The organism is Staphylococcus sp. SUC_1.2 (genome assembly GCF_026222585.1).
In genome coordinates this window covers 1-54,826 of record NZ_JANJPM010000017.1, presented here as the reverse complement: position 1 = coordinate 54,826, position 54,826 = coordinate 1, and the positions used below count along the sequence as shown (strand labels likewise).

The 54,826-nt window shown below is 31.2% G+C and carries 43 protein-coding genes and 1 pseudogene; 11 read left to right on the top strand and 33 right to left on the bottom strand.

Annotated elements, in window-relative coordinates:
• Positions 1–10 precede the first annotated feature (10 nt).
• Positions 11–700, bottom strand: coding sequence for a metal-dependent hydrolase (locus NR218_RS07360; RefSeq protein WP_172473606.1), 690 nt, complete (start codon positions 698–700; stop codon positions 11–13).
• Positions 701–829: 129 nt separating this feature from the next.
• Here NR218_RS07360 and NR218_RS07355 point away from each other — a divergent pair, with 129 nt between their 5' ends.
• On the top strand, positions 830–1,885 hold the full coding sequence (locus tag NR218_RS07355) for a M24 family metallopeptidase (RefSeq protein WP_172473605.1): 1,056 nt from the start codon (positions 830–832) through the stop codon (positions 1,883–1,885).
• Between the two features lie 88 nt (positions 1,886–1,973).
• Here the strand turns inward: NR218_RS07355 and ald are convergent, their stop codons facing one another.
• Positions 1,974–3,092: an alanine dehydrogenase gene (gene ald / locus NR218_RS07350; protein WP_172473604.1), complete on the bottom strand. Its 1,119-nt coding sequence runs from the start codon at positions 3,090–3,092 to the stop codon at positions 1,974–1,976.
• A 152-nt stretch (positions 3,093–3,244) separates the two neighbouring features.
• On the opposite strand from ald, the gene NR218_RS07345 reads away from it, so the two are divergent.
• Positions 3,245–3,742 (top strand): universal stress protein, encoded by a 498-nt coding sequence (locus tag NR218_RS07345; protein ID WP_048761525.1) that lies wholly within the window; start codon positions 3,245–3,247, stop codon positions 3,740–3,742.
• 179 nt (positions 3,743–3,921) lie between these two features.
• On the opposite strand, the gene NR218_RS07340 is transcribed toward NR218_RS07345, so the two are convergent.
• From NR218_RS07340 to ezrA, 7 genes are all read right to left on the bottom strand, one after another.
• Positions 3,922–5,118, bottom strand: a complete 1,197-nt coding sequence (locus NR218_RS07340; RefSeq protein ID WP_172473603.1) for an acetate kinase — start codon at positions 5,116–5,118, stop codon at positions 3,922–3,924.
• 82 nt (positions 5,119–5,200) lie between these two features.
• Entirely contained in the window at positions 5,201–6,148 is a 948-nt protein-coding gene (locus NR218_RS07335; RefSeq protein WP_172473602.1) for a class I SAM-dependent methyltransferase, read from the bottom strand.
• A 123-nt stretch (positions 6,149–6,271) separates the two neighbouring features.
• Complete coding sequence (gene tpx, locus NR218_RS07330; RefSeq protein ID WP_071560870.1) at positions 6,272–6,766, bottom strand: thiol peroxidase; 495 nt, start codon at positions 6,764–6,766, stop codon at positions 6,272–6,274.
• Between the two features lie 93 nt (positions 6,767–6,859).
• Positions 6,860–7,645 carry a sulfite exporter TauE/SafE family protein gene (locus NR218_RS07325; RefSeq protein ID WP_080979090.1) on the bottom strand — a complete coding sequence of 262 codons (786 nt, stop codon included), beginning with the start codon at positions 7,643–7,645 and terminating at the stop codon, positions 6,860–6,862.
• A 30-nt stretch (positions 7,646–7,675) separates the two neighbouring features.
• Positions 7,676–8,899: a tRNA uracil 4-sulfurtransferase ThiI gene (thiI, locus tag NR218_RS07320; protein ID WP_048761519.1), complete on the bottom strand. Its 1,224-nt coding sequence runs from the start codon at positions 8,897–8,899 to the stop codon at positions 7,676–7,678.
• Entirely contained in the window at positions 8,900–10,036 is a 1,137-nt protein-coding gene (locus tag NR218_RS07315) for a cysteine desulfurase family protein (RefSeq protein ID WP_019835457.1), read from the bottom strand.
• Positions 10,037–10,198: 162 nt separating this feature from the next.
• Positions 10,199–11,893 carry a septation ring formation regulator EzrA gene (ezrA, locus tag NR218_RS07310; RefSeq protein ID WP_071560871.1) on the bottom strand — a complete coding sequence of 565 codons (1,695 nt, stop codon included), beginning with the start codon at positions 11,891–11,893 and terminating at the stop codon, positions 10,199–10,201.
• A gap of 131 nt (positions 11,894–12,024) precedes the next feature.
• Here ezrA and NR218_RS07305 point away from each other — a divergent pair, with 131 nt between their 5' ends.
• Together NR218_RS07305 and rpsD are read left to right on the top strand one after the other, a co-directional pair.
• Entirely contained in the window at positions 12,025–12,492 is a 468-nt protein-coding gene (locus tag NR218_RS07305) for a GAF domain-containing protein (RefSeq protein ID WP_017176110.1), read from the top strand.
• A gap of 231 nt (positions 12,493–12,723) precedes the next feature.
• Positions 12,724–13,326, top strand: coding sequence for a 30S ribosomal protein S4 (gene rpsD, locus NR218_RS07300; protein ID WP_070508291.1), 603 nt, complete (start codon positions 12,724–12,726; stop codon positions 13,324–13,326).
• Positions 13,327–13,377: 51 nt separating this feature from the next.
• Here the strand turns inward: rpsD and NR218_RS07295 are convergent, their stop codons facing one another.
• Positions 13,378–14,124 (bottom strand): glycerophosphodiester phosphodiesterase, encoded by a 747-nt coding sequence (locus NR218_RS07295; protein ID WP_048680930.1) that lies wholly within the window; start codon positions 14,122–14,124, stop codon positions 13,378–13,380.
• A gap of 78 nt (positions 14,125–14,202) precedes the next feature.
• Between NR218_RS07295 and NR218_RS07290 the strand changes: the two genes are divergently transcribed.
• The 3 genes from NR218_RS07290 (at position 14,203) to serA (ending at position 17,498) form a co-directional block, all read left to right on the top strand.
• Entirely contained in the window at positions 14,203–14,646 is a 444-nt protein-coding gene (locus tag NR218_RS07290) for an OsmC family protein (RefSeq protein ID WP_017176107.1), read from the top strand.
• A 103-nt stretch (positions 14,647–14,749) separates the two neighbouring features.
• A complete protein-coding gene (locus NR218_RS07285; RefSeq protein ID WP_017176106.1) occupies positions 14,750–15,913 on the top strand; it encodes a pyridoxal-phosphate-dependent aminotransferase family protein in 1,164 nt (387 codons plus the stop codon).
• A complete protein-coding gene (serA, locus tag NR218_RS07280) occupies positions 15,903–17,498 on the top strand; it encodes a phosphoglycerate dehydrogenase (RefSeq protein ID WP_017176105.1) in 1,596 nt (531 codons plus the stop codon). Before NR218_RS07285 ends, serA begins: the two co-directional genes overlap by 11 nt.
• Before the next feature lie 47 nt (positions 17,499–17,545).
• Here the strand turns inward: serA and NR218_RS07275 are convergent, their stop codons facing one another.
• From NR218_RS07275 to NR218_RS07265, 3 genes and pseudogenes are all read right to left on the bottom strand, one after another.
• A complete protein-coding gene (locus tag NR218_RS07275; protein ID WP_017176104.1) occupies positions 17,546–18,673 on the bottom strand; it encodes an HAD family hydrolase in 1,128 nt (375 codons plus the stop codon).
• 195 nt (positions 18,674–18,868) lie between these two features.
• Positions 18,869–20,330: pseudogene (nagE, locus tag NR218_RS07270) on the bottom strand (N-acetylglucosamine-specific PTS transporter subunit IIBC).
• Between the two features lie 468 nt (positions 20,331–20,798).
• Positions 20,799–21,416 (bottom strand): lysophospholipid acyltransferase family protein, encoded by a 618-nt coding sequence (locus NR218_RS07265; protein WP_017176102.1) that lies wholly within the window; start codon positions 21,414–21,416, stop codon positions 20,799–20,801.
• A gap of 167 nt (positions 21,417–21,583) precedes the next feature.
• Here NR218_RS07265 and NR218_RS07260 point away from each other — a divergent pair, with 167 nt between their 5' ends.
• A complete protein-coding gene (locus NR218_RS07260; protein WP_019835460.1) occupies positions 21,584–22,840 on the top strand; it encodes a S1C family serine protease in 1,257 nt (418 codons plus the stop codon).
• A gap of 66 nt (positions 22,841–22,906) precedes the next feature.
• Here the strand turns inward: NR218_RS07260 and tyrS are convergent, their stop codons facing one another.
• A complete protein-coding gene (tyrS, locus tag NR218_RS07255) occupies positions 22,907–24,169 on the bottom strand; it encodes a tyrosine--tRNA ligase (RefSeq protein ID WP_002487995.1) in 1,263 nt (420 codons plus the stop codon).
• Between the two features lie 345 nt (positions 24,170–24,514).
• Between tyrS and NR218_RS07250 the strand changes: the two genes are divergently transcribed.
• Positions 24,515–25,402 carry a transglycosylase domain-containing protein gene (locus tag NR218_RS07250; RefSeq protein WP_265883297.1) on the top strand — a complete coding sequence of 296 codons (888 nt, stop codon included), beginning with the start codon at positions 24,515–24,517 and terminating at the stop codon, positions 25,400–25,402.
• A 270-nt stretch (positions 25,403–25,672) separates the two neighbouring features.
• On the opposite strand, the gene NR218_RS07245 is transcribed toward NR218_RS07250, so the two are convergent.
• The 11 genes from NR218_RS07245 to NR218_RS07195 all read right to left on the bottom strand — a co-directional run bounded on the left by NR218_RS07245 (position 25,673) and on the right by NR218_RS07195 (position 41,539).
• Positions 25,673–27,340, bottom strand: a complete 1,668-nt coding sequence (locus NR218_RS07245) for a formate--tetrahydrofolate ligase (RefSeq protein ID WP_019835462.1) — start codon at positions 27,338–27,340, stop codon at positions 25,673–25,675.
• A 250-nt stretch (positions 27,341–27,590) separates the two neighbouring features.
• On the bottom strand, positions 27,591–28,580 hold the full coding sequence (gene ccpA / locus NR218_RS07240) for a catabolite control protein A (protein ID WP_017176097.1): 990 nt from the start codon (positions 28,578–28,580) through the stop codon (positions 27,591–27,593).
• Between the two features lie 262 nt (positions 28,581–28,842).
• Positions 28,843–29,934, bottom strand: a complete 1,092-nt coding sequence (locus tag NR218_RS07235; RefSeq protein ID WP_019835463.1) for a bifunctional 3-deoxy-7-phosphoheptulonate synthase/chorismate mutase — start codon at positions 29,932–29,934, stop codon at positions 28,843–28,845.
• Positions 29,935–30,155: 221 nt separating this feature from the next.
• Positions 30,156–32,981: a hypothetical protein gene (locus NR218_RS07230; RefSeq protein WP_265883296.1), complete on the bottom strand. Its 2,826-nt coding sequence runs from the start codon at positions 32,979–32,981 to the stop codon at positions 30,156–30,158.
• A gap of 71 nt (positions 32,982–33,052) precedes the next feature.
• The gene (locus NR218_RS07225; protein WP_002449680.1) at positions 33,053–33,550 is read right to left on the bottom strand and encodes a DUF948 domain-containing protein; all 498 of its coding nucleotides are present in this window, start codon (positions 33,548–33,550) and stop codon (positions 33,053–33,055) included.
• A gap of 77 nt (positions 33,551–33,627) precedes the next feature.
• On the bottom strand, positions 33,628–34,941 hold the full coding sequence (gene murC / locus NR218_RS07220; RefSeq protein WP_048761610.1) for a UDP-N-acetylmuramate--L-alanine ligase: 1,314 nt from the start codon (positions 34,939–34,941) through the stop codon (positions 33,628–33,630).
• Positions 34,942–34,962: 21 nt separating this feature from the next.
• A complete protein-coding gene (locus NR218_RS07215; protein ID WP_037541143.1) occupies positions 34,963–38,523 on the bottom strand; it encodes a DNA translocase FtsK in 3,561 nt (1,186 codons plus the stop codon).
• Between the two features lie 24 nt (positions 38,524–38,547).
• Entirely contained in the window at positions 38,548–39,144 is a 597-nt protein-coding gene (gene ytpR, locus NR218_RS07210; protein ID WP_017176343.1) for a YtpR family tRNA-binding protein, read from the bottom strand.
• Positions 39,145–39,172: 28 nt separating this feature from the next.
• Positions 39,173–40,027, bottom strand: coding sequence for a DUF1444 domain-containing protein (locus tag NR218_RS07205; protein ID WP_017176344.1), 855 nt, complete (start codon positions 40,025–40,027; stop codon positions 39,173–39,175).
• 116 nt (positions 40,028–40,143) lie between these two features.
• A complete protein-coding gene (locus NR218_RS07200) occupies positions 40,144–40,455 on the bottom strand; it encodes a thioredoxin family protein (RefSeq protein ID WP_002449688.1) in 312 nt (103 codons plus the stop codon).
• A gap of 1 nt (position 40,456) precedes the next feature.
• Positions 40,457–41,539, bottom strand: coding sequence for a M42 family metallopeptidase (locus tag NR218_RS07195; RefSeq protein ID WP_017176345.1), 1,083 nt, complete (start codon positions 41,537–41,539; stop codon positions 40,457–40,459).
• A 92-nt stretch (positions 41,540–41,631) separates the two neighbouring features.
• Between NR218_RS07195 and NR218_RS07190 the strand changes: the two genes are divergently transcribed.
• Entirely contained in the window at positions 41,632–41,949 is a 318-nt protein-coding gene (locus NR218_RS07190) for a PepSY domain-containing protein (RefSeq protein ID WP_037541145.1), read from the top strand.
• Between the two features lie 326 nt (positions 41,950–42,275).
• On the opposite strand, the gene trmB is transcribed toward NR218_RS07190, so the two are convergent.
• The 7 genes from trmB to NR218_RS07155 form a co-directional block, all read right to left on the bottom strand.
• Positions 42,276–42,917 (bottom strand): tRNA (guanosine(46)-N7)-methyltransferase TrmB, encoded by a 642-nt coding sequence (trmB, locus tag NR218_RS07185; protein ID WP_002449690.1) that lies wholly within the window; start codon positions 42,915–42,917, stop codon positions 42,276–42,278.
• Between the two features lie 13 nt (positions 42,918–42,930).
• The gene (locus NR218_RS07180; RefSeq protein WP_002488010.1) at positions 42,931–43,722 is read right to left on the bottom strand and encodes a phosphotransferase family protein; all 792 of its coding nucleotides are present in this window, start codon (positions 43,720–43,722) and stop codon (positions 42,931–42,933) included.
• Between the two features lie 337 nt (positions 43,723–44,059).
• The gene (gene dat / locus NR218_RS07175) at positions 44,060–44,911 is read right to left on the bottom strand and encodes a D-amino-acid transaminase (RefSeq protein WP_002488018.1); all 852 of its coding nucleotides are present in this window, start codon (positions 44,909–44,911) and stop codon (positions 44,060–44,062) included.
• 3 nt (positions 44,912–44,914) lie between these two features.
• Positions 44,915–46,324, bottom strand: a complete 1,410-nt coding sequence (pepV, locus tag NR218_RS07170) for a dipeptidase PepV (RefSeq protein WP_002488011.1) — start codon at positions 46,322–46,324, stop codon at positions 44,915–44,917.
• Between the two features lie 143 nt (positions 46,325–46,467).
• Positions 46,468–46,899 (bottom strand): YtxH domain-containing protein, encoded by a 432-nt coding sequence (locus tag NR218_RS07165; protein ID WP_002488017.1) that lies wholly within the window; start codon positions 46,897–46,899, stop codon positions 46,468–46,470.
• A 26-nt stretch (positions 46,900–46,925) separates the two neighbouring features.
• Entirely contained in the window at positions 46,926–47,612 is a 687-nt protein-coding gene (locus NR218_RS07160) for a pseudouridine synthase (protein ID WP_017176347.1), read from the bottom strand.
• Entirely contained in the window at positions 47,609–49,246 is a 1,638-nt protein-coding gene (locus NR218_RS07155; RefSeq protein ID WP_017176348.1) for a putative polysaccharide biosynthesis protein, read from the bottom strand. Before NR218_RS07155 ends, NR218_RS07160 begins: the two co-directional genes overlap by 4 nt.
• A gap of 276 nt (positions 49,247–49,522) precedes the next feature.
• On the opposite strand from NR218_RS07155, the gene NR218_RS07150 reads away from it, so the two are divergent.
• A complete protein-coding gene (locus NR218_RS07150) occupies positions 49,523–50,779 on the top strand; it encodes an NAD(P)/FAD-dependent oxidoreductase (RefSeq protein ID WP_048761794.1) in 1,257 nt (418 codons plus the stop codon).
• Between the two features lie 96 nt (positions 50,780–50,875).
• Here NR218_RS07150 and NR218_RS07145 read toward each other — a convergent pair.
• The coding region (locus tag NR218_RS07145; protein WP_265883294.1) for a DUF1542 domain-containing protein at positions 50,876–54,826 on the bottom strand (3,951 nt) is incomplete at its 5' end.

The following is a 54,826-nucleotide window of genomic DNA, read 5'->3' as shown; positions in this document are numbered from 1 at the left end:
CTATATATCATTAAAATGTCACTTCATCACCAGGTTGTAAAATTTGTACTTCTCCTTGAGATACAGCTTCTTTAAATTTCTCTGGATCTTGTTCAATTAATGGGAATGTATTGTAATGAATAGGCACTGAAATTTTAGGTTTAATGAATTCATTTATTGCATAACTTGCATCTTCAATACCCATAGTAAAATTATCACCAATAGGAATAAAACATACATCTACTGGATGACGTTCAGCAATTAATTTCATATCGCTAAATAAACCAGTATCTCCGGCATGGTAAATTGTTTTACCTTCTGCTTCAATGATAACACCCATTGGCATACCCAAATAAACAGGTATTCCATCTTTATTAGTATAACTTGAACTGTGGAAGGCTTGAACAAATTTTACTGTACCGAAATCAAATTGGTATTTACCGCCAATATTCATACCATGTGCGTGTTCAATTCCATGATACGTGGTTAAATAGCCTTGTACTTCTGCAGAACCAATCACTGTAGCATGATTGCGATTAGCTAATTCAACTACATCACCAAAATGATCACCATGTCCATGCGTTAAAATAATATAATCCACATCTAATGTCTGCTCATCTAAATCACTTTTATCATTACCAGAAATAAATGGATCAACAATTATTTTTTTACCATTACTTTCAAAATAAATCGTTGACTGTCCATGAAATGAAAGTTTCATATATAGAACCTCCTATATTTTAATATTATTATTATACCCTGATAATTATATTTATAACTTGAAACACTTTGAATTCATTTCTATTTAGACGTAAAATTAAATTGATTAAACTATAGGAGGATACGTATTATGATTAAAACAGACGAAATTATTGCAACATTAAAAGATAAAAATGCTGATGCAGCATGGATTACTACTCCACTTAATATATTCTACTTCACAGGTTATAGAAGTGAACCTCATGAAAGATTGTTTGCGTTACTTATAACTTCAAATGGTGAATGCACATTATATTGTCCTAAAATGGAAGTTGAAGAAGTTAAGCATTCATCTTTTAATGGAAATATTGTTGGCTATTTAGATACTGAGAGTCCTTTCGATTTAGCACCCCATACATTTGATAAATTATTAATTGAAAGTGAACATCTCACTGTTAAACGTCAACGAGAACTTACGAATAACTTTAACGTTAAAGCGTATGAAGATATCGATTTAACTATTAAAAAGCTAAGAAATATTAAAGATGAAAATGAAGTTAAAAATATAAAAAAAGCTGCTGAACTTGCAGATAAATGTATAGATATTGGTGTTTCATTTTTATCTGAAGGCGTAACTGAAAGAGAAGTTGTAAATCATATTGAAAATGAAATTAAAAAATATGGCGTTAGTGAAATGAGTTTCGATACAATGGTACTATTTGGTGACCATGCTGCATCTCCACATGGTACACCTGGAGATCGAACATTAGTTAAGAATGAATATGTATTATTTGATTTAGGTGTAGTCTATAATCATTATTGTAGTGATATGACAAGAACTGTAAAATTTGGTGAACCAAGTAAAGAAGCAAGAACGATTTATGATATTGTATTAAAAGCTGAACAAAGTGCTATTGAAGCAATTAAACCAGGTATCCCTTTACAAAATATTGATAAAATTGCTAGAGACATTATTTCAGAAGCGGGTTACGGTGATTTCTTCCCTCATCGATTAGGACATGGACTCGGTTTAGAAGAACATGAATATCAAGATGTATCAAGTACAAATACAAATTTACTTGAAGCAGGTATGGTGATTACAATTGAACCTGGCATTTATGTGCCTGATGTCGCTGGCGTCAGAATTGAAGATGATATTTTAGTCACTGATACTGGGTTTGAAGTACTTACACATTATAATAAGTAATTTAAAATTAAATCTCTCTTTTATATCAAAAAAGCGGAATAGTCACTCATAAAGAATGGTATTCCGCTTTTTATTGAATTAATTTAGATTATTCTTTTAATGCATCTTCAATAGATGTATAAGTTAAATCAAAAGCTTCTGCAACACCTTTATTTGTTACATAACCTTTATACGTATTTAAACCTAATGAAAGAGGTTGATTTGCTTTAAATGCCTCTTTATATCCTTTATTAGCAAGTAACTGTGCATAAGGTAAAGTCGCATTATTAAGAGCAATAGTAGACGTACGTGGAACTGCACCAGGCATATTCGCTACTGCATAATGTACAACACCATGTTTAATATAAGTTGGATCATCATGTGTCGTGATTTTATCAGTAGTTTCAAAGATACCACCTTGGTCAATAGCAATGTCGACTACTACCGAACCGTCTTTCATTTGTTTAATCATTTCTTCAGTAACTAAACTTGGTGCTTTCGCTCCAGGAATTAATACTGCACCAATAACTAAGTCACTTTCTTTAACTGCATTTTCAATATTAAGTGGATTAGACATTATTGTATTAACACGACCGTCAAACAAATCTTCTAATTCCGCTAAACGTTTAGGATTTACATCTAAAATAGTTACATCTGCACCTAATCCTAAAGCAATTTTAGCAGCATTTGTACCTGCTTGACCGCCACCAATAATAGTAACTTTGCCTTTTGGTACACCTGGCACGCCACCAAGTAGAATACCCATTCCACCGTTAATTTTTTGTAAGAATTCTGCACCAATTTGAGCTGACATACGTCCTGCAACTTCACTCATTGGTGTTAATAAAGGTAAAGAACGATCTGGTAATTGAACTGTTTCGTAGGCAATACTTACTACTTTATTATCAACTAATGCTTGAGTAAGTTTTTCCTCATTAGCAAGATGTAAATATGTGAATAAGATAAGACCTTCTCTGAAATATTTATATTCTTCTTCTAATGGTTCTTTTACTTTAATCACCATGTCTACATCCCAAGTTGTTTTTGCATCATTAACTATTTCTGCACCAGCCTGTTTATAATCTCCGTCTTCAAAATATGAACCAGAACCTGCGTTTGTTTCAACAAGTACTGTATGTCCTTGTTCAACTAATGCATGTATACCACTTGGTGATAGACCTACTCTATTCTCATTATTTTTTATTTCTTTTGGAATACCGATTTTCATTCCATCCACCTCCACTCCTTATGGTAACGCCAAAGTAATGAAAGCGCAATCATCAAAGATACACAATGTCCACATAATTGTTGAATTATAAATATTAAATATTCAGAAATTTATGTTAAAATTGAATTAAGAAAAGTTAAGGGGGAATTAAGATGTTAACTTATAAAAACATTTTAATCGCAGTTGATGGTTCACATGAAGCAGAATGGGCATTCAACAAAGCTGTAGACGTTGCTAAACGTAATGATGCTCAATTAACTATTGTTAATATTATCGATTCAAGAACTTACTCTTCTTATGAAGTGTACGATGCTCAATTCACAGAAAAATCTAAAGGTTTTTCTGATGAACTTTTAAAAGGCTATAAAGAAGTTGCTTCACGTGCAGGTGTTACAAATGTAGAAACTCGTTTAGAATTTGGATCACCTAAAGCGATTATACCTAAAAAGTTAGCAAATGAATTAGGTGTCGACTTAATAATGTGTGGTACTTCAGGATTAAATGCAGTAGAACGATTTATCGTTGGTTCTGTTTCAGAAGCAATCGTTCGTCATGCACCATGTGATGTACTTGTCGTGCGTACTGAAGAAATTCCAGAAGATTTCCAACCTGAAGTTGCAACTCCTGAATTTAGAAAACAATTTTCTTAATAAAGTAATGTATTTAAATAAAGAGGTCTGAGACATAAGGAAGTGTCTCAGACCTCTTTAATATGTTAGAGATACAACATTAGAGTGGGACAACAAATTCAATATGAATTTTGTTCTATTCCCCTGTTATGTTCTAAAAAACGATGAGATAAGTTTAATCTCATCGTTTTATATATATCTTATAATTCACCGAATTTTACTGTGTCTCTTGCAATCATGACTTCTTCATTAGTTGGAACAACAATTACTTTAACTGGAGAGTGTGGGTAATTTATGAAAGCTTCTTCACCGTGAGTAGATTCATTTTTCTTAGGATCCCAATAAACACCCATAAACTCTAAGCCTTCTAAAATTTTAGCACGTATTGGTGATGAATTTTCACCGACGCCTGCTGTGAAGACAATAACATCAACGCCATGCATTCTAGCAGCATAAGAACCAATGTATTTGTGAATTCTAGAAGCAAAAATATCTAAAGCAAGTTCAGCTCGTTCATCGCCATTGGCAGCTTCACCTAATAAATCACGTAAATCACTTGAAGTACCAGAGATACCTAATAATCCAGATTCTTTGTTTAAAACTGTTAAAACTTCATCAGCAGTTTTACCTGTTTTTTCCATAATAAATGGAATTAAAGCTGGATCAATATCTCCTGAACGTGTACCCATTGTTACACCTGCTAATGGAGTGAAGCCCATTGATGTATCGATAGATTTCCCACCATCAATTGCAGCAATTGACGCACCATTACCAATATGACAAGAAATAATACGTAATTCTTCAATAGGTTTTTCTAAAATATCAGCCGCACGACGTGATACATATTTATGGCTTGTACCATGGAAACCGTATTTACGAATACCAAAATCTTTGTAATAGTGATATGGTAAACTATACAAATAAGAACTTTCTGGCATAGTTTGATGGAATGAAGTATCAAAAACTACAACATGTGGAATATTAGGTAATAACTTTCTAAAGGCACGAACTCCCATTAAGTTTGCAGGATTATGTAATGGCGCTAATTCACTTAATGACTCAATTTTTTCTTCTACTTCATCAGTGACTAAAGCAGATTTAGGGAATAATTCTCCACCATGAACAACACGATGCCCTGTACCAGCAATATCATTAATATCATTAATAATACCATGTTTTTTGAAGCTATCTAACATGATATTAATTGCCTCTTCATGATCTTTAATATCTTTAACTCTTTTTACTTTTTCACCATTTACTTCAATAGTAAATATTGAATCTTTAATACCAATACGCTCAATTAAGCCCTTTGTAACTAATTCTTCTTCAGGCATTCTGATAAGTTGGAACTTTAAAGAAGAACTTCCCGCATTAATCGCTAAAACTAATTTAGACATGATTCATTGTCCTCCAATTTATATATTAAATATCCATATCTATTTAACCACTAATACAGAAGTAATTCAAGAATATCACAGTTTATTTTTGTGAATGATTTGCGTCCATCCATTCATTTAATTCGTTAATAAAACCATGGAATTGATTAGGATTTTTAAAATCCGGAATATTAGCTAATAACACTTCTACAGGCTTAGTTTCATTTGCTTTTTTCTTTTGTAGTATTAAAATTGATTTACGTGCATTTTCATTTTTAAACAATGTTTTAGGAAGATTTAAAAATGCTTGCATTTCAGTTTCTGTAGTAATAAAATTTTGTAACTGTTTCACATGTTCATCTTCAAAAATATTACTAGGTACTACTAAAAAAGCATAGCCACTTTGTTTTAAAGCATAGACGGCTTGTTCGATCAGTAAAAAGTGTGAATAACTATGGCCTTCTTCAAATCCAAGTTTCATTTCTTTACTACGTTCATCTAAAGGATAATATCCAATAGGAAAATCTCCAATAACCACATCAGCTTCCTCCAATGGTAATGGCATAATCGCATCTTGAGGATACACATCGAATGGTATTTCTAAAAAATTCGCTAGATGCACACTAACTCTCGATAAAACAGGATCTACTTCAATTAAGTGATGCATAACTTCGCTATCTTTTAATACTTCATTCACTGTAGCGCTTAAATGACCAGCTCCACTTGCAATATCAACAATCTGTAATTCTTTATTATTTTCTATAAATTTTTGTACTAAAAAACCTAAAATTAAGCCAATAGAATCTGGTGTAATTTGATGATTTGCCTGAATATTTTCTTCTTGTAATAAGCTTAAGTAAGCAAATTGAAATGCTTTTCGACGATCTTGAAGCGTTGCTTGTTCTAATAGGGTACGTTGATTACGATATACATCTTCCATTGCTAAACCTAAATTTTCTATAAAGCTTTGACCATTTTCTTCATTTAACGACTTAGCTTTATCATCTAAAGTTCGGAATAATCTTTCCATAATAGTTTGTTCTTCTGCCATATTCAATTCCTTTCCAATAAAAAAATGTCCATAATGCAAATGTCTTAAAACGAAATCATTCATTTTAAAATACATATGGACAATATTAGTATTATATCTTTAATTTAATCATTTAGTAGTGACTTAAATATTACGATATGCTTCTAAAGCAGCCTCGAAATTTGGAAAATCAGTACCTTCTTGAACTAACTCTTTATAAACTACATGATTGTTTTCATCTAATACGAAAACAGAACGCGCTAATAATCTCATTTCTTTCATAACAACACCATAATGCTCACCAAATGATAAATCTTTATGGTCACTTAACGTAATTACATTTTCTAGACCATTTGATGCACACCATCTTTTTTGAGCGAAAGGTAAATCCGCTGAAATTGTAAGTACTACACCATTTTCTTGAGAAGCTTCTTCATTAAATTTGCGAGTTTGTTGATCACATACGCCAGTATCAATAGAAGGAACAACACTAATCAATTTCTTTTGCCCTTTAAAATTATCTAAAGTAACTTCATTTAAACTATTATCCAAAACTTTAAAATTAGGAGCCACATCTCCTTTTGAAACCTCAGTTCCTTCTAAATTTATAGGGTTATTTTTAAAAGTAATTTCTGTCATATTATATGACCTCCCATTAGTTATTTAAATTATAGTTTAATGATACGATAGTATTTAAACTTATTTCAATCATTTAAAACACTAACTACTATTTTAATTTGAAATGATTTGCATGATATAATCAAAGGTATTTTTTAAAATGAGTAAAATGGTAACTATTATAAATAAAATTTTGACATATCCTACACCTTTTTTGATTGCAAAATGTGCACCAGTATACGACCCAATCACCATACTGACTGCCATAATTAATCCATATGCTATATTTACTTGACCAAGAATAATAAATAATGTTAATGCACCAACGTTTGAAGCAAAGTTTAATACTTTTGCATTACCAGCTGCACTTAAAAAATCAAATCCAAACATTAATAATACAAATAACATAAATGATCCAGTACCTCCGCCTAAGAATCCGTCATAAAATCCAATTAAAAGCAGAAGTGATATAAAGGCAATCGCTTTACTAATAGTAAATTTAGAGAACGTTCTGACATTACCCCATTCTTTCTTAAAAATGGTGTAAATTAAAACAAGTGTCAATATGACTATAACGAGTGGTTTCAAAACATCTGATGGCAAGAAAGTAGCTAAACTTGCTCCACCAACTGCAAATATAAATACAAACGGAAATAGTCTAAATACTATTTTTTTATCAACATTTCCAGATTTTAAAAATTTGATTGCACTCGTTAATGAGCCAAACGCACTTGCTAATTTGTTTGTACCTAATGCTAATGATGGCGGCATTCCTATAGCTAAGAGTGCAGGAATTGATATTAAGCCACCGCCACCTACAACAGCATCTATAAATGCTGCCAAGAAACCAAAACTAATAATAATGAAAATAATATGAAAACTTAGTTCTATAACGCCCACCCCTTATTAAATTACTTTAATACTTTCATATTAAAATAATTCATCAATGAGTGCATCAGTACTTTTATCTTTTTCAGTTTTATAATCTTTATTAATCTCTATTGTTTCTACATTGTCTGCTGCTTCTTGAACAAGATCATCAAAGTTAAACACACTTTCATATTTAACAACTTTATCAAAATCTGGTTCAGTTACAGGGTTTTTAGGGGTAAAAATCGTACAGCAATCCTCATAAGGCTGTATTGAAACTTCAAATGTTCCTATTTCTTTTGCTTTTTTAATAATATCTTCTTTATCTAAAGAAATAAGTGGTCTTAAAATAGGAGTAGATGTAACATCATTGATTGCGTACATGCTCTTTAATGTTTGACTAGCTACTTGACCTAAATTTTCACCATTTACGATAGCGTTCGCTCCAATACGTTCTAAAATAATATCTGTCACTCGTAACATCATGCGTCTAGTAGAAGTCATGGTATATCGTGGATGCACAGACTTATTGATTTGTTTTTGAAGTGCTGTGAAAGGAACAATATGTAATTTAATGGGTCCTACACGTTCAGATAGTATGCGTGTCAATTCAATCACTTTATCTTTCGCTTTTTCACTTGTAAATGGTGGACTGTGAAAATGAATAGCTTCTATTTTTACGCCACGTTTCATCATTTCCATACCAGCTACTGGTGAATCAATCCCACCTGATAACTGAAGAAGTGTTTTACCACCTGTACCTGTAGGTAATCCGCCAGCACCATCGATAACTTTAGTATAGATATATACGCCTTCTTTACGTACTTCCACTTTAATATTATGTGTCGGACGTTTAACATCTACTTTTAAATGATCAACTGATTTTAAAATGACACCACCTAGTTCTCTTTGTAGTTGATACGTATCTAATGAAAATGATTTATCTACACGTTTTACATCAATTTTAAAAGTATCTCCATGTGCAAAGTCTTTAGCTAACGAAACACAAAGTTGTTTTATATCTTCAAGATTTTGTGTTGTTTTAAATACTGGACTAATAGATTTTATGCCAAATATCTTTGTTAAACGATTCATGACTTCATTTACATTTGCTTCCTCAAAAAGCGAGATAAACATGCGATCTCTCTCGCATTTAACTCGTGTACCTTCTAATGAACGTAATGACTGAATCACATTTTCTTTTAATACATTTGTGAATCTTTTTCTATTTGTTCCTTTTAACGTAAGTTCTCCATATCTTACCAAAATATGATCATATTTCATTTATTTCAACAACTCCTTTATTTGAGCATAGATTAATTTAAATTTATCTTTAAATTGTTCGATATCTTTTTCTGTTGTAGTTTCACCCATGGATAAGCGAACGCTTCCCTCTATTCTGTTGTCCTCGATGTCCATTGCTAACAAAACTTCATTTAATTTTTCTCTTTTAGACGAACATGCACTTGTAGTCGACACCATAATATCCAATTTTGAGAACGCATTAACAAGCACTTCTCCTTTTACTCCTGGAAAAGCAATATTTAAAATATGCGGAGCACTATTTTCTGGAGAATTAATATACACTCCTTTATATTGACTTAAACTTTCTCTAATTACTTTATTATAACGTGATAGACGATGATTAAGCTCATTTAAATTTTGAATTGCAATTTCCATTGCTTTCACAAGTGAAACATTCATTGCTAAATTTACAGTACCACTTCTAATTCCATATTCTTGACCACCGCCAAATACTGTCGGTTCAATTTTTTCCTTATTATCGATAATTAATATGCCTTGACCTTTTAAACCATTAAATTTATGACCACTAAAACTTACACTATTTACATTCTCTAATTGCATTGGAATTTTCCCTAAAGCCTGAACGCCATCTACGTGAAAATGTGCCTTAGGATATTGTTTTAATAATGAGCCAATTTCTTTTATCGGTTGTATTTGTCCCATAACATTATTGACATACATACATGTTACTAAGCCCACATTATCCGTCATTAATTGTTCTAAATGATTAATATCTATTTGACCATTTGGAGTCACATTCACATATTTCAATATAAATCCTTGTGTTTCTAAATAACGCATCACTTCTAATACTGATGGATGCTCTAATACTGAGGTAATGATTACATTCGCAAACTGTTTTTTTCTTAATGCAATACCTTTGAGTGCAATATTATTAGACTCAGTGGCACCACTTGTGAAAATGACATCAGTATTATTATTGAGGTTTAACATCTCTTTTACACGCGACTTAGCCTGTAATAATATTTTTTCTGATTGTAAACCCATTTGATGAGGACTATTAGCATTATAATAAGCTTTCTCACTTACTTTTAGAAATGAATCTAAAACCGCTTGGTTCGGTTTTGTTGTGGCAGCATTATCTAAATAAATCATATATAGAACACTCACTTTCATCAATAACATATCTAAAACATATTTTAGATTTCTCGACTTAAAAATAGACACTCAAGCATTATACTATTTTTTTAAAAAAATAAAAGAGAACAACCTAGAAATATGTGGATGTCTAGGTCATTCTCTAACTATAAAAATGTATTATCCTTTAATCACTTCATTTTCAATATGTTTTGTTATACCAGGTTCTACACTTTCAAGTGCTTGCTCTGATACTTCAATTGAGCGCTTATAACGGTTATTTTTAAATAAACGTTCTGCTTCGTTTAAACTTTTATCTACACTATGATGATCTTTACGATATCTGTTTCCATATTGAATTAATCGTTCTGCATAGACTGCATTGACTAATATATCATTCGCTTCATCTTCAAAAGTATTCATTTGAATTACAATTTTTGAAACTTTATCTTTAAGTTGTTTAACATGAAGCGGACGTTCGTTAAATTGTTCGCTGACCGCTCTTACTTCATGGTCGATTTCATTTTTCATAATAACAAATCGCTCTGGAACACTTGTTAGGTTTGAAGCAAGAAGTCGACGATAAATCTCTTCTTTTTTCGATTGAATTTTTAATAGATTATCTTCAGCCTCAGCTTCATCTTCTCTAAGTTGAATCAGATGATTTTGTAATTTTTCTTGTTCTTCATTAATCACTTTTACATGTTCATCTAAGTATTCTAAATTATCTTTTACTTCACTGTATCTCACAGCAGATTTAGACATTTCTTTTAGAATATCATCATATACTACAACTAGATTTTGAATTTCATTTTCATGTTGTCTAATACTATGAACATCACTTTCATTAATGAAATAGTTTTCTCGTATATAGTCGATTTCTGTTCTAAGCGTATAGTTCATTTCTCTCGCTTTGAATAATTCATTTGTAATATCTTCTTTTGTTTCTTCAACTTCATTTTTAGCTTTTACTTCATGCTCAATTAAATCATACATTTCATCAAGCTTATCATTAATTTGTTGCAATTTATCATTAGCTTCCTGTAATTCAAGACGACTAATCATAGGTTCTACAAAATTTAATTCAGTTTTTAAGCTTTGTAATGTACCATCAATTTTTACATGATCCAAGTCATAACCATTTACTTTTAAATCTCTACAACCATATTTTAAATCTTGGAATTGTCCTGGTAACTCTTTTTGAGTTTCTCTAATTAAATCAGGAATTTCATCCATGTATCTTTTTGTTTCATTAATAGATTCATTTAATCCATTAATATGATTATGAGCTTGTACATAGTTACCTTCTTCTTTCAGCATGTCATACTGATCAAGTTCTGGTTCAAAAGCCTCAATACGTTTTTCAAGAGGAGCTGCCGCTTCTCCAAATTGATGTCTATTTGCTAAAACATCTCTTTTCATTTCACGATACTCTGTTTTACATTTTTCATAGATTGCTTCGTTATCTTTATGTAGAGAAAGAATTTCATTTACTTCATCTACTTGTGACTGATAACCAGCTTCATATCTATCCATTAATTCATGAGCGTCATCAATTTCAGTTTGAGCTCCTGCAAATTGGAATTTATCAAGTTGAAGCTCAGCGTCATGAATTTTTTCTTCTACTGGTGCTAAATAGTTATTAGTGTGATCTAATGTATCTTGTTTTAACGCGTCGTATTTTGTTCTCGTTTCACCTTTAAGGTTTAAAGCTGATAACTTTTCTAAATTATCTTCAAAAGGTAACTGTTGAACTTTTAATTTACGTTCTTCTGCTTGCTCAACCATTTTACGTTTGTTAGAACGTAAATAAAACATAATACCGACAGCAATCAATATAATAATAATAATTGCTAATATAATGTATAAAACCATCTCATTCTCCTCCTATATTATCATTATTATAACGTATCTTATCCCGTCATTAAAATAAAATTCAAAGAATTGATTGAAAAAATTTTTACATTTATACTAATAAACAAAATATTACATAGAGAGGTTTTTATATGACGACAATTAAAGAAACAAATTACAACTTATTAGGTAAACAACTTGCAAGTCTCATTGAAGATGAAACAAATCTAATTGCAATTTTAAGTAATACTTCAGCTTTACTCAATGACAACTTAGATCAAATCAATTGGGTAGGATTTTATTTAATTGAAAATAATGAACTTATTTTAGGTCCTTTCCAAGGGCATCCTGCTTGCGTGCATATCTCTATAGGAAAAGGTGTATGTGGAACTGCTGTTGCAAATAACCAAACACAACTTGTCGATGATGTAAATACATTTCCTGGTCACATCGCTTGCGATGCTAATAGTAAATCTGAAATTGTCGTTCCAATTCATGTTGATAATGAAATAATCGGCGTGTTAGATATAGATGCGCCTATTACACAACGATTTAGTAAAGGCGATCAACAAGGACTTGAAGAGATAGTTTCTATCTTAGAACACCAATTATCAAAATAATAAATTTAAATGATTCCTTGACACTTTAAAAAATAATGGTACAATGAATTTTGTGTGAATTAACGAAAATAGCAGTTGTATATTATTAAGCTCTATGTTGTTCCCGATGTGGACGTGTCATGTAACTGTAGCTATAAGGTGAAGACACATAAAACAATATATCTTAATGAGCATACAACACTCTTTTTTGTTTATTCATTCCAACAAAAAAGAAAAAGGAGGAGTCTTATTATGGCTCGTTTCAGAGGTTCTAACTGGAAAAAATCTCGTCGTTTAGGTATCTCATTAAGTGGTACTGGTAAAGAATTAGAAAAACGTCCTTACGCACCAGGACAACATGGTCCAAACCAACGTAAAAAATTATCAGAATATGGTTTACAATTACGTGAAAAACAAAAATTACGTTATTTATATGGAATGACTGAAAGACAATTCCGTAACACATTTGATATTGCTGGTAAACAGCACGGTGTACACGGTGAAAACTTCATGATTTTATTAGCTAGCCGTTTAGATGCAGTAGTTTACTCATTAGGTTTAGCACGTACACGTCGTCAAGCTCGTCAATTAGTTGGCCATGGTCACATTGAAGTTGATGGTAAACGTGTTGACATCCCATCATACACTTTAAAACCTGGTCAAGTTATCTCAGTTCGTGAAAAATCACAAAACTTAGATATCATTAAAGAATCTGTTGAAATCAACAATTTCGTACCAGAATATTTAGATTTCGATGCTGACAGCTTAAAAAGTACTTTCGTTCGCTTACCAGAACGTAGTGAATTACCAGCTGAAATTAATGAACAATTAATCGTTGAGTACTACTCAAGATAAGTTGATTAATATTCTACCACCCTTTCCATTTTGGTCAGGGTGGTTTTTTATTTATAATTTAAATATATTATCTGGTATATCTGAGATAATTCCATCTACTCCTAAATGAATCAATTTTTTCACATCTTTCATGTTATTTACTGTATAAGGTATTACTTTAAGATGATGTTCATGAGCACGCTTGATAAATTTTTTATTTATTAATTTATAGTTAGGATTTATAAATTGTGCAAAAGAAGCTATATTTTCAAAATCAGGTTGTTTGTACCAGTATTGCTTTTTACTTATTAAAACACCCAGTGCATATTTCTTTGTGTATTCAGACATTCTTTTAACACTTTCCACATCAAATGACTGAATAATGACTCTATGAGAGGGAATTTGAAATTTATCGAGTTCCTCAAGTAACGCTTTTTCAATGCCAGGATACTGTTCTGGTTTTTTTATTTCAATAAGTAATGTTTTAGAGTAATTTTTAAATAAAGAAAGTACTTCGCTAAAAGTAGAAATACGAGTATTTTTAAAAGTTTCACCATGTCTGATTCCAAAATCAAATTGTTTTAATTCTTCTAAAGTAAAATCTTTTACTTTACCCTTTTGATTCGATGTGCGGTCAATGGAATCGTCATGAATGACTACTAATTGTTTATCTTTTGTAAAATGTACATCAATTTCTAACATATCAATATGTTGCATAAGGGCTGCTTTAAAACCTTCTACCGTATTTTCAGGATATTTCTGCGATAATCCACGGTGTGCAACGATTTGAAATGATGTATTAGGCTTTTGTATTTTCATTTTTAAATACCATCCTTTAAATTAATTATATGTTCAACTACACTTAAATTACCATAATGATATAGGAGGTCAATAATAATGGTTAAACACGATTTTGTAGTTCATACGTCATGGCGTGGAGGTCGTGAAGAAATCGGTAAAGTTAATGGTGATGTAATTTCTGAGCAAATTTCTATTCCCTCTTCACTTGGTGGTAATGGAACTGGGACAAATCCCGATGAAATGTTAGTTGCAGCAGCCTCATCATGTTATATTATCTCTTTAGCTGCTACACTTGAAAGAGCTAAATTTACTAATATTCATTTAGAAATTAAGTCAATTGGAAGCGCAGTGTTTGAAAATGGAAAATTTAAAATGGAAAAAATCACTCATTATCCAACAATATCTCTTACAGAAGAAGAAAAAACGCATCTTAATAAACGACTTCCTAAACTATTAGATATTGCTGATCATCATTGTATGATATCTAACTCAATTCGAAACAACGTTAAAATAGAAATTCAAGCAACCATTCAAGATTAGAACTAAAAGCGGTCGATTTAACTGCCGCTTTTTATTTTAGACTTTTAAATTTTCAGAATATTTGGTAAAATTAAAAAATCTTATATCAGGAGGAAGATTTACGATGTATTATTATGAACCCTTATTATTAACACCTGGACCAACCCCTGTACCTGATGAAATCACACATGCACTTAATTTATCAATGGTAGGCCATCGTTCTTCAGATTTTGAAGCTATCGCAGAAGAAGCATTTAATCATTTAAAACCTATTTTTGGAACTAAAAATAAAGTAATGATTCTTACTTCAAGTGGTACTAGCGTCTTAGAAGCTAGTATGTTAAATATAGTCAATCCCGAGGATCATTTTGTAGTCATTGTATCAGGTGCATTTGGCAATCGTTTTAAACAAATTGCTGAAACATATTATAAGAATGTACATGTTTATGATGTTGAATGGGGAAAAGCGGTCGACATTGAAGCATTTGAAACATATTTACATTCACTTAAACATGATATTACTGCTGTATTCACCCAATTTTGCGAGACTTCTACTGCTGTACTTCACCCTATACACAAATTAGGAAAAGTGATTAAAGCATTCAATCAAGACATTTACTTCGTTGTCGATGGCGTAAGTTGTATTGGTGCCGTTGATGTCGATTTAGAAAGAGACAATATTGATGTACTCGTGTCAGGTAGCCAGAAAGCTTTAATGTTACCGCCTGGCCTATCTTTTGTTGCTTATAATCATCGTGCACAAGAGCGATTTAAAGCAGTTAAAACACCACGTTTTTATTTAAATTTAAATAAGTACTTTGATTCTATTGAACAAAATTCTACTCCATTCACACCAAATGTTGGATTATTTAGAGCGGTTAACGCTTATGCTGCACTTATTAAAAAAGAAGGATTTAACAATACCATTCACAGACATTACTTGATTAGAGATGGTTTAAGAGAAAGTTTAAAAGCATTAGATTTAAATTTATTAGTTACTAAAGACTCATATGCCTCTCCTACTGTTACTTCTTTTATCCCTCACGATAAAGACGAATTAACATATATTAAATCAACACTAAAATCAAGATTTAATATTACTATTGCTGGTGGTCAAGGCAAACTAAAAGGAACCATTTTGAGAATTGGTCACATGGGAAAAGTGTCACCTTTTGATATTTTATCTGTTGTTTCAGCTTTAGAAATCATTCTTACAGATTATCGTAAAGTCAATTATATTGGCAAAGCTACGCTAAAATTTACGGAGGTAATTCAACATGACGCATAATATTTTAGTTTCAGATCCAATTTCAGAAAAAGGTTTACAAAGTTTAATCCATCATCCTGATTTTAACGTTGATTTTAAGTCTGGTTTAACTGAAAAAGAACTTGTCGATATTATTCCTAACTATCAAGGGTTAATCGTACGTAGTCAAACTCAAGTCACAGAATCTATTATTAACCATGCTTCAAACTTAAAAGTTATTGCAAGAGCCGGTGTAGGTGTGGATAATATTGATATAAAATCAGCAACTCTAAATGGTATACTCGTTGTAAATGCTCCCGATGGAAATACGATTTCTGCTACTGAGCACTCAGTTGCTATGATTCTAGCAATGGCACGAAATATACCGCAAGCTTACACATCACTAAAGAATAAAGAATGGAATCGTAAAGCATTTAAAGGAGTTGAATTATATCAAAAAGTATTAGGCGTCATTGGAGCAGGACGTATTGGTTTAGGTGTAGCAAAAAGATTAAAAAGTTTTGGTATGACTGTTTTAGCTTATGACCCTTTTTTGACTAAAGAAAAAGCAGAGCAACTTGGAATTGAACTAGCAACAATTGATGAAATTGCTCAACGTTCAGATTTTGTTACCGTTCACACACCATTAACACCTAAAACAAAAGGTATTATCGATGCTCATTTCTTTAATCAAGCTAAACCAACGTTACAAATTATTAATGTAGCTAGAGGCGGAATTATTAATGAAAACGACTTGCTTAATGCCTTAAATCAACATCAAATTGCTAGAGCAGCATTAGACGTATTTGAAAATGAACCTCCTCTAGATTCACCGCTGCTCGATCATAAAAATATTATTGTAACTCCTCATTTAGGTGCATCTACGATTGAAGCACAAGAAAAAGTAGCTGTATCAGTTGCTGAAGAAATCATTGATATTTTAGAAAATGGTAATGTTACAAACGCAGTCAATGCACCTAAGTTAAACTTAAACCATATTGATGAGAAGACACAACAATGGCTTCGTATTAGCCAGCTTTCAGGTGAATTGGCAATTCAATTATTAGATGATGCGCCTAGAGAGATTAAAGTGACTTTTAACGGAGAACATGCTAAAAAAGAAGCTGATTTAATTACTCGATCAATCGTAACGTCAATTTTAAAACAAAATTTAGGTGAACGCGTGAACTTAATTAATGCTATTGCATTATTAAACGAACAAGGTATCACTCATCATATTGAAAATCGTGCTTCACAGGGGACATTCAGCAATTATATTCAAATTAATTTGATAAGTGAACATGAAGAGGTGAAAATTGGTGCAACTGTAATAGACGGATTTGGTGCACGTATTGTAAGAATTAATGATTATTCAGTAGATTTTAAACCTAATGCTTATCAATTTATTTCTTATCATAAAGACTTACCAGGAATGGTAGGTTTAACAGGTCAACTACTCGGTAAACATGATATCAATATTGCTTCAATGTCTTTAGGAAGAAGTTCTGAAGGTGGACAAGCAATGATGATTCTGTCAGTAGATCAACCTATTACTCAACAAGTTATTAAAGAATTATATGAGATTGGTGATTTTGATAAAATCTACGGTACAACTTTATCAATATAATAAATAAGAAAGGAACGACGATAATATTCGGCGTTCCCTTCTTTTTATTATTTATTAAGTAGAATATGTCTAATGTCACAAATATGATTAACAATATAATCAGCACCATGTTGCTCTAGCTCTTCTTTTGCTCCTTTCCCACTTAAACCAGTTAAAGTACCTATAAATGTTGCCCCAATCGTTTTAGCACACAATAAATCCGCTAATGAATCACCAACAATAAATACATCATCCTCATTAACAATATGTGTTTGATTTTGAATATAGTGCAAATAATCTCTCTCATTGTTTCCATAAAGAGTTGCAATATAACTAAATGGATTAGGTTTACCTAGTGACCCTTCTTTTGGAAATACTGACTCAGCTTTCAATACTTCACTCGCTGTAACAATATGCTTTTCATTAAAAAAAGTTTTAAGACCAAAGGATTCAAATGGAACAATGGTTTCTGTTCTTGGTCTACCAGTTGCAATGGCAATGTTAAAACCTGCTTGTTTTATATCATTTAATAAAGTTTTAATTTCTTCCACAGGACGTAAGATCATTTCTTCATAAATAAAACCAGATTTAGGAATAGACAAAGGAGTAAGTTTTTCTACTTTTTCATATAAAGTTGTTCCTAAATACCATTCTTGATATACTGCTCTAGCTAAATTCCAAAGTGGACTTTTTAAATTAAATAATTTAGCATTTTCAATATTTAATTGATCTTTTGCATAACCTTCTAATTCAAGATAAATATTCTCTTTACCACTTTGACTATTTTGAATAAATTTTAACGGTACTGCATAATTAACTTTAAATTGATCATTATAAGATTGTAATTCACGTAGAGTCTCAACTGAAAACGTTTCAACATGAGTCACTTGTCTAATTGTTTCTGAATCCAACTGTTTCAAGAGATGGATGAAGTGAATACTAAATACAACAAATAGCATATCCCAGTTAGAATTAAGGCCTAAAGATTTTAATTGATTTAAAATTTGATCATTTAAAAATACTCGTGTTCTTATATCTTCAATTAATTCATCATTCATATAATTAAAATTTTGAGCGCTATCTAAACCTAAAAAGTCATCACTCTTTAATAGTTCTTCTACTGTTAAGGCAGATACATCAAAGCAACGTTCTTCACTTAAAAACACACCATCTACATCAAATAAAATTGATTTCATCGACATCTCTCCATTTTTTGACTATTCTGATACTTATAATCATAACGAACATTTATATAAAGTCAATGTAATAAAAATAAGAGCCAATGCTTAAAATCTAGCATTAGCTCTTTTATATAAACAATATTTATCAATAGGACTATAGTGTAACAAATGATTTGGACATATATTGTCGCTTTTATTGTTTCTATTGAATTATTTCAACTGTTTTTCAATTTCATCTGCTACCTGTTGAACATGTGTACCAATAATTACTTGTGTTGAATGGTGGCCATTTTTCGTCACCCCAACAGCTCCAGCATTTCTAATTTTTTGTTCATCAATAATCGTATTATCTTTTAGTTCTAAGCGAAGTCGTGTAGCACAATTTGTTAAACTATCAATATTAGATTTTCCACCTAAACCTTCTAATATTTGTGTAGCTGGTTGATGATATTTTCCACTTTTTGATTTATCTGTAGTCGTCGTTTCTTCTACTACCGGATCAGCTAGTAAGTTATCACCACGTCCTATTGTATTTAAATTCAATACTTTAATCATAATTCTAAAAATAACATAATATAAAATAAAGAATACAATACCTTGAACTAATAGCATTAAAGGGTGATTAGCGATTGGATTAATTAGCGATAAAACATAATCAATTAATCCTGCACTAAATGAGAATCCCGCGGTCCAATGAAATAGAGATGCAATAAGTAATGAAAGTCCTGTTAATAAGGCATGTATGATAAAAAGTACAGGTGCAACAAACATAAATGCAAATTCAATTGGCTCTGTAACGCCTACTACAAATGCTGAAATAGCACTTGCTAAAAACCATCCCCATACTTGCTTTTGTTGCTTTGTCTCAGCACTGTGATACATTTGCAAGTGCTGCTGCTGGTATACCAAACATCATAATTGGGAAGAAACCTGCTTGATAACGTCCTGTTATACCTTTTACTGCATCTACACCTGTTTGGAATTTACCAATATCATTAATTCCTGCTGTATCGAACCAAAATACTGCATTCAATGCATGATGTAAACCAGTAGGAATAAGTAATCGATTAAAGACACCATATAAAAATGCCCCGAATGAACCAAAACCTACTAACCATTCTCCAAATGCAACAATGCCTGAAAAGACCATAGGCCAAATAAATAATAGTATAACTGCTAATATGGTACTAAAAAATACAGTCATAATAGGTACTAATCGTTTACCACTAAAAAATGACAAGGCCATAGGTAATTCAACTTCACTAAATTTATTAAAAGAATATGCTGCAATTAACCCGATAATAATACCAAGAAATACATTAGAATTATCCATTTTTGTAAAGCCTAAGTTAACTGCTTTTTCTTTTATATTAAATAACGTAGCCACATTTTCTGGATTTAATACTTTCGTTACCATAGCATATCCTAACGCACCTGCCAAAGCAACCGCCCCATCGTTCTTTTTAGCCATACCAATAGCTACACCGATAGCAAAAATTAATCCTAATTGTCCTAAAATAGCTGTTCCTACAATTGAAAAGAACATGGCTACTGTGGGAAGAACATGAAGTGCGTTTAGTAAGTTACCTATCCCGGTTATGATTGCTCCTGCTGGTAAAACAGCTACAGGGAGCATTAACGATCTTCCGAGATTTTGAAAGAATTTAAACATCTTTTATCCTCCTTTATTTATTAAAAATTATATTTTTTATGTATTTAGTCCAATATATAATCTACCATATTTGTAAGCGGTTACGCTATATGTTTATTTTATATAAATAGACAATGTGATGACAATATAAAAAAGATACGCTCTAACCAATAAAGATTAAAACGTATATATATATATTTAATAAGATATTATAAGTGATTTTTATTATTGATTGAGATAATTAACTGGTATTTTACTTCAAATCCTTTTTTTATTAAATAATCTTTCCACATTGACTAAATAAAAATGATTAAAGTCAAAATAACAAGAACAATACATTAGATAATATATGGTACTAACGGAAAATAGATTTCTTAAAACTTGTCATTTTCACTCATGGTACTCCTATCATCCATTTATCAATTATTTATAAAAAAAGAAGATTCTCTATTTAGAAAATCTTCTGATGAATAATGCTATCAATATCTATTAAAGACGTGCTTGAATAAGATGAAGTTCATGTTGTAACTGTGCTGTACGTCTTTCTATTTCTTTAGTTAGAAAATCAATTTTTTCGTTACGCTTTAAATCTTTAGGTATGTCAGACTGATAAATAGGTTTACCAAATTTAATCATCGCTTGACCAGTGACTAAACCATGTAACTTCGTTGGTCCAACATAAGCAGCTGGTAAGATTGGTGCTTTACCTAGCATAGCAATCGTTGCAGCTCCACGTTTTAAAGGCGCGCCTTCAACTGAAGTTCTATGACCTGTTGGGAAGATACCTACTGTTTTATGATCTTTCAATAATTTAACAGGTTGCTTTAACGTACTAGGTCCCGGATTTTCTCGATCTACTGGAAAAGCATTTAAAGATCTTAAAAATTTGCCACCCCATTTATTACTAAATAATTCTTTTTTAGCCATATAATGAATTTCATTTGGAATTAAAGCTAATCCTAATAAAATTACTTCATTATAACTTTCATGGGTACAAGTCACAACATATTTACTATCTTTAGGAATGTTCTCTTTACCTACAATATGTAATGAACGTGCCATTTTTACGATTATTAATTCTAAAAATTTACTAATAAATTTATACATTTTGTCACCTACTTCTAAGTTTCTACACTTAGTCGATTTTATCATTAACTTATCACGTGAACAAGATTTTAAAAGATACATCTTAAGTCTGATAGCTATTTACTAGAAATATTTAAATATTTTCTTCATAATTGAGATAATGGTTAAAATAAATACGGAGGTTTCATATGACAGAATATAATCAATATTTTCAATCCAGTGATTATCAACATTCACGTCCACCTAAACCGAAATTTCCATGGTTTAGAATTATTATTATTGCTCTAATCGCTGGTATCATAGGAGCATTAATTGTTTTAGGAGTTAATCGACTTATGAATGGAGATGATTCAAATAGTGGTGGATCTCAAGTCCAACAGGCTACAAATGATAAAGGTGGCAATGTGTTAGACGGTAAAAGTGATAAATATAAATCGGTTAATGCCATGATCAAAGATGTCTCTCCTGCTATTGTAGGTGTCATCAATATGCAAAAGGTAACAAGTTTTGACGATTTATTACAAGGTAAATCAACTAAAGCACAAGAAGCTGGTATCGGTTCTGGTGTTATTTATCAAATTAACAACAATTCTTCTTACATCGTCACTAATAATCATGTTATTGATGGTGCATCACAAATTAAAGTACAATTACATAATGGTAAACAAGTAGAAGCAAAGCTTGTAGGTACAGATGCAGTTTCAGATATTGCAGTTTTAAAAATTGATTCTCAAAAAGGAATTAAAGCAATGAAATTCGCAAATTCTTCTAAAGTTCAAACTGGCGATAGTGTTTTCGCAATGGGTAACCCACTTGGCTTAGAATTTGCTAACTCAGTAACATCAGGTATTATTTCTGCAAATGAACGTACAATTGAATCTAATACCACTTCTGGTGGAACTAAAGTGAATGTGCTACAAACAGATGCAGCAATTAATCCTGGTAACTCTGGAGGTGCATTAGTAGATGTTAATGGTAATTTAGTAGGTATTAATTCAATGAAAATTGCTGCTGACCAAGTTGAAGGTATTGGTTTTGCAATCCCAAGTAATGAAGTAAGAGTTACAATTGAACAACTCGTTAAACATGGTAAAGTAGAACGTCCTTCAATTGGAATAGGGTTACTTAACTTAAGTGATATTCCAGATTCTTATAAAAAAGAATTAAAAACTGATCGTGATACTGGTGTGTATGTAGCAAAAGTTAGCCACTCTAGTGAATTAAAAGTTGGCGATATCATTACTAAAGTAGATAGTAAAAAAGTAGATGATGATACCGATCTAAGAACGTACTTATATCAAAATAAAAAGCCAGGTGAAACCGTGAAGTTGACTGTTATACGTGATGGTAAAACTAAAGACGTATCAGTCACTCTTAAAAATCAAAAATCAATATCTTCGCAATCATATAATTCTGAAGATAATAATAGTCAATTTATTCGATAATAAATAACGAGGTTAATCCAAAATAATGGATTAACCTCGTTTTCAATATATTCTTCTCAGATAAGATTATTTATAATTTACCATGAAGTATTTTTTCTTACCACGGCGAATAATTGTAAATTCATTATCAAATTTATCTTCATCAGTTAAGTTGTAATCAACAGACTGTTCTCTTTCACCATTAATATAAATTGCTCCATTGTTTACATCTTCTCTTGCTTGTCGTTTTGAGGAAGCAATTCCAGATTCAATTAAAACATCAATAATGTTAGTTGTTGCTTTAGAAACTTCAACTTGAGGTACTTCTTTAAACCCTGCTTTGATATCTTTAATTGATAAAGATTTTAAATCACCTTTAAATAATGCTTCTGAAATTCTAATTGCATCATCAAGTGCTTCTTTACCATGAATAAATTCTGTTACATTTTCAGCAAGTGCTTTTTGAGCTTCTCGTAAATGTGGTGCTTCATCTCTAGATTGTTCAAGGCGATTAATATCTTCTTTACTTAAGAATGTAAAGTATTTTAAGAATTTAATAACATCTTCATCCGATTGATTAATCCAGAATTGATAAAATTCATACGGTGTTGTTTTTTCAGCATCTAACCAAACAGCTCCAGATTCTGATTTCCCAAACTTTTTACCATCAGACTTTGTCACTAATGGAATAGTTAAACCATAAGCTTCTGTTTGACCATACATACGTCGCATTAACTCAATACCACTTGTAATATTACCCCATTGATCAGAACCACCAACTTGAATTTTACAATTAAGTTCACGATTTAAGTGGCCAAAGTCAATTGCTTGTAAAATAGTATAGGTAAATTCTGTATATGAAATTCCATTTTCTAATCGTGATTGAATTGAATCTTTACCTAGCATATAATTGACACCTACATGTTTACCATAATCACGTAGGAAACTTATTAGTGAAATTTGACTTAACCAGTCTCTATTATTAACGAGTACGGCTCCTTTATCTGTGCCAAATTCAAATAGTTTATGCATTTGAGCGCTTAAGCCTTCAACATTTTTTGCTACTTGATCTTCAGTTTGTAATACACGTTCTTCAGATTTACCAGATGGGTCTCCAATCATACCAGTGCCTCCACCAATAAGTACTATTGGACGATGACCATGTTCTTGGAATCGACGTAATGTCATAAATGGTAAAAGATGACCAATATGTAAACTATCAGCAGTTGGATCTGCACCACAATACAACGTTACTTGTTCTTTATTTAATAAATCTTCAATACCTTGTTCATCAGTTTGTTGATAAATTAAACCTCTCCATTGTAATTCTTCTAGTAATGCATTTGACATAGTTATATCCTCCTATAAAATTTATTTTTATTAAATAAAAAAGCACCCTCACAACAATGTAAGGGCGCTTATGCACGTTACCACCATACTTAACAATTCAAATAGAATTGTTTACTCTATTAATGATACGCTCATTAATAAACGTTGAATAAATAAGTATGAGGTGTATTCATATATAAACACATGTTAGTTCACAGCATCCACTAACTCTCTGTTAAGTTAATTTATATATTACTTCTCCTCTTATTCAATACATATTGAATTGATAATAATTATAAAAAAACCTCTTCTAAAAGTCAAATATGCTAGATATGATATACTGTATTTAATTTGAGGAGGACTACCATGAAATTATTATTTAAAGATGCTCAATTTAAAACGTTTGAAAAAAATTATAAGTTTATAAAACATATTATGGTAGGTCTTTTGAGTATTATAGTTTTAGGTTCTATACTTATTGTTCTTGGTACTGCTACTTATTTTCATCATCTTACTCAAGAAGCTTCAAATATAAGTGATACTGAATTGAAACACCGCGTACTACACTTTTCAGGTGATGAGATTTTGAATCACGATAAAAATATTTTAACTGAGTATGATCATTCTCAAAACTCTCTCATCGTAGGTCCAAAACATGTAAATTCAAACGTAATTAAAGCATTAATATCTTCTGAAGACACATTATTTTTTAAACATGATGGAATTTTACCAAAAGCGTTAATAAGAGCAATGATCCAAGATGTTTTAAGTTTAAATTCTCGTTCTGACGGAAGTACAATTACACAACAATTAATAAAGAATCAAGTCTTAACAAATGAAAAAACATATAGTCGTAAGGCAAATGAAATTATATTAGCGATGCGTCTTGAAAAAATATTATCTAAAAATGAAATTATTTATACATATTTAAATATTGTACCGTTTGGACGCGATTATAATGGTGCAAATATAAGTGGAATTGCGTCTGCTTCCTATAGTTTATTTAACGTTCCCCCCTCCAAGTTAAATGTTGCACAATCTGCTTATCTTGTTGGCTTATTGCAAAGCCCTTATACGTATACACCGTATGAAGATAATGGTGATTTGAAGTCTTATAACGAAGTTAAAATTAGTATTGACCGTCAGTATTATGTATTAAAACGAATGCTAGTGGAAGGGGTAATCAGTAAAAAGACATATCAACAGGCAAAACAATATACTATTTATGATCATTTATTAACTAAGCCTCAATGAATCAATCAATATCTTATATCGCACATATATTAATTTAAATGATTTATGAGTATTGAATTTAAGAACCTTTTAAAATAAATATATGATAGTAATAACACAAAATATCGATATATGATTTAAATTACCTGAAATTCGTTTTTTACTTGGTTTTGCCGCTAAATCGCTTGTTTTTTCACATGCAGTTTTACCAACAAAATGATGAAATTTGTTGGTAAAACAAAAAAACGTCTGAGACAGTAAATGTCTCAAACGCTTTTTCTTTAATCTAAATTAGAATAATCCTACTGCATGACCTTCATCAGTGACATCCATGTTTAATGCCGCTGGTTTTTTAGGTAATCCCGGCATTGTCATAATTGCCCCTGTTAATGCAACAATAAATCCAGCGCCTGTTTTAGCTTCTAATTCTCTGATAGTTATATCAAAATCAGTTGGTGCACCTAAAGCGGTTGCATCATCACTAAATGAGTATTGTGTTTTAGCCATACAGATTGGATATTTGCCCCATCCATTGTCGGTAAATTCTTTTAATTGTTTTTTTGCTTTTTTACTGAACGTTACTGAAGAACCACCATAGATTTCTTTTACAATTGTTTCAATTTTTTCTTCTAATGATTGATCTAAATCATACAAGAATTTAAATTCTTGTGGTTGATCGATGACTTCAAGAACTTGATTAGCAAGATCAACGCCACCTTTACCGCCTTTTTCCCATACTTCTGTTAAGGCAATTCGTACATTATTTTCTTTAGCCCAAGCTTTAACTGCCTCAGTTTCGTCTTCAGTGTCATGTACAAACGCATTTAAAGCAACCACAGGTTCTACTCCAAATTTTCTAATATTATTAACATGACGCTCTAAATTAACAATACCAGCTTTAACTGCTTCAACATTTTCTTCTTTTAGATTATCTTTACCAACGCCTCCATGCATTTTTAATGCACGAACAGTAGCTACTAGGACAACTGCAGAAGGTTCAAAGCCCGCTTCACGTGCTTTGATGTCTATAAATTTTTCAGCGCCTAAATCTGAACCAAATCCTGCTTCTGTAACAACAATATCTGCTAAATCACGTGCAGTTTCAGTTGCTAAAATCGAGTTACAACCATGAGCTATATTAGCAAATGGTCCACCATGTACAAGTGCTGGTGTTCCTTCAATAGTTTGTACTAAATTAGGTTTAATTGCATCTTTAAGTATCATTGCAAGAGCGCCTTCAACTTTTAAGTCTGCAACAGTAATTGGTTTACGCTCACGAGTATAACCAACTGTAATACGACTGATTTTTTCTTTTAAATCATTAATATTACGAGCTAAACATAAAATCGCCATTATTTCAGATGCTACAGTGATATTGAAACCATCTTCACGTGGAACACCGTTAGTTGGTCCACCTAACCCAACAATGACATTACGTAATGCACGATCATTCATATCAAGTACACGTTTCCATTCAACACGACGTACATCAATTGCTAAATCATTACCTTGATGAATGTGATTGTCTATAAATGCTGATAATGCATTATTCGCTGTTGTAATTGCATGGAAATCGCCGTTAAAGTGTAAATTAATATCTTCCATAGGTAAAACCTGCGCATATCCCCCACCAGTGGCGCCACCTTTAATTCCGAAAGTTGGCCCTAAAGCAGGTTCACGTAAAGCAACCATTACATTTTTATTTAACTCATTAAAAGCATCAGCTAAGCCTACTGTTACAGTTGATTTACCTTCACCAGCTGGTGTAGGGCTCATTGCAGTTACTAAGACAACTTTACCTTTTTCTTCTTTTGATTGAACTTGATTAATATCAATTTTAGCTTTGTAGTGTCCATATTGCTCTAAAGCATGTTCAGGTATTCCTGCTTTTTTTGCAATGTCTCCAATTGGTTTTAATTCTGATTGATTAGCAATATCTAAATCTGATAAATGTGCCAAATTATTTCAACCCCTTGTTTAAAATAAATTTTATGTAATAAGATATTTAGAAATAACTACCAAATCATCTTACTACTTTATAATAACTAACAAACAAATATATGTCGAATACTTGATAGCGTTTACAAAAATATTTAATTTCCTTAAAAATAAATTTAGTAATATTAAAAGGTTTACATAATTATATTATAGTAACTTATATATTAAAAAAGGATAAAATTATTCATTTTATCCTTTTTTCTACATTACTTTATTTAGTAGTATTTCGATATTCAATTCTATGTGGCAAAACTACATTAGGTTCTGCAATGTCTTCTTCATTCATAAATTTAGTAAGAAGACGCATACCTACTGCTCCGATGTCATACAATGGTTGAATGACACTAGATAGTTTAGGTCTAACCATTTCTACCAAACGCGTATTATTAAAACTAACGATTTGTAGTTCTTCTGGAACTTTTATTCCAGCATCAAGAGCACTATGCAAAATACCAATTGCTTGTTCATCACTAATAGATAATATAGCATCAGGTAAATTATTTTTTAATTTTTCAAAAACATTCACTCCGTCTTTATAGCTTTCTGAACCTGATAATTCTATAGTGTTATTTAACTTTAATTGATGTTTGTTTAAAGCATCTTTCAAACCACTTAGTACATCTTCTTGAGCCTTTTTAGAATAATCTCCACTTACAAGTACAAAATCTTTTGCGCCTGTTTTAATAAGTTGTTCTGTAACTTCTCTGGCAGCTTTAGCAAAATCGATATTAACAGATGCGATATTGTCATCTTTACCATTTGTGCCAGATACTACAACTGGAACTGAAGAATGATTAATTAAATCTTTGATTTCATCAGAAATTGTACCACCTAAAAAGATAATGCCATCTACTTGTTTACTTAACAAATTATTAAAAATTTCTTTTTCTTTTTCTGAATCATTATCTGAATTAGAAATGATAGAGTGATACTTATACATTGTTGCAATATCTTCAATACCTCTAGCAAGTTGAGAATAATAAATATTAGAGATATCTGGTATAATAACGCCTACTGTAGTTGTACGTTTACTAGCTAGTCCTCTTGCAACAGCATTTGGTCTATAATTTAATCTTTGAATAACATCATTTACTTTTTTACGTGTTTCTGGTTTTACGTTTTGATTGCCATTAACTACTCGTGATACAGTTGCCATAGATACACGAGCTTCTCTAGCTACATCATATATAGTTACCGTCATAATTTCCTCCTTGTAAGCGTTTCATTTATTATTATAACGTGTTTTCATTTCATTTTCAAAGTTTATCATAAATTGGTTATGTGTCAAATATATAAGACTTATATTCACAATTGTGTCAAATTTTAGTTAATAGATTTAATAAAATCAAAATAAAACTATTCGTTTTAACTAAAAAAGAACAATATAGAAGTTAAATATAAAACTTTCTATATTGCCCTATATTTTAGTAAAATGAATAGCTAGTAAATTAAAGTATGATGTTTTATTTAAGTTGTTTAGAATTGTACATGTCAGCTAATGGCTTTAATTCATTATAAAATTTATCAAACTCATTTAAATCCATTTGTTGACCACTATCACTTAAAGCTACTGATGGATTTGGATGTACTTCTGCCATTACTCCGTCTGCACCCACTGCAAGTGCTGCTTTTGCAGTCGGTAACATAATATCCTTACGTCCTGTACTATGTGTAACATCTACCATTACTGGTAAGTGAGTACCTTGTTTTAAGATAGGTACGGCAGAAATATCAAGTGTATTACGAGTAGCTTTTTCATAAGTACGAATACCACGTTCACATAGAATAATATTTTTATTACCTTGAGAAGCAATGTATTCAGCTGCAAATGTAAATTCCTCAATAGTAGCTGATAAACCACGTTTTAATAAGATTGGCTTATTTGTACGTCCAGCTTCTTTAAGTAATTCAAAATTTTGCATATTTCTTGCACCAATTTGGAAGACATCTAAGTATTCATCAGCAATTTCGAAATCAGCTGGATTTACAATTTCACTAACAATATTAAGATTGAATTTATCTTTAACATTTTTCAATATTTTAAGCCCTTCAATTCCTAATCCTTGGAAATCGTATGGTGATGTTCTTGGTTTAAATGCACCGCCTCTAATAAATTTCTCACCTTTGGCTTGTAAATCACGAGCTACTGCATCAACTTGTTCTTGAGATTCAACAGAACATGGACCAAATACAAATGATTTATTTCCATCACCAATAACTCCACCATTATCAAATTTTACAATTGTATCTTCCGGTTTTAATTTTCTTGAAACATATAAGTGCTTTTCATTTTCTGATTTTTGTAAATCAGTAGACGCTTTAAAGATTTCTTTAAACAATTGTTTAATTACATTATCATTAAATGGTCCGTTATTACGATCCATTAATTCATTAATCATTTCTTTTTCTCGTTGAGGGTCATAAACTTTAGTACCTTGCTTAATTTTTTCTTCTCCTATTTTTTGAGCTAATTCCCCTCTTTTTGATAATAAGTCTAGAATTTGATTATTAATTGAAATTATCTCTTCCCTGTATTGTTCTAACTTTGTAGACATTCATACTCACCTCAATAAATTTTACTATACTGAATTATATTACTTTAAAGCGGTAAAATAATTGTATTTAGATAGTATTCTAACAATTACATTAAAAATGTTCAACTATAAATCGAATAAATTTTCTAATATTTCTGAATTATTAAAATTAATATAATTAATAATACTATATAAAGAATTAAAAGAGCAATGTAAAATATTACACTGCTCTTTAAAAAATATTAATCATTAAATGTACGTTTTTCTATTTTACTATTTGCTTTTTCAGCTCTTTGTTGTTGCTTTGGCGTTTTGTTTTTATTTTTATTTTTTTGATTCTGATTTTTACGTTTTTGATTATGTTTTTTATTTTTTTGAGTTGAATTTGATTGAGATGGTTGATGTTGGTGAGTAATAACTCCTTTTTCAAATTTAGCATCATGGTGAGTTTGTTTATTTTTTGTTATTTCTTCATCTTTATTAAATGACTTATGATTTTTAGTTATCAAATTAGGCACTTTATCATATTTAGAAGATGTTATTGGTGCCTCCTCAAATAATTTTTGAGTATTACTTGCTACATCTTTATTATCTTTTAACTTAGCTTGCTTAGTTCTAGCTGCCGATGCAATTTTAGAAGCTTGTGATTCATTTTCGCTGTTTTGAGTTTGATGACTTCTTGCTGGATTAGATAATTGATTTATTTCTGATTCATTTTGAACTGCACGACGTTGTGCTGCAAGTGCATCTGTTTCTTCTTGTTTTTCATCTTTAGCGATTGTTTCTTTTTTGACTTCTTGTATTTCTTGCGCTTGTGGTGACTCGTCTGCTAAATTACTTGATGTTTCTGATTGAATTGCACGACGTTGTGCTGCAAGTGCATCTGTTTCTTCTTGTTTTTCATCTTTAGCAATTGCTTCTTTTTTAGCTTCTTGTATTTCTTGCGCTTGTGGTGATTCGTCTGCTAAGTTACTTGATGTTTCTGATTGAATTGCTCGACGTTGTGCTGCAAGTGCATCTGTTTCTTCTTGTTTTTCATCTTTAGCAATTGCTTCTTTTTTGGCTTCTTGTATTTCTTGCGCTTGTGGTGATTCGTCTGCTAAGTTACTTGATGTTTCTGATTGAATTGCTCGGCGTTGTGCTGCAAGTGCATCTGTTTCTTCTTGTTTTTCATCTTTAGTGATTGCTTCTTTTTTGGCTTCTTGTATTTCTTGCGCTTGTGGTGATTCGTCTGCCAAATTGCTTGATGTTTCTGATTGAATTGCTCGACGTTGTGCTGCAAGCTCATCGGAAGAAATACCTGTATGTTTTCTATTTTTTAAGTCTTCAATTTTATGTCTTACATTATCAATTGTTTCTTCTGTTTGTTGTTTAATACTATAATAATTATCTTTAACTTCTTGTTCTTTTGCTTTTAAATCATCAATTTTTTGGTTTGCTTTATTTTTAGTTAAAAGTCCAATAGTTGAGCCAATGATTGCACCGGTAATAAAGCTAACAATAAAACGTTTACGAGACTTAAATCTTGGATCATTATAATAAGTTTTATAATCAATCTCTTGATTAGTATCACGAGTAGCTTGATTTGAGAATTTTGGATGATTATAACTCTCATAGTCATCACGATTATAATGTGGTGTATTAACAAAGTTGTTTTGATCTAGTTGATTTACTCCATGACCGTGTAAGTCATTACTTGAGTTATTTGTTTCAAATGCATCTCTATCGTAATGTTTTGTCGCATTTGTGTGCACATCACCATTAGGTTGATTTACACCACGACCATGTAAGTCATTACCTGAGTTATTTGTTTCAAATGCATCTCTATCGTAATGTTTTGTTGCACTACTTTGCGCTACGTCTTCTTGTTGATTCGCACCTCTACCATGTAAATCATTACCAGTGTTGTTCGTTTCAAATGCATCTCTATCGTAATGTTTTGTCGCATTACTTTGCGCTACGTCCTCTTGTTGATTCGCACCTCTACCATGTAAATCATTACCAGTGTTGTTCGTTTCAAATGCATCTCTATCGTAATGTTTTGTCGCATTTGTGTACACATCACCATTAGGTTGATTTACGCCATGACCATGTAAGTCATTACCTAAGTTATTTGTTTCAAATGCATCTCTATCGTAATGTTTTGTTGCACTACTTTGCGCTACGTCTTCTTGTTGATTCGCACCTCTACCATGTAAATCATTACCAGTGTTGTTCGTTTCAAATGCATCTCTATCGTAATGTTTTGTCGCATTACTTTGCGCTACGTCCTCTTGTTGATTCGCACCTCTACCATGTAAATCATTACCAGTGTTGTTCGTTTCAAATGCATCTCTATCGTAATGTTTTGTCGCATTTGTGTACACATCACCATTAGGTTGATTTACGCCATGACCATGTAAGTCATTACCTAAGTTATTTGTTTCAAATGCATCTCTATCGTAATGTTTTGTTGCACTACTTTGCGCTACGTCTTCTTGTTGATTCGCACCTCTACCATGTAAATCATTACCAGTGTTGTTCGTTTCAAATGCATCTCTATCGTAATGTTTTGTCGCATTACTTTGCGCTACGTCCTCTTGTTGATTCGCACCTCTACCATGTAAATCATTACCAGTGTTGTTCGTTTCAAATGCATCTCTATCGTAATGTTTTGTCGCATTTGTGTACACATCACCATTAGGTTGATTTACGCCATGACCATGTAAGTCATTACCTAAGTTATTTGTTTCAAATGCATCTCTATCGTAATGTTTTGTTGCACTACTTTGCGCTACGTCTTCTTGTTGATTCGCACCTCTACCATGTAAATCATTACCAGTGTTGTTCGTTTCAAATGCATCTCTATCGTAATGTTTTGTCGCATTACTTTGCGCTACGTCCTCTTGTTGATTCGCACCTCTACCATGTAAATCATTACCAGTGTTGTTCGTTTCAAATGCATCTCTATCGTAGTGTTTTGTCGCACTACTTTGCGCTACGTCTTCTTGTTGATTCGCACCTCTACCATGTAAATCATTGCTAGTGTTGTTCGTTTCAAATGAGTCACGATTATATTTCTTACTCATATTTATTCCTCCTATAAGAAATGCACTTAAACAAGTAAAAACCTCATTTAAGTGCATTTGATTGAATCATATTAAAAGTTTTTCTCAACGTTTGTAGTGTAATTTTGATTTGCATCATTAGCTACAGAGTTAGCTCTGTAGTTTGCACTTCCTCTACGATAGTGTCTATTTTGCCATTTGTCAGCAATTTCCATTGCAACATTTGACCATTGAACTACTTGAGAAATTTTATCTTCATTTTGAGAAATATTATGTGTGATTGAGTTAGTCACACGATCAACTGAGCTATTTAAAGTTTGAACTGAGTCGCCAATACCTTTAACGCCATCAACAACAGAGTTTAAACGTTCAACTTTACCTTGAATGTCTTCAGTTAAGCGATTAGCTTTATGAAGTAAATCAGTAGTTTCACGAGTAATACCTTGAACTTGACCTTCAACACCATCAAGTGTTTTAGCCACATGATCTAAATTTTTCTTAACTGAAATTAAAACTACAACAATTCCAATACATAAAATTAAGAATGCGATTGCAGCAATAATTCCAGCAATTGGTAAAATCCAATGCATAAAAAACGCCTCCTAAATATTCTTTTAAAATAAAAGTCATTAATTATAAATACCCATAATAATTATATATAAACATATTAGAATTCTTTTGACATACCAATTTTTTCTTCATAAGCACCTTGGATTTTTTGAATATCTCCTGCACCCATAAATAGAATAACAGCATTATCAAATTTTTCTAATACATCAATACTATTTTCATCGATTAACGCAGATCCGTCAATACGATTTATTAAATCTTGGATAGTTAATTCTCCAGTATTTTCACGTATTGAACCAAAAATTTCACATAAAAATACATGGTCTGCTTTACTTAATGCATCAGCAAATTCATCTAAGAAAGCTTGAGTTCTTGAAAACGTATGAGGTTGGAATACTGCAACGACATCTTTATTTGGATATTTTTTTCGTGCTGTTTCAATTGTAGCACTAATTTCTCTTGGATGGTGAGCATAATCGTCTACTAATACTTGTTTTGAAACAAAAGTTTCATTAAAGCGACGTTTTACACCGCCAAATGTTTCTAAAGCTTCTTTAATATTATTAACATCCATTTTTTCAAGATAACTAATTGTAATAACTGCTAAGGCATTTTGAACATTATGATTACCATATTGTGGTGTTAAAAAGTGATCATAGTATTCTCCATTAATATACACATCAAACTGAGTACCATTTTCAGTTATTTGTATATTATCTGCATATACATCATCGTTTTTACTAAGACCATAATAATAAATAGGTACATCTGCTTTTAGATTTCTTAAATGTTCATCATCTCCCCAAGCAATAATCGCTTTTTTTACATTATTTGCCATTTCTTGGAAAGCACTAGCAACATCGTCAATATCTTTAAAATAATCAGGATGATCATAATCAATATTTGTCATAATTGCATAATCTGGGTGATAGCTTAAAAAATGACGTCTATATTCACACGCTTCAAATGCAAAATAATCACTACCTGGTAAACCCATTCCTGTACCATCACCAATTAAGAATGATGTTTTCTTGTCTCCATTCATAACGTGAGATAATAAACCAGTTGTAGACGTTTTACCATGAGCACCTGTAACTGCTACCGATGTATATTGATTAATGACTTGACCAAGAAAATCATGATATCTAATCACATCCAACTTTAATTCATGTGCTCTAACAATTTCTTCATGTGTATCAGGAAATGCATTACCTTGAATAACTACCATTCCTTCATGTATATTATCTACACTAAATGGTAAAATTTTAATCCCTTTATTTTTAAGTGCTCCTTCTGTAAATACATATTTTTCAATATCTGAACCTTGAACTTCATGTCCTAAATCGTGCATAATTTGTGCTAATGAACTCATTCCTGCACCTTTAATTCCGACAAAATGATAATGCGTCATATCCATAAAACTCCTTTAAAATTAATCTTTCTTTAAATCTGCCTCAGTAATAAATACATCTCTTGGTTTAGAGCCGTTTGCTCCAGATATATAATCTAGTTGTTCTAATTGATCGACGATTCTTGCTGCACGATTATAACCAATTTGGAAATGTCGTTGGATTAATGAAGTAGATATATGTCCTTCTTTGACCATAAAACTACAAACATCATCAAATAATTCATCTCGTGCTTGAGTTTGAGTCTTTTTCAACAATTCTTTTTCTTCAAATAAATATTCTGGTTCTCTTTGTGCTTTGATGAAATCAACGACATCATCAATTTCTTCATCAGATACAAATGTACCTTGTACACGTATAGGTTTATTCATACCACTACCTAAATATAGCATATCACCGTACCCTAATAGTCTTTCAGCGCCTCCACTATCAATAATAGTTCTAGAGTCCACGCTTGAAGACACCATAAATGCAATACGGGTTGGTATATTAGCTTTAATAAGTCCAGTAATAACATTAACTGAAGGTCTTTGTGTCGCTACTAACATATGAATTCCACAAGCTCTCGCTTTTTGAGCAATTCTAGCAATAGATTGTTCTACTTCTTGTGGAGCCATCATCATTAAATCTGCTAATTCATCAATAACAATGACTATCTTAGGCATACGTTGTTCGTAAGACGCTTTTTTATTGAAAGCAGTAATATTGCGTACGTGATATTTTGCAAACAGTTTATAACGTCTTTCCATCTCTTCAACAGCCCACTTTAAACTTTGAGTAGCTGCTTTAACATCTGTAATAACTGGTGAAACAAGATGTGGTAAGTCATTATATGGCGCTAATTCAACCATTTTTGGATCAATCAATAATAATCTCAACTCTTCTGGATGATTTTTATATAATAATGACATTAATATACTGTTAATACATACAGATTTACCTGAACCTGTCGCTCCAGCTATTAAAGCATGAGGCGTTTTAGCAATATCCATTAATAATGGCTCATTATTAATCCGATTACCCATAGCTACTGTTAATTTAGATTCAGTATCTTTAAACTTAGGTGATTCTAAGATTGATTTTAAACTTACTTTTGAAGAATTTTGATTTGGTACTTCAATACCTACCAAGCTTGTACCTGGAATAGGTGCTTCAATTCTTATATCTTTAGCGGCCAGTGCCATCTTTAAATCATCTTGCAAAGCAGTAATTCTCGAAACTTTCACACCTTTTTCAACAGCTAACTCAAATCGTGTTACACTTGGACCTACAGTCACATTTTGAACTTCTGCAGGAACATTAAAGTAATAAAACGCATCATTTAATTCTTGTTTTTTCTCTTCAATCCATGAGTTATCAATTTGATGAATTTCCGGATCTTCTAATAATTCAAGACTTGGTAATTTAATATTAGGACCTTTTCTAATCGCAGCTTTACTTTCGTGTTGCTCGTTTTCATCTTGATCTTCATTCTGAGTATTTAATGTCATAGATATGGCTTGTGTATTTTCATTTTGTACATTTGAAAGTTCACTCGTTTCATCTTCTTGATTATCTTGAAGTGATTGTTCATTAATATTCTTTTTAATATGCTCTTCATGATTATTAGTCGCTTTTACTGATGGACTTGAACTTGGTGTACTAACTGATTTATTTTCCAATTTTGTCTCTGGTTTTAATTCTGGAACGCTAACTTTATTAGTTTTTTTGAATTTTTTAGCATCCATCAAACGTTTTTTGTCAGATGGCGTCATTACAACGTTAAAAGGTTTACTACCCGGAATGATTGAGGATTTAATAGATGATGAAACATCCTCATTTTCAACGATTTGTTTGTTATCATCTTCTAATTTTTCATCTTCAGTGTTAGATGATGAGTCATGAACTGAATCATTGTTATGTTCAATTTGTTCAGAAGCATACTCAGTATCTGTCTCAATTGCATTATCAATTGAATGGTCAATGTCATCATCGTTATGATTTGATTGTTTAGTTACCTCTTCATTCGAAGAAGCGTTCATCTCATGATACTTTGCTTCCTCTACTTCTTCTTTTGAAGTATAATTATTGTCTTGCAATTCATTAACTTTACTTAAATGAGCATCTTCATTTTTATTAAGATGATGCTGTTTGTCTTTAGTTGAATGTATAGGTGATACGTTAAGATTATCGTCTGACAATGGCTCATCATTATGTTCGTCTGTAGATGTCGTATCATTAACTTCTCGTACTTCTACATCTTTATCATTAACAGTTTGAATATTTGGGACAGATTTCAAATCAATTTCTTCATATTGATACTGCTCATCATCGTCATCATAATTAGATGTATTTGAATCAGTTTGAGTCCCTTCATCAATCACATGATTATTCATCGTATTCTCATTTGAGTCTTCCATTTTATCAGTACTATCTTCTGTATATGTCGTTCTCTCTTCATCATTATTTTCTTCATGATCTAGAGAACTCTCTCCAGTGTACTGCTTAGCTTGATTTGCATACATTTCATCAATGACTTTTTGGATTTCGTTATCATTATCCGCTGATTGTTGACGCTTATTCTGTAAAGCTTCTTTAAACTTACGTTTTTGTTGTGCTTTTTTTTCTCTTTCACGTCTAATTTCTTCTACTATTTGTGACGCATAAATATTCTCAATATTCACCGTATTATCTTTTTGAGAAAAATTAGGAACGTTACTTTTTGAAGATGTAGTTTCATAAATATTAGAATTTTGATCATTAATAATTGAAACATCAGTATCTTCATACTTAGTTTGACTCAACGGTTCATTTTTAGACTTGCTTATATTTGTTTTTACATCATTATCAGATACTCGTTGTGCTGTTTGATCTTGTTTTGAATTATGTTTCTCGTCATTATGATTATCGTCATTCTCATTCTCTTTTAGTGGAGGGATAACACCGTTTTCAATTGGTCGGCGTTTTTTTGTACCAAATACTGCAGACGGTACTTCTGAAGTTCTAAAACTTGAATGGTGATATGTAGAATTCGATGTCGTTTTATAGTTTGCTTTAAAACGCTCCGATTGTAATTTCACATGAGAATGATTATTTGTATGCTTATGATATTGAGAAGTCGTTTTTCTATTATTTTTATCATTTAATTGTGTACTATTCAACGACTTATTACGTTTATTAGAAGGTCTTTCTTTAATTGAAGGCACTCCAGTATCATCATGATTTGTATACTGTCTTCTTCTGCGTCTTCGAGTATCTGTTGCACTGTCATAAGTTTGAGGATAGTCATTATTATTATCTATTTCATCATAACTGTAAGCGCCATAACCAAATTCTTTATCAACTTTAGGTGATTTCTGCGACATATATTCATCTTCATCAACTTCTCTGTAAACCGCTTCATCATATGTTTCAGCATCTTGCCCTAAATCAATAGGAAAACGAAATTTTCCACGCGGACGATCATAGATATCATCATTTTCAGGAAGTAAGGTATGCTCACCATTCTTTTGTGTTTCTGAGTTATGTCGACGTTTATTTTTTCGTCTTAGTAATTCTTCATCAGAATGTTTATCATTGCCAAATAATTCATCAAACCAACTCATACTTCCACATCCTTCCTAGTTTTTTTAATCAAAAAATGCATTGCCTACTTTATAATCATCAGACAATACCATGATTCCTTTTTCTTGAGGTGCATTAGGCAAGTTCAATTCTCTCATTGAACAAATCATACCACTTGATGCAACACCACGTAATTCAGCATCTTTAATTACCATTCCACTTGGCATAACTGCACCGACTTTAGCTACGACAACTTTTTGACCTGCTTCTACATTTGGCGCACCGCACACGATTTGTAGTTTTTCACTACCAACATCAACTTTCAAAATACTTAATTTATCTGCATCAGGATGCTTTTCTTTAGTTTCTACATAGCCTACAACAAATTTAGGTGATAAATCCGCTTCAAGTTGATAATCAAAACCTGCATTTGTAATTGATTGTTGTATAGCTTCTACAAGCGTTTCATTTAATTTAATATGACCCTTACTATTAACTGAATATACTTTTGAAAAATCGAAAATATTAAATCCAACAATTTGATTTTCATGTTTAATAGCAACCACATTATTTTTTATTTCATATTCAAAAGGCCCATCTGTTGGTTCAATTTGTAAAAATGCAACGTCCCCTACGCCTTCTTTATTATAAAATAAATTCATTTAAATTCTCCTTTTTACGTATTATTAGTTATTTTTTATTAAATTTTTTACGATTCGCTTCTAAACGTTGAATAACGTTTGGGTCTCTTTTTTGTTTATTATTTTTTCCTAAAATAAAAATCGGCTCTAAATGTTCTTTTTTATAACCAAATGAAAGTGACGTTATAGGTACAAGTCCCTTAGTAAAAAATTCCATCGTCAAGTGTGCCATAACATCATAGCCTGTTTTATTGCGTATATCAGCAATAATTAATACATCTTGATGAGGAACAGCGACTAACATTTCACCTTCACATTGAGCTTCAATGTCATTTAAAAACTTTGTATTTAAAATACGACTCGCATCATATCCGTCATTTGAATTGATAAAATAAAAAATATTTCCTTTTACTTCATCTGTTTTATATTTATTCTCAAGTTTACGTATATTAAACAACGACATTTCTTTAATTTGTTGTGAAGTTAAACCTAGTGTTTTTAACATACTTTCATCAATTAATCGGTACGATTTTCCTAAATCAAGTGCATAATAAATATTAGTTTCTGCAGTATGTTCTTCAATAACAAATTGATGACCTTCTTTAGTTTTTTTATCAAAACTAGTTGATCTTATTACAGGCATAACTTGAATATCTTTCATTTTAGATAGACCATTATCATCCATTTGTGCAATTGCCTCTTCAACATAATAGATAATTTCATCAATGATTTTCTCTTTTTGTTCTTCATACTTCGCTACAACTGCATTAAGTTTGATAGTTACGCCTTTAAAATTATCTCGTCTATATATACGTAATGTTTCTTCTTCACGATCAAACTTAAAATCAACGTCTAAATGTTTTAAACGTTGTTTTAATGTATCTCTCATTTGAAAGACGTTCATATTAAAACACTCCTATTTTCGCACCTTACAATATTTTACAATAAAAAGAGCTCCAGTTACAGAAAAATTAGGCTATTCTTTCATATAAATAAGAAGTTTAAGTCCTAATTACTCATTTACACATATTGACTTAAAAATGAATCTATTTGTTCGATTGATTTTCGTTCTTTTCCAATATAACTTCCCATTAATTCACCATTTTTATATACGAGAAAACTTGGAATACCCATGATATCATTTTCAATTGCTAAATCTATAAATTTATCTCGATCTACTGATACAAATTTAAAATTAGAGTATTTTTTTTCTAATTTCGGTAAATCTGGTTCAATCACTTTACAATCTGGACACCATCCAGCTGTAAATTCAAATACCGTTTGTTCATTTTTTAATTCTTCAAATTGTTTTTCAGTTTCTAATGTAATCATATTATTTCTCCTCACTTTGAAATTGTAATGTTAAAATGTTTTCATTTGTTAAGTGACTCACAGCTTGTTTTAATAATTCACGCGCGGCATAATAGTCTCTAATATCAAATACCGCATCTGTACTATGAATATATCTTGCACATACGCCTATAACTGCTGTAGGTACACCTTTATTTGCTTTATGGATTTCTCCCCCATCTGTACCACCTGGTGAAATATAGTATTGTGAACGAATATCAAATGTATCAACTAACTCCAGTAGATAGTCTCTGAAACGTGGAGAGAGAATCATTGTACCATCTTTAATTCGAATTAATGTTCCTTCACCTAATTGACCAGATAATTGCTGTTTACCTTTAATATCATTTGCAGGAGAACAATCTACAACGAATGCTATGTCTGGCTGTATTAATTCAGTTGATGCTTTTGCACCTCTTAATCCAACTTCTTCTTGAACATTTGCACCCACATATAAATCTACATCTAATTCTACATCTTTGAGTAATTCTAATATTTCAATTGCTAAGACACAACCGTAACGATTATCCCATGCCTTAGCACTATATCGATGTTCAGATAATTGAGTGAATGGTGTAAAAGGAACAATTGTGTCCCCTATTTCTATTCCACGTGATCGAACTTCTTTATCACTTTCTGCTCCTATATCTAACATTAAATCTTTAATCTCAGGAACCGCTTCATTACCTGTTCTAAAATGTTTTGGTATATTCGAAACTACACCTACAATTTTTTCACCTTTTCTATTTTTAACCTGCAGTCGTTGTCCTTGCCATATATCATTAGATACGCCGCCTAAATTAGTAAACTGTAACATGCCATTTTGAGTGATGTTCGTAATCATAAAGCCAATTTCGTCCATATGAGCCGCTATCATCACACGCTTTGCATTTTGTTTTTTTGATTTTTTTACACCAAAAATACTTCCCATATGAGTTGTTATCACTTCATCTACAAATGGTGTCATTTCTTGTTTCATGTAGTCACGTACTTCTTCTTCAAAGCCTGGTGCTCCATGTAATTCTGTTAATGTTTTTATACGAAATAAAGTTTTATCGTTTTCCATTACATAAACACGCTCCTTAAATGTATTATATCATTTTGATTATGGTAAACTAATAATAAGAACTATTAATAGAAAGGTTAGATTCGATAATTATGACTTGTCAGACTATAAAATATATCTCCATTCCCATCGTAATAACTATAGGAGCATCTACGGCTTTTATACTCTATCGTACATTGAAAAACAAAAAAGTAAAAAATCCGGATAGAATATTAGAGGAAGTAAAATCATATTTTATGGATATTAAAGGTTCTTACATTCTTCATGAACCTTTACAAAATAAAGAGCAATATTTAAATCGTCTTGTTTATCAAGGTGGTATTACTCAAAATAAAAACAACCGTGATATAGAGTATACTTTCTATGCTGATGCACACACAGGTGAAATACTTACTATTGAAGAAAATTAATATTACTTTTTTGATATTTAAAAAACATTTTAATACTTTTTTTACTTCATATTCATATTTTAAATTATATTTGTTTGATGTTTTTATTAATTTTTTATCATTTTCGAACTTAACAGTAAAGTAACGATTACTATGATAATACAAAAATCAATAATCCTTTTAGATGAAATATGGACTAAATTTTTTCTTTTTCTCTTATATATTGCATGGATGTTTATCATATGTACTTATATTTATCATAAAGAGCAATAAATGATAAAACAACACACGAGCGTAAGAATGTATTTGCTTCTTACGCTCGTGTGTTGGATTTAATATATTATTTATTAATTTTTATGAAATTTGGCTTCCATTCTATAAATACGGGAACCTTTATCAGAAAATTTTTTCTCATATTCAGTTAATATATTATCTTCATCATCTTCATCATGAAGATTTAAATTTAACTTTGTAAAATACATTCCATATTGTGACATGCTTTCAAGACTATAAGCAAATAAACCTCTATTATCTGTTTTAAAGTGTATTTCTCCATCTTCTTTAAGAATTTGTTCATATAGAGCTAAAAAAGTGCGATACGTTAAACGACGTTTTGCATGTCTTTTTTTTGGCCAAGGATCCGAGAAATTTAAATAAATTCTAGATACTTCATTCTCTTTAAAGTACTCATTTAGTTCAATTGCATCATTGCAAATCATTTTTAAATTTGTGAGTCCTTTATCCTTTACTTTATCAAGCACTTTATACATAACGCTTTTTTCACGTTCTAAAGAAACAAAATTAATTTCAGGATGTTGCTCTGCAAGTGTAGTTATAAATTGCCCCATTCCTGAACCGATTTCAATATAGATTGGCTGTTTCTTATCAAACCAATCACTCATTTTGCCAGCATGTGAACCATCCATATCTACTAGGTCAGGATGTTCTTTCAAATAATCTTCTGCCCATGGTTTATAACGGACTCTCATGTATTAAATCTCCTTAAATAAATAAATTACTATTCATTACCTCATTTAAAAATTTGAGCCATGTGTTCATATCTTTAAATCTTTTTTGTTCTTCATACCATTGAATCATGCCGATTGATTGAATCACAGTATACCATTTCATACGTTTATTTAAGTCCATACTTTCTTTAACACCATAAGTATTAAACCAGTTAGACCATTGTTGTTTTGGAACGTAGTTGTATAGCAGCATACCAATATCGATGGCTGGATCAGCAATCATTGCACCTTCCCAATCTACTAAAAATAACTCATCACGATCAGAAAGTAACCAGTTATTATGATTAACATCACCATGAACTACTGTAAAGAAACGTGAATCTAAATTAGGAATATGATCTTCCAAGTAAGTTAATGCTTTTCGAATAATATGATGGGTTAATACGTCTCTAGATAAAGAAGCATTAATTTTCTTTAACATAATATTTGGGGTAATAGGCTCCATTTCCATACGTTTTAACATATTAAGTAGTGGTTTTGAACCATGTATTTTTTTGAGAAGTTCAGCAACTCTTCTTTGAGACATTTCAGATGGTGTAAGTTCTCTACCATTTTTCCAATGTTGTGCTGTTACCACTTCGCCTGTTTCAATACGTTTTGTCCAAACTAACTTAGGCACAATACCTTCTGCAGATAAAGCTGCAATAAATGGATTTGAGTTACGCTTAAGAAATAATTTTTGTCCATCTTGTTCAGCCATATACGCTTCTCCAGATGCTCCACCTGCAGAATCAAGCGTCCACCCTAATTGATAAAACTGCTCCAACTCGTTCACCTCACTTTCAACTAGAAAATGGCTCGAGAAATATAGTTTTTCAAGAGCCATATATCTAATTTAATCATCGCTTTTTATCTAACGATTATATTTCTAACTTTGTTTTTGTTATATTGATAAAATTATTATTTAAATGTCTTCAAATCATTTAAATTTTTTACGTTATCTCTTTAATCACTCAATGATGATTTTATAATTTTTAGCTTAATTTTTCAACTGAAAATGAGAAACAAAATGATACATTTTACTAGTATGAAAAAGCTAAAATCCCGAATGCTTTATAAATATTATAACATATCATATACATCATCGTTGAAGAAATTTAAAGTTAATTGATACTTTTTGATTCAATATACTTTTCGAATCCTTCTTGTAATTTTTTAGTAATTGGACCTACTTTACCATCATTTACAATTTCGCCATCAATCTTAACGACAGGTGTTACTTCAGCAGAAGTACTAGACACAATGACTTCATCTGCATTTTTTAAGAAATCAACTGTAAATGTTTCTTCATTAAATGGTATGTTGTCATCTTCAGCAACCCATTTAATTACTTTTCGAGTAATACCATTTAAAATGTAATTATTAACGGGATGTGTATAGATTTCGCCATCTTTAATCGCATACACATTACTTGACGCACCTTCAGTAACAGTTTCATCTCTATGTTGAATGGCTTCTGTTGCATTATATTTAACTGCATATTCTTTAGCAAGAACATTTCCTAATAAATTTAAACTTTTAATGTCACAACGTAACCATCTAATATCTTCAACTGTTACAGCATTAATGCCATTTTCAAAGTCGTCGTATGGACGATCATAACTTTTAGCAAATGCCATAATAGCAGGTTTAACTTCTGGAGTTGGGAAAGAATGGTTTCTTGGTGCTACACCTCTTGTCGCTTGAATATAAATTCCACCATTTTGAATGTCATTGATTTTTAAAAGTTGTCTTACAATATCTGTTAGCTCCTCGACAGTATAGCCTAAATCGATTTGAATTTCACTCGCACTTCTAAGGAACCTTTCAAAGTGTTCAGTTACTGTAAATAATTTACCGTTGTATGCACGAATATATTCATATATACCATCTCCAAATACATAACCTCGGTCTTCATAAGACACTTTTGCGTCTTCTTGATTTAAAAATTCTCCGTTAATAAATACTTTTGTCATTATTTATCCCTCCACACATAGTGAATAAATTGCTTCTAAATAGATACTTGTTGCGTTGAATAATTGTTTTTTAGTAATATATTCATTCTTTTGATGCATTAAATCCTCTGAATCTTCAAACATAGCTCCAAATGCAACACCTTTGTCTAAATTACGTGCATAAGTGCCTCCACCAATTGTATAAGGTTCTGTCATATCACCTGTTTGATTTCTATAAGCAGTGACAAGTTTTTGTACAAATGGATCATTTTTATCTACGAAATGAGGTTGTTGAACTTTACCTAATTCTATTTCAAACCCTTGAGATTTGATTTCATTTTTAAAACGTTCTAAAGCAGTTTCAAATTCGAAGCCTTTAGGATAACGTAAATTGATACCAAATTTGCCACCTTTTTCTTTATCATACGTAATGATACCTACGTTTGCTGTCACGTCTCCCATAACATCAGTATGGAACTTCATACCCATTTTTTCACCAAAATGAGATTCATGTAAATAACGATTACTAAATTCAGCGAATTCTTTTGCAGCTTGATTAAGATTCAAAGTTGATAGGAAGTCAATAAGATATAAACCAGCATTCACACCAAGTGAAGGATCCATACCATGGACGGCTTTCCCTTCAACAGTTAATATCAATTCACCATTATCTACAACCGCTTCACCTTCTAGTTGACGTTGGTCTAGATAATGTTCGAAATGTTGAACTACGTCTGTCATATTTTTTTCAACCAAAATATGTGCTTTAGCATGATCAGGAACCATGTTATAACGTTGACCAGATTTAAATGAAAGAAGTTTTGCTTCTGAATGATCAGTATGATGTGAGCTTACATTTTGGACTAAATCAAATGTTGTAATTCCTTTTTCACCATGAATAGCAGGGAATTCAGCATCTGGTGCAAAACCTAAAGCAGGCATTTCTTCTGTTTTGAAATATCTTTCTGTACATTTCCAGTCAGATTCTTCATCTGTACCAATAATAATATGAATACGTTTTTTCCAATCTACATTCATTTCATTTAAAATTTTAACTGCATAGTAAGCTGCGATAGTTGGACCTTTATCATCAAGTGTACCTCTTGCCACAATAGCATCATCTGTTACAACAGGTTTAAATGGATCAGAATCCCAACCGTCTCCAGCAGGAACGACATCTACATGACATAAAATTCCCAATACATCTTCACCTTGACCTGCTTCAATTCTTCCAGCAATATGATCAACATCATGGGTAGAAAAACCATCTCTTTGAGCGATTTTATACATATAATCAAGAGCTTCACGAGGTCCAGGACCAACTGGTGCTTCCTCTGAAGCTTGACTATCATCTCTCACACTCTTGATTGAAAGTAATCCATTTAAATCTTCAATAATTTGACTTTCATATTCTTGTACTTTTTCTTTCCACATTAGAGATCAACTTCCTTTTCAATAGATATACCTATTATTTTACATAAATCTAGTATTAAATGACAACAAGATGTCAGAAAATTTCATAGTACATATAAAAAAAGAAGTGAGAAAAAATTTTCTCACTTCTTTAAAATTTAAGTTTAATGTCTATCGTCTAAGGCATTATGATTGTTTTTCAAATCTTCTTCAGTGACTACTCTTAAATTATTATTAACAGTTGCGCCACCTTCATCATCAAATTTACCTTCTGCTAATTCATGTGTATCATTTTTTTTAGTATTCACATTAGTGAATTTAGATTTTTCATCTTGTAATAAAGATTTAGGATCATTTTTTAAACGATTTGCATAACCTTGTGGGTCATTCTTTACGTTTTGAATTGTTTCATTTGCTTTTGAGCTAATATCATTAACTAGCCCTTTCGCATTTTGTTTATAGCCTTCTGGATTTTCTTTATATTTATTATACTCAGCTTTTAATTTATTTCTGCTACTTTCACGTGATAATGCTACTGCAGCCGCTGCAGCACCAATTCCTGCCACAATTCTTAATAAACCTGCACTTTTAGCCATCATATTACCCCTTTTCTCTTTTATTACTATAAAAGTTTTAATTCTTCTGAAGTTAGTAAACGATACTCTCCAGATTTTAAGTTTTCATCTAACGTCAAATTAGAAATTTTAAGACGTTTTAATTCTAATACCTCATTATCAATTGAATGAAACATTCTTTTCACTTGATGATACTTTCCTTCATAAATAGTAACTAAAGATAATTTATGATCTAGTTTTTCAAGTTGTGCTGGTTTTACTTTGCCATCTGATAGTTCAATTCCATTTTTAAAAGCAATAATATCTTCGTTTTTAATAGGATATTTAGAGGTTACTTTATACGTTTTAGACACATGTTTAGATGGACTCATTAAATTATGGTTAAATTGTCCATCATTAGTAATAAGTAATAAACCTTCAGTATCTTTATCTAGTCTGCCTACTGGAAATATATCAAGATGACGGTAATCATCAATAAGATCTATCACTGTTTGATTTATATCATCATAAGTAGCAGAAACATATCCTTTGGGCTTATTTAACATAATATAAACATGATTAATATACTCTATTATTTTGCCATCTACAGTAATTTCATCTTGCTCAGGATTCACTTGGGATTTAGGCGATTTTTCCACTTTATCATTAACTTTGACACTATTTTTCTTTAAAAGCTGCTTTACCTCAGTACGCGTGCCAACTCCCATATTCGATAAAAATTTATCTAACCTCATCTTAAGAATCCAACTTTACGTCTAATCTTTGCTGGTAATTCACCAAGAAATTGATCAGCTAATCGATTTTTAATTGTGATACCGCCATACACTAATGCACCGATAATAACCCCAACAAATAATATAATCATTGCTCCAAATTTACGTTCTACAGGGACAAAATGACCTAAAATTAAGTAAACAATTTCTACACTAATCATCATGATTAAACTATAAATAAAAATTTTCGCTACTTGCACAAATGTTTCTGTAAATTCATATTTCGCATATATTTTTAAAATAAAGAAATTTGCTGTAATCGCAAAACTCAATGCAATAGCAGTACTTAAAATTGCTCCTGCAGTATGGAAAGTCATAATTAATGGAATATTAAGTGCTAACTTTAATACAACGGCTCCTAAAATGACAAACACTGTCAATTTTTGTTTGTCTATACCTTGTAACATCGAAGCAGTAACACTAAGTAAAGAAATTAATATTGCTACAGGGGCATAGATAAATAACATTTTGTTTCCATCTGGATTATATTGATAGAAAACTGTATATAAAGGTGCAGCCAGTGCCATTATCCCTAAACTTGCTGGAACTGTAATATACATTAATACACCGATTGATGTTTTAATTTGACGATGCATTTCAGTTAAACGACCTTCTGCATATGTTTTAGTAATATATGGTATTAAACTTACCGCAAAACCTGCTGCAAGTGATGTTGGAATCATTACAATTTTATTGGTTGTAAAGTTTAATATCGTAAAGAAATAATCTTTATTTGCATGGAATCCTGCTGCATCTAGTGCATTGTTATGTGTAAATTGATCAACAAGGTTAAATAATGGAAAGTTTAAACTAACAATTACAAACGGAATACTGTATGCAATAATTTCTTTATACATTCTTCCATAAGAAATGTCTAATCCTGTACGATCAGACTCTACCATTTTTTGAATGTGAGGTTTACGTTTTTTCCAGTAATACCAAAGAGTAAATAAACCTGCAATTGCTCCCACAGCGGCTGCGAATGTAGCTACACCATTAGCTTGTAGATATGTACCATGAAAAACATTTAAAACTAAATAACTACCTATTAATATAAATATAATTCTGGCTAATTGTTCAGTAACTTCAGATACAGCAGTTGGACCCATCGATTGATAACCTTGGAATACCCCTCTCCATGTTGCTAATAGTGGGATAAAAACCACTACTATACTGATGATACGAATAATCCAAGTAATCTCTGGTACTGTCCATCCACCTTTTCCTTCTTTTTGACCTAAAGTAATAACTGCAATATCAGGTGCTAAATAAAACAATATTAAAAATCCTATAATACCTGATATCGACATTACGATAAAACTCGATTTATAGAGTTTCTGTCCAACTCTATATGCTCCTATTGCATTATACTTTGCTACAAATTTTGAAGCTGCTAAAGGCACTCCAGCTGTCGCGACAGCAATAGCAATATTATAAGGAACATAAGCATAGTTAAATGGCGCTAACTTTTCCTCCGCATTTGCACCCATAATCGCATAAAAAGGAATTACAAATAAAACACCTAGAATTTTAGTAATTAAAATACTAAATGTTATTAAAAAGGTTCCGCGCACCATTTCCTTATTTTCACTCATATTCAATCTTCCTATCTTTAATTTAATCAAACTATGTCGTTATACATCTGTCTAAACTAAGGACTTGCATTACTATAAAATATATCACAAAATACTTATTGTTTCTCGTTTCTTTTTAAGTTTTTTTTGTCAATTATTCTCACTATTATTAAATAAAAATATTGTAAGTTTTTTATTTATGTATTTAATACACTTTTTAACGCAAAATTCTACTTCGGTTCGCAAAATAATAAGTATTTATGTAGAATATAAATGTATGATAACGGAGGTTAATATATGTATCAAACAATAATCATTGGCGGTGGACCAAGCGGATTAATGGCAGCAGTTGCTGCGAGTGAAAATAGTAGTAAGGTTCTATTAATCGAAAAGAAAAAAGGTCTTGGAAGAAAATTAAAAATTTCTGGTGGTGGTAGATGTAATGTGACTAATCGTCTACCTTATGAAGAAATCATCAAAAATATACCCGGAAACGGTAAATTTTTATATAGTCCATTTTCAAAATTTGATAACGAATCCATAATAGAATTTTTTGAAAGTCGTGGTATAAAATTAAAAGAAGAAGATCATGGAAGAATGTTTCCAGTTTCAAACAAATCACAAGATATTGTTGATACTTTAGTTAATACAATTAAGAATAACAACGTTGAAATTAAAGAAGAAACTGTTGTTAATGACATTTCTAAAAATGATCAATCTTTTATAGTAAAAACACAAGATGGCGAATTTGAATCAAAAACAGTTATTATTGCGACTGGTGGAACAAGCGTCCCCCAAACTGGATCCACAGGTGATGGCTACAGATTTGCTAAAAATCTAGGCCACACTATTACTGAATTATTCCCTACTGAAGTTCCTATTACATCTAGTGAATCTTTTATTAAAAATAAAACACTTAAAGGCTTAAGTTTAAAAAATGTAGAATTATCAGTTTTAAAGAAAAATGGTAAAAAACGTATTAGTCATCAAATGGATATGATTTTTACACACTTTGGTGTAAGTGGACCAGCTGCATTACGTTGTAGCCAATTCGTTTATAAAGAACAAAAAAATCAGAAAAAACAAGACATACAATTACAATTAGATGTATTTCCAGAGATTTCTTTACAAGATTTAGAAAATAAAATAAAGAAAATCTTAAGCGAAGAACCAGACAAATATATAAAAAATGCACTGCGTGGTTTAATAGAAGAAAGATATTTATTGTTTATGCTAGAACAGGCTAATATTAATGAAAATACAACATTTCATCATCTTTCAAATCAACAGTTGACTCACCTCGCAGAACATTTCAAACAATTCATTTTCACTGTTAATGGTACCCTTTCAATTGAAAGAGCATTTGTTACGGGTGGTGGCGTTTCTCTTAAAGAAATATGGCCTAAAACAATGATGTCAAAAATTCAACCTGGTTTATTTTTATGTGGAGAAGTATTAGACATTCATGGGTATACAGGCGGCTACAATATTACAAGTGCTTTAGTTACCGGCCACGTCGCTGGAAACGAAGCTAGACAATTTATATATACTTAAAAATAAAAAACACTTCAAAAGTTAAGTAAAATTATAACTTTTGGAGTGTTTTTTATTTCATATTTTGAATACGAAGATAACTGAATTTATTTTTTATTATTTATCTTCTTTTTTTCTTCGTTTTAATAATAATAGCAGACCACTTAATAATGTGAACTCAGCTAAAGATAATAATGAGTTTTCATTTTCACCTGTATAAGGTAGAGTATTTAATTTTGAATGATTATTATTCACATTAAATTTATTATTAAAATTATTAAATGTAACTTTGTTGTCATTAACCAATCCAAAGTTATTTTCAAATTGCTTAACATTCACATGTTCAATCTCATTAATAGTCACTCTCGTTAATTCATTAATATCATTAGTAGTCACATTTTCAACTAATTTATTTAAGGCTTTCATAACATAAACATCAATTTGTTTATAAGCTTTATTTCTATTATATTCTGATATATTTGTTAATCCTTTAATATACGCTTTACGTTTATTTGCTACATCAAAAATTTGGGCTTTAGCTTTCAATTTTACTTTGTCGATTAGAACTATTTTATTAAATTCTTGAAGATAATGTATTTTTATATTATCAACTTGTTTATTAGTTTGAGCTTGGTTTACTTTTTCTTCTGCTTTTTTATATGATTCATCAAGTTTTTGTTTTATGAATAGTTTTTCATCTATTGTAAATGTTTGATCAGATGATACTTTATCTTTTAATTTTTGTAATTCCACTTCTAATTTAGATAAAGCATCTGCTTTTTTAATAACTTCAACTTGAATACTATTAATTGATTGTTTACCTTGCTCTGTAGTCTGATCGACATCTGAGTTAGTATTGGCACCTTCGAGCAGTTTTTTAGCTCTCATTACTGCCTCTTCTACTTTTTGTTTTGCTGCATCCTTTTCTTCTTTTGTTGCGTTTGGTGTTTGATCAATTTCTGCTTTCTTTTGTTTAGCTAATTCGTCGATAGTTTGTTTAGCTACAGATTTTTTAACTATTTCTGGTTGAATTTCATCAATAGCATGTTTACCACTTTCTTTGGCTATTTCAACATCAGAATTAGTCGTAGATTGAGCAATATTATTCTTTGCTTTTATAACTTCTTCATCTACTTTTTGTCTAGCCACATCCTTTTCTTCTTTTGTTGCATTGTGATTATTATCAATTTCTGCTTTTTTAATTGTTGCTTCATCATCTATCGCTTGTCTAGCTAAGGATTTTTGTATTGTCTCTGGTTGAATATTAGATATATTTGAAATTCCAATTTGAGTTGATTGATCTACTGTATCATTCGTTGTAGATTGATCAACATTATGTTTCGCTTTTGTTGCTGCTTCATCTACTTTACGTTTTGTCATTTCTTTTTCTTCATTCGTTGCTTCATGATTACTATCAATTTCTGCTTTTTTTGCTGTTACTTCATCATCTATAGATTTTTTGGCTTGTGTTTTTTTCAAAGCTACCGCATTAATGTTATTTATTGCACTTATACCATTAATTTGTGCATGATCTACATTGGAATTATTTATTGATTGATCAACATTTCTTTTAGCTTTATTAACCTCATCATCAATTTTTTGTTTAGCTATGTCTTTTTCTTCTTTTGTTGTCGAATTATCTTGATCAATTAGATTTTTTCTAAGAGTTGCTGCTTCATCTATCGCTTTTCTTGCTTCAGCTTTTTTAACTACTTCTGGTTGTATATTTTCAATAGTATTTTTACCAGTTGTTTTAGCATTATTCACACCGTCATTTGTTGTAGCTTGATTTATAGTATTTTTCGCTTTTATAACTTCTTCATCAACTTTTTGTTTTGCTACTTCTTTTTCTTCTTCAGTTGCATCTAGCATTTGATTAATTTTTTCTTTTTTTACTTTTGCTACTTCATCAATTGCTTGTCTTGCTTCTGATTTTTTAACCACTTCTGGTTGAATATTATTGATCTCTGTATTTCCTGTTGTTTTTGCTTGATCCACTGCATCATTTGTTGTAGCTTGATCAATATTATCTTTTGATTTTGTAGCTTCTTCATCTACTTTTTGTTTTGCTACTTCTTTTTCTTCTTCAGTTGCATCTGGTGTTTGATCTATAATTTTTTTCTTAGCAATTGCAGATTGGTCAATTTCATGTTTTGCCTCTACTTTTTTTATAATTTCAAGTTGGATTGTATTAATAACATTTATCCCTTTTGTTTTCGCGTTATCAACTCCATCATCATTTTCTGCTTCGTTGATATGAGTTTTAGCTTCTGTTAACGCTTGATCCACTTTACTTTTCGCTGCTTCTTTTTCTTCTTCAGTTGCTTCTTGCGTTAAATCAATAGTTGCTTTTTTAAGTTTAGCTAAATCATCAATTGCTTGTCTTGCTTCTGATTTTTTAACTACTGTCGGCTGAATATTATTTATCACTGTAGTGCTATTTTGTTCAACTTGATCTACGTCATTATTTGTTCTTGCTTGATCAATTCCATGTTTTGCTTTTATGACTTCTTCGTCAACTTTTGATTTCGCTGCTTCTTTTTCTTCTTCAGTTGCATCAGGTGTTTGATCAATGATGGCTTTCCTAGTTAATGCAATTTGATCAATAGCATTCTTAGCTGTCTCTTTTTTTACAACTTCTGGCTGAATGTTATTTATAGCAACAGTTCCTCTATCTTTTGCTTGATCTACATCACTATTTGTTATGGCTTGATCAATACTATGTTTTGCTTTTGTAACTTCTTCGTCAACTTTTTGTTTTGCTGCTTCTTTTTCTTCTATTGTCGCATTTGATGTTTGATCAATATTATTTTTTTTAGCTCTTGCTACTTGATCAATTAACGTTTTAGCTGCAATTTTTTTTATAATATTGGGTTGAATATTATTAATTGCTATTGTGCTATTATGCTCAACTTGATTCACATCATTATTTGTAACTGCTTGATTAATGTTACGTTTTGCTTTTGTTACCTCTTCATCAACTTTTGATTTCGCTGCTTCTTTTTCTTCTTCAGTTGCATCAGGTGTTTGATCAATGATGTTTTTTCTAGTTAATGCAATTTGATCAATAGAAGTCTTAGCTGTCTCTTTTTTTACAACTTCTGGCTGAATGTTATTTATAGCAACAGTTCCTCTATCTTTTGCTTGATCTACATCACTATTTGTTACTGCTTGATCAATACTATGTTTTGCTTTTGTTACCTCTTCATCAACTTTTGATTTCGCTGCTTCTTTTTCTTCTGTCGTTGCATCAGATGTTTGATCAATGATGGCTTTTTTGATTTTTGCTTGAGTATCTATACCTCGTTTTGCTTGTTCTTTTTTAACTATATCTGGTTGGATATTATTTATTGATGCCGTACTATTATGTACTACTTGATCTACATCATTGTTAGACAAAGCACGATTAATATTATTTCTTGCTTCTGTCGCAGCTTCGTCTACTTTTGATTTCGCTGCTTCTTTTTCTTCTGTTGTTGCACCCGGTGTTTGATCAATCGCTTCTTTTTTAATTCTAGCTACTTCATCGATTGCAGTCTTTGCTGCTATTTTCTTAACTATATTTGGTTGAATATGACTAACTGTTGTAACACCATCTTCTTTTGCTTGATCAACAGCTTGATTTATTTCTGTATGATTAATATTATTTTTTGCTTCTACTGCAGCTTCGTCTACTTTTGATTTTGCGGCTTCTTTTTCTTCTATAGTTGCATCAACATTATTGTCGATCTCTGTCTTCTTATTAATAACTTCATTATCAATTGCTTGTCTTGCTTCTGATTTTTTAAGCACATCTGGTTGGATTGCATTGATTGTATTCGTACCATTTGTTTTTGCTTCATCCACACCTGAATTATTTATTGCTTCATTGATATGAGCTTTGGCTTCCGTTACCGCTTGGTCTACCTTCGCTTTGGCTGCCTCTTTTTCTTCTGTTGTCGCATCTGGTGTTTGATCAATCGCTTCTTTTTTAGCTCTTGCAACATCATCAATTGCTTGTCTTGCTTCTGATTTTTTGATTACTTCTGGTTGGATTGCATTGATTGTAGTTGTACCATTTGTTTTTGT

Excerpts from the sequence above, each read along its gene's own strand:
- pepV (WP_002488011.1), bottom strand. The coding sequence starts at position 46,324 with ATGTGGAAAGAAAAAGTACAAGAATATGAAAGTCAAATTATTGAAGAT.
- NR218_RS07295 (WP_048680930.1), bottom strand. The coding sequence starts at position 14,124 with ATGAAAATACAAAAGCCTAATACATCATTTCAAATCGTTGCACACCGT.
- trmB (WP_002449690.1), bottom strand. The coding sequence starts at position 42,917 with ATGAGAGTCCGTTATAAACCATGGGCAGAAGATTATTTGAAAGAACAT.
- dat (WP_002488018.1), bottom strand. The coding sequence starts at position 44,911 with ATGACAAAAGTATTTATTAACGGAGAATTTTTAAATCAAGAAGACGCA.
- NR218_RS07360 (WP_172473606.1), bottom strand. The coding sequence starts at position 700 with ATGAAACTTTCATTTCATGGACAGTCAACGATTTATTTTGAAAGTAAT.
- NR218_RS07230 (WP_265883296.1), bottom strand. The coding sequence starts at position 32,981 with ATGAGTAAGAAATATAATCGTGACTCATTTGAAACGAACAACACTAGC.
- NR218_RS07335 (WP_172473602.1), bottom strand. The coding sequence starts at position 6,148 with ATGGCAGAAGAACAAACTATTATGGAAAGATTATTCCGAACTTTAGAT.
- NR218_RS07205 (WP_017176344.1), bottom strand. The coding sequence starts at position 40,027 with ATGAACGTCTTTCAAATGAGAGATACATTAAAACAACGTTTAAAACAT.
- serA (WP_017176105.1), top strand. The coding sequence starts at position 15,903 with ATGACGCATAATATTTTAGTTTCAGATCCAATTTCAGAAAAAGGTTTA.
- thiI (WP_048761519.1), bottom strand. The coding sequence starts at position 8,899 with ATGAAATATGATCATATTTTGGTAAGATATGGAGAACTTACGTTAAAA.
- NR218_RS07160 (WP_017176347.1), bottom strand. The coding sequence starts at position 47,612 with ATGAGGTTAGATAAATTTTTATCGAATATGGGAGTTGGCACGCGTACT.
- ccpA (WP_017176097.1), bottom strand. The coding sequence starts at position 28,580 with ATGACGGTAACTATATATGATGTAGCTAGAGAAGCTCGTGTATCTATG.
- NR218_RS07305 (WP_017176110.1), top strand. The coding sequence starts at position 12,025 with ATGACGACAATTAAAGAAACAAATTACAACTTATTAGGTAAACAACTT.
- NR218_RS07290 (WP_017176107.1), top strand. The coding sequence starts at position 14,203 with ATGGTTAAACACGATTTTGTAGTTCATACGTCATGGCGTGGAGGTCGT.
- murC (WP_048761610.1), bottom strand. The coding sequence starts at position 34,941 with ATGACGCATTATCATTTTGTCGGAATTAAAGGTGCAGGAATGAGTTCA.
- tyrS (WP_002487995.1), bottom strand. The coding sequence starts at position 24,169 with ATGTCAAATGCATTACTAGAAGAATTACAATGGAGAGGTTTAATTTAT.
- NR218_RS07195 (WP_017176345.1), bottom strand. The coding sequence starts at position 41,539 with ATGGAAAACGATAAAACTTTATTTCGTATAAAAACATTAACAGAATTA.
- ald (WP_172473604.1), bottom strand. The coding sequence starts at position 3,092 with ATGAAAATCGGTATTCCAAAAGAAATAAAAAATAATGAGAATAGAGTA.
- NR218_RS07355 (WP_172473605.1), top strand. The coding sequence starts at position 830 with ATGATTAAAACAGACGAAATTATTGCAACATTAAAAGATAAAAATGCT.
- NR218_RS07190 (WP_037541145.1), top strand. The coding sequence starts at position 41,632 with ATGACTTGTCAGACTATAAAATATATCTCCATTCCCATCGTAATAACT.
- ezrA (WP_071560871.1), bottom strand. The coding sequence starts at position 11,893 with ATGGTTTTATACATTATATTAGCAATTATTATTATTATATTGATTGCT.
- tpx (WP_071560870.1), bottom strand. The coding sequence starts at position 6,766 with ATGACAGAAATTACTTTTAAAAATAACCCTATAAATTTAGAAGGAACT.
- NR218_RS07155 (WP_017176348.1), bottom strand. The coding sequence starts at position 49,246 with ATGAGTGAAAATAAGGAAATGGTGCGCGGAACCTTTTTAATAACATTT.
- NR218_RS07285 (WP_017176106.1), top strand. The coding sequence starts at position 14,750 with ATGTATTATTATGAACCCTTATTATTAACACCTGGACCAACCCCTGTA.
- NR218_RS07275 (WP_017176104.1), bottom strand. The coding sequence starts at position 18,673 with ATGAAATCAATTTTATTTGATGTAGATGGTGTGTTTTTAAGTGAAGAA.
- NR218_RS07235 (WP_019835463.1), bottom strand. The coding sequence starts at position 29,934 with ATGTCTACAAAGTTAGAACAATACAGGGAAGAGATAATTTCAATTAAT.
- NR218_RS07260 (WP_019835460.1), top strand. The coding sequence starts at position 21,584 with ATGACAGAATATAATCAATATTTTCAATCCAGTGATTATCAACATTCA.
- rpsD (WP_070508291.1), top strand. The coding sequence starts at position 12,724 with ATGGCTCGTTTCAGAGGTTCTAACTGGAAAAAATCTCGTCGTTTAGGT.
- NR218_RS07340 (WP_172473603.1), bottom strand. The coding sequence starts at position 5,118 with ATGTCTAAATTAGTTTTAGCGATTAATGCGGGAAGTTCTTCTTTAAAG.
- NR218_RS07250 (WP_265883297.1), top strand. The coding sequence starts at position 24,515 with ATGAAATTATTATTTAAAGATGCTCAATTTAAAACGTTTGAAAAAAAT.
- NR218_RS07315 (WP_019835457.1), bottom strand. The coding sequence starts at position 10,036 with ATGATTTATTTAGATAATGCTGCCACAACAAAACCGAACCAAGCGGTT.
- ytpR (WP_017176343.1), bottom strand. The coding sequence starts at position 39,144 with ATGAATTTATTTTATAATAAAGAAGGCGTAGGGGACGTTGCATTTTTA.
- NR218_RS07225 (WP_002449680.1), bottom strand. The coding sequence starts at position 33,550 with ATGCATTGGATTTTACCAATTGCTGGAATTATTGCTGCAATCGCATTC.
- NR218_RS07215 (WP_037541143.1), bottom strand. The coding sequence starts at position 38,523 with ATGAGTTGGTTTGATGAATTATTTGGCAATGATAAACATTCTGATGAA.
- NR218_RS07150 (WP_048761794.1), top strand. The coding sequence starts at position 49,523 with ATGTATCAAACAATAATCATTGGCGGTGGACCAAGCGGATTAATGGCA.
- NR218_RS07345 (WP_048761525.1), top strand. The coding sequence starts at position 3,245 with ATGTTAACTTATAAAAACATTTTAATCGCAGTTGATGGTTCACATGAA.
- NR218_RS07165 (WP_002488017.1), bottom strand. The coding sequence starts at position 46,899 with ATGGCTAAAAGTGCAGGTTTATTAAGAATTGTGGCAGGAATTGGTGCT.
- NR218_RS07200 (WP_002449688.1), bottom strand. The coding sequence starts at position 40,455 with ATGATTACATTAGAAACTGAAAAACAATTTGAAGAATTAAAAAATGAA.
- NR218_RS07265 (WP_017176102.1), bottom strand. The coding sequence starts at position 21,416 with ATGTATAAATTTATTAGTAAATTTTTAGAATTAATAATCGTAAAAATG.